Annotated in this window: 46 protein-coding genes and 1 pseudogene (1 of these 47 running past the window's edge); 31 read left to right on the forward strand and 16 right to left on the reverse strand. The window is 60.5% G+C overall.

From position 1 onward, the window contains the following. The 6 genes from WBB14_RS12945 to WBB14_RS12970 all read left to right on the forward strand — a co-directional run. On the forward strand, positions 1-413 hold a 413-nt coding region (locus tag WBB14_RS12945), incomplete at its 5' end, for a glycine zipper 2TM domain-containing protein (protein WP_424240172.1). 44 nt (positions 414-457) lie between these two features. Further along, positions 458-1,225 (forward strand): PhaM family polyhydroxyalkanoate granule multifunctional regulatory protein, encoded by a 768-nt coding sequence (locus WBB14_RS12950; protein ID WP_424240173.1) that lies wholly within the window; start codon positions 458-460, stop codon positions 1,223-1,225. A 75-nt stretch (positions 1,226-1,300) separates the two neighbouring features. Then, on the forward strand, positions 1,301-2,671 hold the full coding sequence (glmU, locus tag WBB14_RS12955; RefSeq protein ID WP_424240174.1) for a bifunctional UDP-N-acetylglucosamine diphosphorylase/glucosamine-1-phosphate N-acetyltransferase GlmU: 1,371 nt from the start codon (positions 1,301-1,303) through the stop codon (positions 2,669-2,671). Then, positions 2,644-4,056, forward strand: a complete 1,413-nt coding sequence (locus WBB14_RS12960) for an MFS transporter (RefSeq protein ID WP_424240175.1) — start codon at positions 2,644-2,646, stop codon at positions 4,054-4,056. Before glmU ends, WBB14_RS12960 begins: the two co-directional genes overlap by 28 nt. Before the next feature lie 135 nt (positions 4,057-4,191). Continuing rightward, positions 4,192-5,514, forward strand: a complete 1,323-nt coding sequence (locus WBB14_RS12965; protein WP_424240176.1) for a UDP-glucose dehydrogenase family protein — start codon at positions 4,192-4,194, stop codon at positions 5,512-5,514. After that, on the forward strand, positions 5,511-6,569 hold the full coding sequence (locus WBB14_RS12970) for a glycosyltransferase family 4 protein (RefSeq protein WP_424240177.1): 1,059 nt from the start codon (positions 5,511-5,513) through the stop codon (positions 6,567-6,569). Before WBB14_RS12965 ends, WBB14_RS12970 begins: the two co-directional genes overlap by 4 nt. 12 nt (positions 6,570-6,581) lie before the next feature. Here the strand turns inward: WBB14_RS12970 and WBB14_RS12975 are convergent, their stop codons facing one another. Next, a complete protein-coding gene (locus WBB14_RS12975; RefSeq protein WP_207469179.1) occupies positions 6,582-7,070 on the reverse strand; it encodes an Lrp/AsnC family transcriptional regulator in 489 nt (162 codons plus the stop codon). 152 nt (positions 7,071-7,222) lie between these two features. Here WBB14_RS12975 and glmS point away from each other — a divergent pair, with 152 nt between their 5' ends. From glmS to WBB14_RS12995, 4 genes are all read left to right on the forward strand, one after another. Then, positions 7,223-9,055 (forward strand): glutamine--fructose-6-phosphate transaminase (isomerizing), encoded by a 1,833-nt coding sequence (gene glmS / locus WBB14_RS12980; protein WP_424240178.1) that lies wholly within the window; start codon positions 7,223-7,225, stop codon positions 9,053-9,055. Positions 9,056-9,939: 884 nt separating this feature from the next. Further along, positions 9,940-10,929, forward strand: a complete 990-nt coding sequence (locus tag WBB14_RS12985; RefSeq protein WP_424240179.1) for a DNA cytosine methyltransferase — start codon at positions 9,940-9,942, stop codon at positions 10,927-10,929. Positions 10,930-10,990: 61 nt separating this feature from the next. Then, positions 10,991-11,239, forward strand: a complete 249-nt coding sequence (locus tag WBB14_RS12990) for a helix-turn-helix domain-containing protein (protein WP_424240232.1) — start codon at positions 10,991-10,993, stop codon at positions 11,237-11,239. Then, entirely contained in the window at positions 11,236-12,885 is a 1,650-nt protein-coding gene (locus tag WBB14_RS12995; protein ID WP_424240180.1) for a hypothetical protein, read from the forward strand. Before WBB14_RS12990 ends, WBB14_RS12995 begins: the two co-directional genes overlap by 4 nt. A gap of 241 nt (positions 12,886-13,126) precedes the next feature. Here the strand turns inward: WBB14_RS12995 and WBB14_RS13000 are convergent, their stop codons facing one another. The 3 genes and pseudogenes from WBB14_RS13000 to WBB14_RS13010 form a co-directional block, all read right to left on the reverse strand. Further along, positions 13,127-14,008 (reverse strand): TniQ family protein, encoded by an 882-nt coding sequence (locus WBB14_RS13000; RefSeq protein ID WP_424240181.1) that lies wholly within the window; start codon positions 14,006-14,008, stop codon positions 13,127-13,129. A gap of 411 nt (positions 14,009-14,419) precedes the next feature. Beyond that, positions 14,420-15,589: a TnsD family Tn7-like transposition protein gene (locus WBB14_RS13005; RefSeq protein ID WP_424240233.1), complete on the reverse strand. Its 1,170-nt coding sequence runs from the start codon at positions 15,587-15,589 to the stop codon at positions 14,420-14,422. Between the two features lie 75 nt (positions 15,590-15,664). Further along, a pseudogene (locus WBB14_RS13010) lies at positions 15,665-16,138 on the reverse strand (TniQ family protein); the annotation flags it as partial. A gap of 862 nt (positions 16,139-17,000) precedes the next feature. Here WBB14_RS13010 and WBB14_RS13015 point away from each other — a divergent pair. The 4 genes from WBB14_RS13015 (at position 17,001) to WBB14_RS13030 (ending at position 21,531) form a co-directional block, all read left to right on the forward strand. Continuing rightward, positions 17,001-17,810 (forward strand): hypothetical protein, encoded by an 810-nt coding sequence (locus WBB14_RS13015; RefSeq protein WP_424240182.1) that lies wholly within the window; start codon positions 17,001-17,003, stop codon positions 17,808-17,810. Between the two features lie 3 nt (positions 17,811-17,813). After that, positions 17,814-19,862 (forward strand): hypothetical protein, encoded by a 2,049-nt coding sequence (locus WBB14_RS13020; protein ID WP_424240183.1) that lies wholly within the window; start codon positions 17,814-17,816, stop codon positions 19,860-19,862. A 130-nt stretch (positions 19,863-19,992) separates the two neighbouring features. Next, a complete protein-coding gene (locus WBB14_RS13025) occupies positions 19,993-21,162 on the forward strand; it encodes a hypothetical protein (RefSeq protein WP_424240184.1) in 1,170 nt (389 codons plus the stop codon). A gap of 231 nt (positions 21,163-21,393) precedes the next feature. After that, positions 21,394-21,531, forward strand: coding sequence for a DUF1778 domain-containing protein (locus tag WBB14_RS13030; RefSeq protein WP_424240234.1), 138 nt, complete (start codon positions 21,394-21,396; stop codon positions 21,529-21,531). Between the two features lie 18 nt (positions 21,532-21,549). Here WBB14_RS13030 and WBB14_RS13035 read toward each other — a convergent pair whose 3' ends face one another. The 4 genes from WBB14_RS13035 to WBB14_RS13050 form a co-directional block, all read right to left on the reverse strand. Further along, entirely contained in the window at positions 21,550-22,428 is an 879-nt protein-coding gene (locus tag WBB14_RS13035) for a plasmid partitioning protein RepB C-terminal domain-containing protein (protein WP_424240185.1), read from the reverse strand. After that, complete coding sequence (locus tag WBB14_RS13040) at positions 22,425-23,327, reverse strand: plasmid partitioning protein RepB C-terminal domain-containing protein (RefSeq protein ID WP_424240186.1); 903 nt, start codon at positions 23,325-23,327, stop codon at positions 22,425-22,427. The genes WBB14_RS13035 and WBB14_RS13040 overlap by 4 nt, the downstream gene beginning before the upstream one ends. Next, complete coding sequence (locus tag WBB14_RS13045) at positions 23,324-24,889, reverse strand: recombinase family protein (protein ID WP_424240187.1); 1,566 nt, start codon at positions 24,887-24,889, stop codon at positions 23,324-23,326. Before WBB14_RS13045 ends, WBB14_RS13040 begins: the two co-directional genes overlap by 4 nt. Before the next feature lie 1,754 nt (positions 24,890-26,643). Next, positions 26,644-26,964, reverse strand: coding sequence for a hypothetical protein (locus tag WBB14_RS13050; protein WP_424240188.1), 321 nt, complete (start codon positions 26,962-26,964; stop codon positions 26,644-26,646). 319 nt (positions 26,965-27,283) lie between these two features. Between WBB14_RS13050 and WBB14_RS13055 the strand changes: the two genes are divergently transcribed. Beyond that, the gene (locus tag WBB14_RS13055; protein WP_424240235.1) at positions 27,284-28,153 is read left to right on the forward strand and encodes a DUF6731 family protein; all 870 of its coding nucleotides are present in this window, start codon (positions 27,284-27,286) and stop codon (positions 28,151-28,153) included. A 1,483-nt stretch (positions 28,154-29,636) separates the two neighbouring features. On the opposite strand, the gene WBB14_RS13060 is transcribed toward WBB14_RS13055, so the two are convergent. From WBB14_RS13060 to WBB14_RS13070, 3 genes are all read right to left on the reverse strand, one after another. Continuing rightward, complete coding sequence (locus tag WBB14_RS13060; protein WP_424240189.1) at positions 29,637-30,878, reverse strand: hypothetical protein; 1,242 nt, start codon at positions 30,876-30,878, stop codon at positions 29,637-29,639. Between the two features lie 197 nt (positions 30,879-31,075). Continuing rightward, positions 31,076-31,912: a ubiquinol-cytochrome C chaperone family protein gene (locus WBB14_RS13065; protein ID WP_424240190.1), complete on the reverse strand. Its 837-nt coding sequence runs from the start codon at positions 31,910-31,912 to the stop codon at positions 31,076-31,078. Between the two features lie 9 nt (positions 31,913-31,921). Further along, the gene (locus tag WBB14_RS13070) at positions 31,922-32,560 is read right to left on the reverse strand and encodes a helix-turn-helix domain-containing protein (protein ID WP_424240191.1); all 639 of its coding nucleotides are present in this window, start codon (positions 32,558-32,560) and stop codon (positions 31,922-31,924) included. 808 nt (positions 32,561-33,368) lie between these two features. Between WBB14_RS13070 and WBB14_RS13075 the strand changes: the two genes are divergently transcribed. The 9 genes from WBB14_RS13075 to WBB14_RS13115 are packed head-to-tail and all read left to right on the forward strand — an operon-like array spanning position 33,369 to position 46,740. After that, positions 33,369-34,628, forward strand: a complete 1,260-nt coding sequence (locus WBB14_RS13075; protein ID WP_424240192.1) for a nucleotide sugar dehydrogenase — start codon at positions 33,369-33,371, stop codon at positions 34,626-34,628. 39 nt (positions 34,629-34,667) lie between these two features. Further along, entirely contained in the window at positions 34,668-37,148 is a 2,481-nt protein-coding gene (locus WBB14_RS13080; protein ID WP_424240193.1) for a hypothetical protein, read from the forward strand. Next, positions 37,145-39,199 (forward strand): glycosyltransferase, encoded by a 2,055-nt coding sequence (locus WBB14_RS13085; protein ID WP_424240194.1) that lies wholly within the window; start codon positions 37,145-37,147, stop codon positions 39,197-39,199. The genes WBB14_RS13080 and WBB14_RS13085 overlap by 4 nt, the downstream gene beginning before the upstream one ends. Positions 39,200-39,240: 41 nt before the next feature. Next, complete coding sequence (locus WBB14_RS13090; RefSeq protein WP_424240195.1) at positions 39,241-40,395, forward strand: polysaccharide biosynthesis/export family protein; 1,155 nt, start codon at positions 39,241-39,243, stop codon at positions 40,393-40,395. A 7-nt stretch (positions 40,396-40,402) separates the two neighbouring features. Further along, positions 40,403-41,743: an ABC transporter permease gene (locus tag WBB14_RS13095; RefSeq protein ID WP_424240196.1), complete on the forward strand. Its 1,341-nt coding sequence runs from the start codon at positions 40,403-40,405 to the stop codon at positions 41,741-41,743. Positions 41,744-41,752: 9 nt separating this feature from the next. Beyond that, positions 41,753-42,469, forward strand: coding sequence for an ATPase (locus tag WBB14_RS13100; RefSeq protein WP_424240197.1), 717 nt, complete (start codon positions 41,753-41,755; stop codon positions 42,467-42,469). Next, complete coding sequence (locus WBB14_RS13105) at positions 42,447-43,622, forward strand: sugar ABC transporter (protein ID WP_424240198.1); 1,176 nt, start codon at positions 42,447-42,449, stop codon at positions 43,620-43,622. The genes WBB14_RS13100 and WBB14_RS13105 overlap by 23 nt, the downstream gene beginning before the upstream one ends. Then, the gene (locus WBB14_RS13110; protein WP_424240199.1) at positions 43,615-45,519 is read left to right on the forward strand and encodes a Vi polysaccharide transport protein VexE; all 1,905 of its coding nucleotides are present in this window, start codon (positions 43,615-43,617) and stop codon (positions 45,517-45,519) included. The genes WBB14_RS13105 and WBB14_RS13110 overlap by 8 nt, the downstream gene beginning before the upstream one ends. 12 nt (positions 45,520-45,531) lie before the next feature. Beyond that, positions 45,532-46,740 (forward strand): pectate lyase family protein, encoded by a 1,209-nt coding sequence (locus WBB14_RS13115; RefSeq protein ID WP_424240200.1) that lies wholly within the window; start codon positions 45,532-45,534, stop codon positions 46,738-46,740. Positions 46,741-46,797: 57 nt separating this feature from the next. Here the strand turns inward: WBB14_RS13115 and WBB14_RS13120 are convergent, their stop codons facing one another. Beyond that, the gene (locus WBB14_RS13120; RefSeq protein WP_424240201.1) at positions 46,798-47,586 is read right to left on the reverse strand and encodes an AraC family transcriptional regulator; all 789 of its coding nucleotides are present in this window, start codon (positions 47,584-47,586) and stop codon (positions 46,798-46,800) included. Between WBB14_RS13120 and WBB14_RS13125 the strand changes: the two genes are divergently transcribed. Further along, complete coding sequence (locus WBB14_RS13125; RefSeq protein WP_424240202.1) at positions 47,587-48,810, forward strand: MFS transporter; 1,224 nt, start codon at positions 47,587-47,589, stop codon at positions 48,808-48,810. Positions 48,811-48,873: 63 nt separating this feature from the next. On the opposite strand, the gene WBB14_RS13130 is transcribed toward WBB14_RS13125, so the two are convergent. Together WBB14_RS13130 and WBB14_RS13135 are read right to left on the reverse strand one after the other, a co-directional pair. Then, on the reverse strand, positions 48,874-49,368 hold the full coding sequence (locus tag WBB14_RS13130; RefSeq protein WP_424240203.1) for an Ohr family peroxiredoxin: 495 nt from the start codon (positions 49,366-49,368) through the stop codon (positions 48,874-48,876). A 133-nt stretch (positions 49,369-49,501) separates the two neighbouring features. Beyond that, positions 49,502-50,251 (reverse strand): Crp/Fnr family transcriptional regulator, encoded by a 750-nt coding sequence (locus WBB14_RS13135; protein ID WP_424240204.1) that lies wholly within the window; start codon positions 50,249-50,251, stop codon positions 49,502-49,504. Between the two features lie 140 nt (positions 50,252-50,391). Here WBB14_RS13135 and WBB14_RS13140 point away from each other — a divergent pair, with 140 nt between their 5' ends. The 5 genes from WBB14_RS13140 (at position 50,392) to WBB14_RS13160 (ending at position 54,917) form a co-directional block, all read left to right on the forward strand. After that, a complete protein-coding gene (locus WBB14_RS13140; protein ID WP_424240205.1) occupies positions 50,392-51,615 on the forward strand; it encodes an ABC transporter substrate-binding protein in 1,224 nt (407 codons plus the stop codon). A 5-nt stretch (positions 51,616-51,620) separates the two neighbouring features. Next, a complete protein-coding gene (locus WBB14_RS13145) occupies positions 51,621-52,535 on the forward strand; it encodes a 3-keto-5-aminohexanoate cleavage protein (protein ID WP_424240206.1) in 915 nt (304 codons plus the stop codon). Positions 52,536-52,547: 12 nt separating this feature from the next. After that, the gene (locus WBB14_RS13150; protein WP_424240207.1) at positions 52,548-53,324 is read left to right on the forward strand and encodes an SDR family oxidoreductase; all 777 of its coding nucleotides are present in this window, start codon (positions 52,548-52,550) and stop codon (positions 53,322-53,324) included. A gap of 166 nt (positions 53,325-53,490) precedes the next feature. Further along, positions 53,491-54,474, forward strand: a complete 984-nt coding sequence (locus tag WBB14_RS13155; RefSeq protein WP_424240208.1) for a TerC family protein — start codon at positions 53,491-53,493, stop codon at positions 54,472-54,474. A 23-nt stretch (positions 54,475-54,497) separates the two neighbouring features. Further along, entirely contained in the window at positions 54,498-54,917 is a 420-nt protein-coding gene (locus tag WBB14_RS13160; protein ID WP_424240209.1) for a universal stress protein, read from the forward strand. 18 nt (positions 54,918-54,935) lie between these two features. On the opposite strand, the gene WBB14_RS13165 is transcribed toward WBB14_RS13160, so the two are convergent. Next, a complete protein-coding gene (locus WBB14_RS13165; RefSeq protein WP_424240210.1) occupies positions 54,936-55,985 on the reverse strand; it encodes a DnaJ domain-containing protein in 1,050 nt (349 codons plus the stop codon). A 163-nt stretch (positions 55,986-56,148) separates the two neighbouring features. Between WBB14_RS13165 and WBB14_RS13170 the strand changes: the two genes are divergently transcribed. After that, positions 56,149-56,928 carry a fused MFS/spermidine synthase gene (locus WBB14_RS13170; protein WP_424240211.1) on the forward strand — a complete coding sequence of 260 codons (780 nt, stop codon included), beginning with the start codon at positions 56,149-56,151 and terminating at the stop codon, positions 56,926-56,928. A gap of 4 nt (positions 56,929-56,932) precedes the next feature. Here the strand turns inward: WBB14_RS13170 and WBB14_RS13175 are convergent, their stop codons facing one another. Next, positions 56,933-57,671 carry the 3' portion of an acyl-CoA dehydrogenase gene (locus WBB14_RS13175; RefSeq protein ID WP_424240212.1) on the reverse strand. The gene runs 1,043 nt beyond the window's last position, so the window shows 739 of its 1,782 coding nt (coding positions 1,044-1,782); the start codon falls outside the window, past its right edge; it ends in the stop codon at positions 56,933-56,935.

Below are 57,671 nucleotides of genomic sequence, written 5' to 3' on the forward strand. Positions count from 1 at the left end.
CGCCCGCGCCGCGTCCTCAAGCCCAGTCGCAAGCTCCGGCTCCGGCACCCGCGCCGCAAGCCTGCCAGACCTGCGGCGTGGTGGAATCGGTCCGACAAATGCAGGTACCCGCCAAGGACAATAGCGACCACCTCATCGGCACCATCGGCGGCGGCGTGGTCGGGGGCGTCGTCGGCAACCAGTTCGGCGGCGGCAGCGGCAAGACGGCCCTGACCGTGCTGGGCGCGGTGGGCGGCGCTTTGGCAGGCCGTGAAGTTGAGCGTAATATCAGACAGCAACAAACGGTGACGCACTATGAACTCACAGTGCGCATGAGCGACGGCAGCACGCGCCAATTCCGCAGCGCGCAGCCCTTCGCTTTTGCGTCAGGCGATCATGTGCGGGTGGAAAACAATCAGCTGCTGCGGGGATGATCCCGGCTGCCGGCGACCATCATCTGTCTTTGGGGAGACCAGGAATGAGCGACCAACACACGAACCCGTTCGTCCTACCCGGCATGGGCCAGAATTCCGACCTGTCGGGCAACCCGCTTCTGGCCAGCATGGAAATGATGCGCCAGGCCTGGGCGGGTCTGACCGGACCCGGGGGCCTGGCCAGCAGCCTGCCCATGGCTCCGCCGATGAACCTGGAAGACCTGGACCGTCGGATCGCCGAGCTCCGCTCGGTGGAAAGCTGGCTGCGCATGAACCTGTCCATGCTGTCCGGCACGATCCAGGGCATGGAAGTGCAGCGCTCAACGATCAGCACGCTGCGCGCCTTCGTGGACAGCGCGGCCAATATGGACATGGGCGCCTTCCAGGACAGCGGTGCGGCGTCGCCGCTGGAAGTGGTGCTGGGCCTGAAGCCTGGGCCCAAGTCCGCTGCAAAGGCGGCGGCTACCGGTCCTGCCGCCGAAGACGCCAAGGCCAAGGGCGGGGATGCCGCGGGACAGCAGCAAGCCGCCGCGCCGGGCATGAGCGAGCAGATGGGCGCCGCGGCGCAATCGGCCTCCAAGGCCTGGTGGGATCTGCTGCAGCAACAATTCAACCAGATCGCCGCCGCCACCGCGGCCTCCATGCCGGCGGCGCCCGCCGCTTCCGGCGCCGATGCCGCGGCCAAGCCCGGGCCCAAGCCGGGCGAGGCCAAGGCCGCAGCCGCGTCCACAGCCAAGGCCTCCAAACCCGCGGCCCGCAAGTCCGCGGCGCCCCGCAAGGCCGCCAAGAAAACCGGACCGGACGCCAACTAGCGGCGGTCCTCTCTTTAAATCGTCGGGCGAGACGGCCGCAAGGCCTCTCGCCCGCTACTCAACATACTGGAACCTATGCTTAACGTAGTAATTCTTGCCGCCGGACTGGGTAAACGCATGCAGTCCGACCTCCCCAAAGTTCTGCACACGCTGGCCGGCAAACCAATGCTGGGCCACGTGCTGGACAGCGCGCGCCAACTCAAGCCGGCGCGCATCGTCGTCGTGGTCGGCCATGGCGCGGACCGCGTCAAACAGGCCTACGAAGGCCAGTCGGACCTGCACTTCGTGTTGCAGCAGCCGCAGCAAGGCACCGGCCACGCCGTGCAGCAGGCCGTGCCGCTGCTGGAAGGCGATGGCAAGGATGACGTGACCCTGGTGCTGTATGGCGACGTGCCGCTGGTGCAGCCCGAAACCCTGCAACGCCTGCTGGACGCCCGTGGCGCCGGCGCCGCCGTGCTGACCGAGGTGCTGGCGGATTCCACCGGCTACGGCCGCATCGTGCGCGACGCCAGCGGCAACGTATGCCGCATCGTCGAACACAAGGACGCCTCGGACGCAGAGCGCGAGATCCGGGAAGTGAACACCGGCATCCTTACCGCGCCGACCGCGAAGCTGAAGGATTGGCTGTCCCGCATCGACAACAACAACGCCCAGGGCGAGTACTACCTGACCGACGTGGTCGGGCTGGCGGTGGTCGATGGCGTGCCGGTGGGCGCAGCCCAGCCGGGAGCCTCCTGGGAAACGCTGGGCGTGAACAGCCGCGTGCAGCAGGCCGAACTGGAGCGTCGCTGGCAGGCCGAGCAGGCCCGCCGCCAACTGGAAGCCGGCGTCACGCTGGCCGACCCGGCGCGCTTCGATGTGCGCGGTTCGCTCACCTGCGGACGCGACGTGTTCATCGACGTGGGTTGCGTGTTCGAAGGCCAGGTGTCGCTGGCCGACGGCGTGCGGGTGGGCCCGCATTGCGTGCTGCGCGACGTCAGCGTCGGCGCGGGCACGCATATCGAGGCCTACAGCCATCTGCAACAAGCGCAGGTTGGCAGCGACGCGCGCGTCGGCCCCTATGCGCGCCTGCGTCCCGGCGCTGAACTCGGCGACCGCAGCCATGTCGGCAACTTCGTCGAGATCAAGAAGAGCGTGCTGGGCGCGGACAGCAAGGCCAACCATCTGGCCTATATCGGCGACGCCGACATAGGCGCCCGCGTGAACGTGGGCGCGGGCACCATCACCTGCAACTATGACGGCGTGAACAAGCACCGCACCGTCATCGAGGACGATGCCTTCATCGGCTCCGACACGCAGCTGGTGGCGCCGGTGCGCGTCGGCCGCGGCGCCACGCTGGGCGCGGGCACCACCCTGACTCGCGATGCGCCGGCCGAGAAACTGACGGTGTCGCGCGCCAAGCAGGTCACTGTCGACGGATGGCAGCGCCCGGTCAAGAAATCGTGACAGGGCAGAGCGAGCAGGCGCCCGCAAGCGGCGCCAAGCCCGCCCCGCCCGACGGTCTGCCCACGCCGCGCCGCTACTGGGCGGCGGCAACAGTGATGACAGGCATCAGCCTGTCTGTCCTGGACACCACCATCGCCAACGTGGCGCTGCCCACGATCGCCGTCGACCTCAATGCGTCGCCGGCCCAGGCGGTCTGGATCGTGAACGCCTACAACCTGGCGGTGGTGATGATGCTGCTGCCCTTGTCGGCGCTGGCCGAGCGCATCGGCTTTCGCCGCATGTTCACCTTCGGCCTGATGCTGTTCACCCTGGCGTCGCTGGGCTGCGCCCTGGCCGGCACGCTCTGGCAGCTGACGGCGGCGCGTGTGTTCCAGGGCATAGGCGCGGCCTCGCTCATGTGCATGTTCGGCGGACTGGTGCGCAACATCTATCCGCTGAAACTGCTGGGACGCGGCATCAGCCTGAACGCCACCACGGTGGCCATCATGTCGGTGCTGGGGCCGACCATAGGCTCGGCCATCCTGTCGGTGGCGCCCTGGCCCTGGATCTTCGCTGTCAACCTGCCGATCTGCGCGTTGACGATGCTGGGCCTGCGCCATCTGCCGGAAGTGCCGCGCAACGATGTGAAGCTCGACTGGATCAGCGCCCTGCTGTGCATGCTGACTCTGGGCGTCTTCATTTCAGGCGTGGACATGATGGGCATGGACCTCTTGCGCGGCATCGGCCTGGTGGCGATCGCCACGGTCATCGGCTTCGTGCTGGTGCGCCGCGTCGGCAAGCAGCCAGCGCCGTTGGTCCCCGTGGATCTGCTGCGCATTCGTCCGCTGGCCTTCGCGGTGGGCGCTTCTGCTTGCACCTTCGCCGCGCAGATGGCGTCCTACGTGTCGCTGCCGTTCTATTTCCAGCAGGTGCTGGGCCGGCCCTATCTGGAAGTAGGCATGCTGATGGGCGCCTGGCCCGTGGGCACCGCCCTGATCGCCCCGCTTGCCGGCCGGCTGTCCGACCGCTATTCGGCCGCCACGCTCAGCGGCATAGGCGCGGCCGCCATGGTGGTCGGCATGCTGTGGCTGGCGGCGCTGCCGGCCACGGTCTCGAACTGGCCCATTGTTGCTGGCATGTTCGTGGCGGGGATGGGCTTCGGCTTCTTCCAGACGCCCAACAACCGCGCCATGCTGTCGGCCGCGCCCCGCTCGCGCAGCGGCGCGGCGGGCGGCCTGCAGGCCACCACCCGGGTGTTCGGCCAGAGCTTCGGCACGGCGCTGGTCGCAATCGCGTTCAGCATCAGCCTGGCGCACGGCCCCGGCCTGGCGCTGGTGCTGGGGACCATCTGCGCCGGGCTGGCGGTGGTGGTCAATACGGTCCGCTTCAGCAAGCTGCGGACCTGACGGTCCGTTCCGTGGCCCGCGCAGCGTCCTTTGCCGGCGCTGGCGGGCCCGGTCCTGCGGCGGCTTCTATAATGACGGCCGGCGCTGGATGTCGGTTATCCGGCGCGACAATCACCTATTTGAAGGCGTTCAGGCATGAAGATCACGGTCGTGGGTACCGGTTACGTGGGGTTGGTGTCGGGGGCGTGCCTGGCCGACATGGGCAACGACGTCATGTGTCTGGACGTGGACGCGGCGAAGATCGCCCTGCTGCGCCAGGGCGGCATCCCCATCTACGAGCCGGGCCTCGAAGACCTGGTGCGCCGCAACGTGCAGGCCGGCCGGCTGCATTTCACCGATGACATTGCGCAAAGCGTGGCCTTCGGCGACGTGCAGTTCATCGCCGTAGGCACCCCGCCTGGCGAAGACGGTTCCGCCGACCTGAAGTACGTGCTGGCCGCGGCCCAGAACATCGCGCGCCATATGACGGCGCGCAAACTGATCGTGGACAAATCCACCGTTCCCGTCGGCACTGCCGACAAGGTGCGGGACGTGGTGACGCGCGAATTGGCAGCGCGCGGCGTGGATATCCCCTTCAGCGTGGCGTCCAATCCCGAGTTCCTGAAGGAAGGCGCCGCCATCAACGACTTCATGAGCCCGGACCGGGTCGTGGTCGGCGCGGACGACGACTACACCGTCGGCGTCATGCGCCGCATCTACGAGCCCTTCCAGCGCACCCACGACCGCCTGATGGTGATGGACGTGCGTTCGGCGGAACTGACCAAGTACGCCGCCAATGCCATGCTGGCCACGCGCATTTCCTTCATGAACGAAATGGCGAACCTGGCCGAAGCGCTGGGCGCCGACATCGAGCAGGTGCGGCGCGGCATCGGCGCCGATCCGCGCATCGGCTATCACTTCCTGTATCCCGGCGCGGGCTACGGCGGTTCCTGCTTCCCCAAGGACGTGCAGGCGCTGGTCAACACCGCCGCCGAGAACGCCCTGCCCATGCGCGTCATCGAGGCCGCCGAGGCCGCGAATCATGCGCAGAAATTCCGCCTGTCCGAAAAAGTGGTCGCACGTTTCGGCGAAGACCTGAAGGGCCGCAAGATTGCGCTGTGGGGGCTGTCCTTCAAGCCCAACACCGACGACATGCGCGAAGCGCCCAGCCTGACCGTCATCGCCGAACTGACGCGCCGCGGCGCCGAGGTGCGCGCCTATGATCCCGTCGCCATGCACGAGGCCGGCCGGGTGCTGGCCGGCAAGCCCGGCATCAGCTTCGCCACCGACATGTACGACGCCCTGAATGGCGCCGACGCGCTCTTGATCGCGACCGAATGGAAGGTCTTCCGCGCGCCCGACTTCGACCGCGTCAAGGCCCTGCTCAAGACGCCGCTCATCATCGACGGCCGCAACCTCTACACGCCCGCCGACGTGCGCGGCCTGGGCTTCGAGTATTCGGGCATCGGCCGCGCATGAAGATTCTGCAGCTGAACTTCGAGAAGGGCTGGCGCGGCGGCGAACGGCAGACGCTCTATTGCATGCGCGCATTCCGCAAGGCCGGCCACGACGTCGAAGTGATGTGCCGCGAAGGCGCGCCGCTGGCCGAGCGCGCGCGCCAGGAGGGATTCGTGGCCCATACCTGCCGCAACGTGCCCGGGCAGCTGGCTTTCCTGGCTGGCGCCGGCCGCTACGACATCGTCCACGCCCAGACCGCCAACACCATTACCTGGGCGGTGTTGACCAAATGGCTGCACCGCCGCCCGGTGGTCTTTTCCCGCCGCACTTCCTTCGTGGTCAAGCCCGGCGACGAATGGAAGACCGGCTTCAAGTGGCGCCGCGCCGACTTGTTCGTGGCGATCAGCGAGATGGCCGCCAGCGAGCCGCGGCGCCTGGGGATCGAGCCCGTCATCATCCGCAGCGCGGTCGAGCCGCACCAGATCAACGCAGAGAACGTCGCCAGCCTGGTGCGCGAATTCGATCTGACCGGCAAGAAGGTCATGGCCACCTCCGCCGCGCTGATCCGCGACAAGGATCCGGTCACGCTGGTGCGCGCCGTGGGCGAACTGGCCAAGACGCGCCGCGACTTCGTGTTCCTGCATTTCGGCGCGGGTGGCGATCGTGAGCAGCAGGCCAAGGACGAGGCGCGCAAGCTGGGCATCGAAGACGTCTACCGCTTTGCCGGCTTTCGCAAAGGCGTGGAAGATTTCTACAGCATTCTCGACGTGTTTGTCATGAGCTCCGAGGAAGAGGCCCTGGGCAGCAGCGTGCTGGATGCTTTCCTGCAACGCGTGCCGGTGGTGTCCACCGATGCCGGCGGTTTGAAGGAAAGCCTGGCCGACGGGCGCGGCGTGCTGTGCGCCGTGGGCGATTTCCACGCCATGGCGCAAGGCATGGCGCGTTGCCTGGACGACGCCGCCTTCCGCCAGGACGTCACCGAGCGCGCCTACGAATACGTGCGCAACGAGCACGACGTGCAGAAAATGGGCAACCGCTATCTGGCGCAATTCGAGCGCCTGATCGCCCGCCGCTGATCGACGTGCGCCTCAGGCGCGCACGTCGATCCGAGTCTCGAACTTGGCGCGATGCACCGAAAAGAACGTGCGCACGTTGCGCACGTTGGCCTGCGCGGTGAAGGCCCGGTGCACCAGCGCGTGATAGGCCGGCATGTCCTTCACCTGCGCGATCACCACGAAATCCGGCCCGGGCGACACCCGGTAGCACTGCAGCACGGCGGGCTCGGTCAGCATGCTCTGCTCGAACGCGTCCAGGCTTTCCGCCGCCTGCACGTCCAGCGTGATCTCGACGATGGCGGTCAGCGTGCTGCCCAGCTTTTCCGCCGCCAGGATGGCCACCTGCCTGTCTATCACCCCTTCGTCCACCAGCCGCCGGACCCGCCGCAGGCAGGTCGGGGGCGAGGCATGCACCCGCTGCGCCAGATCTTGATTGGTCAGCGAGCTATCTTGTTGTAACTGTTCAAGAATGCGCCGGTCCAGATCATCCAGCTCAGGCAGGGGAATCTGTGCGTTTTGCATGATAAATTTCACAAATGTGGATTTGAAGAAATATTATTTAATCACATTCATGTAAGGGAATTAACTTCCATTTATTGTCCTATAAAGAAATCAAATTTCTTGCAGGGACGAGCACAATGCGTCGGTACACGAACTTACCGGAGCACTCTCCTATGTGCGGCATTGTTGGCGCCGTCGCCCAGCGCGACATCACCCCGATCCTCGTTGAAGGCCTCAAGCGCCTTGAATACCGTGGCTACGACTCTTGCGGCGTCGCCGTCTACGCCGACGGCCACCTGCGCCGCACGCGCAGCACGCAACGCGTGGCCGAACTGGCCGAGCAGGTCGCGCAGGACAAGGTGCAGGGTTTCACCGGCATCGCCCACACCCGCTGGGCCACCCACGGCGTGCCGGCCACGCACAACGCCCACCCGCACTTCTCGCACCTGGGCAACGACGAGCCGCGCATCGCCCTGGTCCACAACGGCATCATCGAGAACCACGACGAACTGCGCGCCGAGCTGCAGGCCGTGGGTTATGTCTTTGAAAGCCAGACCGATACCGAAGTCATCGCCCACCTGGTCAACCACCTGTACGCCGGCGACCTGTTCGAAGCCGTGCAGAACGCCGTGCGCCGCCTGCATGGCGCCTACGCCATCGCCGTGTTCTGCCGCGACGAACCGCACCGCGTGGTCGGCGCGCGCCAAGGCTCGCCGCTGGTGGTGGGGGTGGGCCAGAATGAGAACTTCCTGGCTTCCGACGCGCTGGCCCTGGCCGGCACCACCGACCAGATCATCTACCTGGAAGACGGCGACGTCGTCGACCTGCAGCTCTCGCGCGTCTGGATCGTGGACGCCAACGGCAAGAATGTGGACCGCGAAGTCCATACCGTGCACGTGCATACCGGCGCGGCCGAACTCGGCCCCTACCGCCACTACATGCAGAAGGAAATCTTCGAACAGCCCCGTGCCGTCGGCGATACGCTGCAAGACATCGAATCCATCACGCCCGAACTATTCGGCGACCAGGCCTACAAGATCTTCAAGGACATCGATTCCCTGCTGATCCTGGCCTGCGGCACCAGCTACTACGCCGGCCTGACCGCCAAGTACTGGATCGAATCCGTCGCCAAGATCCCCGTGGCGGTGGAAATCGCCAGCGAATACCGCTACCGTGACAGCGTGCCCAACCCGCGCTCGCTGGTGGTCACCATTTCGCAGTCCGGCGAAACCGCCGACACCCTGGCCGCGCTCAAGCACGCCCGTTCGCTGGGCATGGAAAACACGCTGACCATCTGCAACGTGTCCACCAGCGCCATGGTGCGCGAGTGCAAGCTGTCGTACATCACGCGCGCCGGCGTTGAAATCGGCGTGGCCTCCACCAAGGCCTTCACCACCCAGCTCACCGCCCTGTTCCTGCTGACGCTGACCTTGGCCCAGGTGCGCGGCCACCTGAGCGACGAGCAGGAAGCCGAACACCTGAAGGCGCTGCGCCACCTGCCCGTGGCCATCGGCTCGGTGCTGGCCCTGGAGCCGCAGATCATGGCCTGGGCCGACCGCTTCGCCTCCAAGGAAAACGCCCTGTTCCTGGGTCGCGGCATGCACTACCCGATCGCCCTGGAAGGCGCGCTCAAGCTCAAGGAAATCAGCTACATCCACGCCGAAGCCTATCCGGCCGGCGAACTCAAGCACGGCCCGCTGGCCCTGGTGACCGAGCACATGCCCGTCGTCACCATCGCGCCCAAGGACGAGCTGCTGGAAAAGCTGAAGTCCAACATGCAGGAAGTGCGCGCCCGCGGCGGCGAGCTGTACGTCTTCGCCGACGCCGACAGCAAGATCCAGAGCGCCGAAGGCATGCACGTGATCCGCATGCCCGAGAACTACGGCAAGCTCTCGCCCATCCTGCACACCATCCCGCTGCAGCTGCTGTCGTATCACACGGCATGCGCGCGGGGCACGGACGTGGACAAGCCGCGTAATCTGGCCAAGAGCGTGACGGTCGAGTAAGGCCGGTGGACGAGCCACAACGGTGAAGAGCATGAATAAAGTTCGCTTTCGAGGAATAAAGTTCGCTTGAGATAAAAGTTCTTAAATTAAGTCCTTCTTCGCTAAATAGACCGCTAACAGCGGTCTATTTTTCATCGGACTGAAGAGCAGGATAGGGTTCGCACGGAACACTTACAGTCACCTGCTTTTCGGTTGCCGGAATCTACTGCTCTCCACCTTATGGAGTGGCAGCATGCGGCCCATTGCGTGTCAACTCCTTGAGCACGCGAGAGTGTGCTGCCCTCGGCGATTAGTGCTTGTTGTACAAACCTAGCGACACGCAGCTATGGCAGGAAATGATTCTGCATGGCATGAAAAGGCTATTCCTGCCACCTCACAAACAACCGGCAAGCGACGCAATTCTTCTCGCGATGCGGTTTGCGTTAAGCGATAGGGAGAGCCAAAGGCGTTCAGAAAAAGCTATTGACACAGGGGACTCTCCGCCCTGAAAATTGTGCTCAATTAACATTAATTGATGCTCAACTAACAAAAAGTCGATTGTAGTGAAATCAGGAATAGTCGAACAAAGCTTGCGTGAGCTGGCTTCCGTTGGTGCCATTTCTAAGGTGTGCCTCCTTGGGCGTGCGGGAGGCTTCGTCGTTGTCGTCTCCATAGGCGATGCAAGTAGGACACTATTGACCACAAGGGGAATAGAACGGCTGTTTTCTTTAGACAGCGCTTCGAAATACCTCTCGGGGATGAGGATTCAACGCTTTGAGGTTGACGTCGCCGAGTTCGTTCCCGGTCTTATCCGAAAAGCTCGCCCAGATAGGGCTGAGGCACTAAAGAGAACAAAATCCAAGCCCATTCAGGGTTTGCTTGTTTAAATACAGTAAGAATCAATCATGACCCAGACACCTACCTGCGTTGATCTATTCTGCGGGGCCGGGGGCCTCAGCCTTGGCTTAAAAATGGCCGGTTGGACTGCAATTGCTGCAGCGGACTACGATTCAGCCGCTTGTGCGACGTTCCGACACAATTTTCCAGAAGCTATGGTAATGGAGGGGGATGCTCGGCACGTGGACTGGACTTCGTTGCGAGGCAAGGTTGATCTCGTCGCCGGAGGGCCTCCATGTCAACCGTTCTCTGTCGCTGGACATCAACGATCACATAATGATTCGCGAGACATGCTTCCTGAGTTCGTGAGAGCAGTCAAAGAGATTCGACCAAAGCTTTTGCTGATGGAGAACGTCGCCGGATTAACTACCGCTCGGAACTTGCCATATCTCCAGGAAAAGCTTGATCAGCTTACTGCTCTTGGCTACGACCTGCATTTCAAGGTTCTAAATGCAGCAGATTATGGTGTTGCCCAAGACCGTTTGAGAGTTATTGTTTTGGGAGGGAATAAGGGGCGGCCCGCTTTCCCACGGCGGTCTCATGGGACGGCTTCTCGTGCTTATCGCACTGTACGAGAGGCGTTAGAAGGGGTGCCAGAAGACGAACCAAATCGCGCAATTGTCACGTACGCTAAGAATCCTATCTTAAGGCCTAGCCCTTGGGCAGGAATGTTGGTGAATGGTGGAGGTCGCCCCATAAACCTTGCGGAGCCATCGCAGACCATTCCTGCGTCTGCTGGCGGAAACCGAACTCACATCGTAGATGAGACGGGAGTACTGCTGAACTACCATGCACACCTGGTTGCGGGGGGGCGGCCTCGCTCTGGCATAGTCCAAGGAGTACGGCGTTTGACCGTTTGTGAGTCTGCACGCATACAGTCGTTTCCTGATTCCTTTCAATTTATAGGGGGGCGAAGTACTCGCTATCGCCAGGTAGGCAATGCAGTTCCCCCGCTTTTAGCACGGGCGGTCGGCCGTTCCTTGCTTTCTGCCATGTAACCCAGGTATGTGACTCATAGTCCGTGGACCGATAGTCTGCAGCGCCATGATGATCCTCGTCATGGTGAATCCAGCACAATCGCTCGACAATCGAGTGGCTTTTGGCCTCAGGCTGCGCGAGCTTCGGACGAATGCAGGTCTCTCTCAGGAGGAACTCGCGCATAGGTCTGGGCTTGATCGCACCTACGTAAGCAGTTGCGAACGGGGTAGGCGGAATGTCAGTCTAGACTCTATCGTTTCCTTAGCCATTGGCCTAGGTATAGCACCCGCGGAGCTGCTTGTTGACATTCGGCGACAAGGAGCAAAATGACTGTAGCCAATATCCGGCAGCCGCTGCGGATGCTGCTATTGCCTATGCGGACTGGCACGGAGGGGGCATGTGGCCGAGCACTAAAGAGTTCGCTCGCTGCTTTGGGCGTTTCCCCAGAAGATTACCTTAATTGGGTTTCTGTCAACCTGGAAAACTGGCGAACTTTAGGAAACCCACAACCTGATTTTCAAAAAGTCGTTAGACGCTTGATTGAGGTCACTGCCGAGCAAGCGCCTGTCGCTACCAGGACGCAAAGTGCTCTTCTGGCGCGAGAGTACTTTAATATCCACTCAAGTTTGGTCTCGCGTCATTTCATGACGCATGAGGAGGCAATCGCCTTTCTTAGCCATGCATATCTTATGGGATATCTGGCAGACTCCGAGAAACTAACGGCTGCACAAATTGCGAATATTTTAGGGAAGCGCGATTTACGTGTGAAATTCAACCGCCAATCGGTGGGCGAGCTGTTGAGCGAGATGGGTCTATCTCCGGGTCTATCTCGCCAACATATTCAATCTCTCTATCAAAGAGACACGTCTCGAGAAGCCATAGAATTTGCGGATGCAGACCTCCTGGGCGCGGCGGAAATAATTGCAGAGGTGGGAGTTGCTCTTGGATTTCCGGGAGACCTCCTTCGCTCCTTAAAAGCTCTAATGCCTTTTGAGCATGATCGGCAAATAATCTCGCCTTTTACCCCATACTTGCAAATGCTGCATTATCAGTGTTCGATTGCCGAATACTTCGATCATGCACTTACGGACGTATACGAGTTCTCCCCGAGGGGCGAGGCATGCTTACATTTGCTGACTCTATATCCAGCAAATATAGCGGGGGCAGGCAATCCATTCTTGAATAATGCCAAGTCCGTAGACGCCGTAGATTTTAGCTGGGTTAGAAGCAAAAAGAATCGGGAGCGCCCTGGAGCTATGGCCCTCTTTGAGCTGCTCAATGGGCTTCAATCCATGAGCTTTTCATCTCGGAGAGAATTGGCATGGTGGATAAGGCTGTGGCTTTGCCGCATTATCCGAATCGCATCTGCCGACCCGATTCCGTTCCCAATCTCACTAACGAATCTCCATTGCGAGCAATTACTGGAAGCGGTAAAACGAGGCAATACGGAAACACTTGGAATTATAGAGCAGCGCATTGTGGATGCCATTTCTCTTACTCGCCATAAAGACTGGCGAAGTCGAGGTATTGGTGATGCGGTTAACGCCACGAATATTAGCAGATCGAAACTTGGAGACTGCGATTTTTTAGATCCTGATAGCAAAGAGATCATTGCGTACGAGTCTCACGGGGGCATGCTTTCGGAAATCTATGTCAACCAACATTTGGCGACACTTGAGAAATCTATTCCAAGGAGAATAGAAGAACTCAGCGCAATAGCAGATCTGGATCAATGGAAAGTAAGCATAGTCTTTGTGGCTCACTCAATTAAAGGTCCTATTAAAAATCGGACTAAAATTCACGGCTTGGAGATAGAGATTGCAACTCTTGAATTTCGCGATTTCATTGCAATGCACGCTCCTGCGCCAAATCAAGAAATTATAGATAACATCAATAATATTCTTCTAAAGCCATTTCTAGAACGAAAAATCCCCAACGTTGCCAAGAGAAAATTGCTGAAAATAATTGGCATGTAGGCCTCGTTTCAGCAACTCCTTCGATATTTGGCGGACTTATAATCACAGCTCCAGCAACGGGCTTTATTCATACTGCAAATTAAGGCAAGTGTTCGTTGGTGTAATCTTCCCAGCTTAGAGCTAGTGGGGCTTGCGCTGACGTCCACAAGCAGCGAAGAGGGCTATAACTTGGACCCTCGCTTTGCGAATGCGCTTCTGATAACGATTGTCGTTCGATTGGGTGGGCGCGTCTCGTTGCTTACTACGCCAACGTAAGGCCGGGGAAGCTCGATTCGTCAGCTCGGGTCGTGGCGGCCAAAATGAGCGCTACGAGCTTCCCCGGTGCCCTGCCGCGCATTAGTGCGTCGAACGAGCAGCGGAGGTGTCGAACTGCCTCCGCACCCATAAGGTGCGGAAAATACCGCTCAGCCCATATCGACGGCACTAGGTGTGTGATTAGGTCGAGCAAGGAGGGCGAAGAACTACAGTCTTGCCGAATATTCCGCAGACGGTCGCGCACGCCTCGACTCATAGATGAGGGGGAACCCTCGATAGCCATTCCTAGGATGGCTTGTGCAATGAAGTGGTATCTTCTGATCACCTCATGCTCTGTCGCCTGGATCAATGCTGACTCTATGGCCTCCGAGGTGGGCAGATGATCTGCTGGTTGGAGTGTGAAGTCGTTCGTGACGCGACTCGTCCGCAATGGATTTTCGTGCTCAAGGCACATGTCCACGCCGCAGATCTGATGAAACCTCCGCCAGTATGAAAATCCATAGGCCTCAAGGTCCTCGCTTATGCACTTCGGGCAGAGCCTAGGAGCGGAGGAAGCGCAGCATTCTCGGCTCGGAAAACGGGCTGTGGCACCTTGCTCCCATTGATCTTCTCCGCCGACTGTCTTTACACGGCATAGCTCGACCAGTGGATGCAGGGTATGTTGACGCCAATAGGTTTCCGGAGACATCTGCGAATGCTCTGCGACGACTTGCAGATGATCATTAAGGAACGCCACCTTCTTCCCGGGGTGGGCTCGCGGCATTGCGCGAGGCAGGCACTTACCGTTAGTCAATGGTCGGTTGAGGCGCGCGAACCGCGCATAGTGACCAGCAAAGAACTCACCGGGCATAGGTATCACAGCGATCATCGCTTCCGCTCCTTCTTTGTTTCGCCAGCTTTGAGCAAAGACAGGCTCCGTATCACCGCGGCTAAGGCGTTTGCGTGGGCGACCGTTCCGTCCCACACCTCCTCAATCGCTGCGCGAAGGTCTGTGTCTTCGATGGCCATGAATTTGCTGCGTCTGTCCAAGTTTAGGATTGCATAATTGCATAGCTCTAAAAAAACAAGATTGGGCTTTACGAGATTTCCAGATAGTGCTCGGCTTATTTGGCTTTGGGGCACTTTCAGTGCTATGGATAGCTTGAGCTGCGTGATGCCTGCTTCTCGGAAGCGCGCTGAGAGACTCTGGGCTTGGGTTCGAAGATTGGTGTGTTCCATGATTTAATTATGCATAAATGCATAATTTGGAGCAAGCAAACTGCACTTTTCGATGTGGCAGCTAGAGAAGGGGTGGGTCCCGATTTTCGAGACGGGCCCTGGCAGTCACACGATCGATTCTGGATCGGGTAAGGGGCAGGTATCTGAGTTGACCCAAACGGCGCTTTAGCTCCGGTATCGCTTGATAGAGCTGTTGAAGCGTGATCCGCCTGAGAGGATCGCTGTGGTACAGCTCAAGCGCTGTTCGTTCGATGCAGCACGCAAGGGCTTTGTCGCGACTATCCCAGTCTACGATTTGGCCTTTGCGTGGTGCCGAAGGGCGGGCTAGGAGTTGTTGATCTATGAGCCAGTCGCGGTCATTTCTGTATAACCATGCAAAGGCTCTGGGCGCGATCGCACGCAACATTTTCCGTGACGCATCGCCATTCTGCTGCATTGCTGTAGTCCATTCTTGACGGGCAGCGAGTTGACGCTTTCGCATTACGACCTCATGCCACTGCTCCTGTAGCCCGATCTCGCTTAGAAGGATGCGAGTGACGGTCTGCACTGTGACTTCATGACGAGAGGCAATCTTGCACTTGCTTTCACCATTCTTCAGGGCTTGGATGATCAGCTTTCGTGTGTGTTCTTGTGTTCGTTTGGGCCGTCGGGGTGTTGTAATCGCCGCCTTGGTAGCCCATGCGATGGCAGTATTGACTGTGACGCCCACCATCTTGGCGGCTGATGTAACCGACGCGCCGCGAGAAAGTGCTGCGGCCAACTCTGCTTGGCGTCTGTCAATGATCGTTGCGGAAGTTGCTCCCTGGATAGGCTGATCGCTCTCAATCGGAAAATCGCACGCTAAAGAGTAGGCTGCGTTGAACGTCTTCCAGTCGGAGAAAAGCCAAAGAATTAGTGCGAAGTGGCGCAACGGATGCGTGATCCAACGCTGACCGCTCAGGACAGGTTGGATCTGAGAGATGCCTTGTTTTGCGTCTCGGGCAAGCGGCTCAAGCTCCGGAATCGCTCGCAAAGGTGCGACGCAGTGGGCATATTCGGCGCCCAACTCCCGCATGAGGTGAGAACGCACGATCGAATCTCCGCCGGTGGTGGCCGTGGAATAGGCACGCGTCAAGACTTCGGGCTGCAATCCTCCGGAAGGCATGGCTGTGATCGCGTCATTGGTCAGCTTGGCTAAAGCCAGTAACGAGCGCGATGTTGCTTCAGGCGGGCGCGGGGTCGGACCCAGCACTTGGTCTGTTGGAAGGACCCAAAGGAATCGCCCTACGCCAGTGGATTTGACTTGCGATTCACGCAGTGGGCGCGAGTGCGTTACGCACATCCATACGCCAGGGTACTGATGTTGTAGATGCCAACATGCGACACCGAAAGTGCTGAGATCTTGTGCCATACACTCGTCACAAGCCTTCAGGGGGAAGTGCGCACGGAAGCGGCTCGACGTTATTCCCAGGCGAAACTTCATTGCGCCGACACCGCCGCTATAGGTTTGGCTAATTGCCCGTTCCGCAATGGAGGGAGGCTTCCAAGAAAGAAAGTATGGAAGCAGGGTCCGGCCGACTAGCTCAAAGGCGTTGCCCAACTGCCCCCGTGTCACCTGCTCAAAGTAGCTGAGGTGAGTTGGGAAGTCATGTTGGGTACCGCGCTTCGGATGGCCAAACAGGACTTGAGATGTTGCATGCGAAAACACGTTCCCAGTCAAAACGTGAATCCGGCTGCATAGACTGAATAGAGTTTCGTCCTCGATCCAGTCAGAAATTGGCAATGGCCATAAATCGTCCATGACTCGCCCGGTGGTCAATCATGGCGATTTTATATGCGGCTTGCTTTGCTAGCACTGCGTAGTGAAATATTTTATTTTAACCCAGGCGCTTGATATTATTTTAACCCATGTCCCATTTGAAAGTCGGATTGCATAATAATAAACGAAAAACGCGCAATGAGGAAAACCCTATTTAGAAAATAATAAATTGTTGAAAGTTTCCGTCCGCCGCGCTGTGGAATATTTGTGGCAGAATTTCAACGATACTTACGCCGGCGCCATGTCTAGTGGCTACGCTGGTGCGCGTCACAACTCCTTCCGACTCTAGTCCGCTCGGAGAGTCCGGGTCCATCCCTAGCGTTTTGGGGATTGGGGGCGCGACGCATTGAGCCTATCAGAGGTATTTTTTGCCGCGCGCCCGTATCAAGCGCGGGAGGGGCACCTATTGCTCCGTGCAAGAAAAACCAACCAATCGCCGGAGGAATTAATCACGTAAGAAATAGAGAAATCGGAGAACTTGCACAAAGGCCAGTTGCTCCTGCAAGAGCAACTGGCCTGAAAAGATGTGCGTACGTGTGGAACGTAGGCCCATCTTGATCGATGGGCTGCACTTTGTCAAGTGTGGCTCCGGGTACATTCGTCCCTACGAATATGTGCATTTTCTCCATTGATTATGACTTCATCGTCAGAGATATGGAGAAACTATATGAGTCGAAACGCCCTGGTTAGCGCACAGCGGCTAGCCATCATCAATTCACGTCAGGATCCTCCCGGATGGGGGCCTGGCTATATGCCGTCGATGCGGGCAACTAGGGACGAGGCGCCCACACGAAGCCGTCCCTCCATGGTTCGGGCTACTGCATTGGGGCGTGCAATCCACTGCATGTCTCGCGCAGAATTCCATGCGACGATCCTGGCGCTGTATCAGCCAAGATTGTTCGATCTACACGAGCAGCACGCTTTATCGACAGTCCCGACCGAGCATCCGTTGGCTGGTCACCCTGAAGGTAATGGACTTTCACTTCCGTGCATTGATGGAACTGTCTTGATCGCCGAGCGATTGGGACTGCTGATGCGCCATCCGGTGGTTCTCATGACCGTGCCAAGTACGGATGGAGGCTCGACTTTCGAGCGGGTTCCATTCCCCTACATTGGTGATCTCCTGCTGTTCCTCAGAGATCAAGAAGGCCCTTACTGCGTGAACTGGACCGTCAAGAAGACGAGTGAAGACTTCAAGCGCACGTCCTTTCAAACGTGTCGAAAACCGGATAGGGCCGAGGTGCACGCAGCTCGTGCGGAGGACCGGCATCGTCTGGAGGAGATGTATTTCGCGTGCGCGGGTATCAAGACCGTTCGCGTCAGTGAGGACCTGCTGAATGAAACGGTGAAGTTCAACTTGGCCATGCTCATTCGAGCTGATCACTTGCCGGTTGATTTATCGTCAGAGGTACGAGCTGAGCTGGTCGACCGCTTCAAGCTGTGCGTGCTGTCTCGTGAGGCAATCTTGCACCATATCCCTAAGATGGTGAGCGCCTTTTCCTGCTCGCAGGAGGAGGTGCTGACGGTGCTGTATCAGGCCATCTGGCGGCGAGAGCTTCGTGTTGATTTGTACCGTCCGATCATGGTTGACAAGCCCATCCATCCCGAGCGTATGGATGTGTTGGATATGTATGCATCTTGGTTCGAGAGGTGAGCCATGCAAATCGGTTCAGAACTGCTGATCCCGGAAGGCTTCGCAGGCTTAGTCTCCACGGTGTCGTATCACTTCCTGCGAAGTTCTACCCTAGATGATCGGGTCTGGCTCGCATTCTTCCGAAAGCAAGGGAGGGAATGGTGCGGAGAGCTGGTCTCGTTGCCTAGGGGCGAATTTGAACGAGGTCTCCTAAATGGAAAAATCTCGGTAAAGAAAGATGGGCATACATTACCGCCGGGACTTTGGGGCAGCGAGGGATTGAACTTACTTCAGATTGATAAGGATAGATTAGAGAAAAAGCGCAGCAACCTGGAGCGTGCGCAAAAAAGGTTACTGCATATCCAGCCTCTGCTGCGCCCAGAAATGTTGGTCAAGATTTTTTCCGCAGCGTCGCCGCACCAGGTCCTTAACGCGCATGCCGTCGAGATCGGCCAGACGCAGCGCCGTATACGCTTTTGGTTCCTGGCCTACCTGTGCTTCGGTCAGACTGTTTACGCATTGTTCCCGAATTACCAACAAAATGGACGCTGGGATAGGCTGAGTAGATCCGGAGACATCCCCTACGGGCGTCGATCCTTGACTGCGGGTCTTCACGACAGGATTAGGATTGACAAAGAAACGAGGGCAAGGATTGCATACTCCTACCAGGCACTACGGTCTCCAGGGAAGCCACTAGCGAAGATATACAGGGAAGCCGCTACGCGATATTTTGAATGTACGGTGGTCGAGCGCTCCAAAGGTAGCAAGATCTTAGTCCCGAAGCCAGGCATCCCTTTCCCCTCTCTGGATCAATACACCCGTTGGGTAAAGAAAGTTTTCGGAACGGAGGCGCTTGACATACAACGCTATGGCAACAATCGTGCGCGCAGAGCCCACCAGCCATCGAAGGGCAAGTTTTCCCAACAGTTACGAAATTTCATGGAGGTTGTCGAAGCTGACGCCTATCAATGCGCCGACCGACCTCAATCCTATTTTGGCCAAAAGGTGCTCGATCGTGTTTGTGTGGTGAGGGGGGTATGCGGGACGACTGGCTATGTTTGCGGCATTGGGTTTTCTTACGGCGCCGAAAGAGGATTAGCCTACAACGCGATGCTATTCAGCATGGCGATTGGCAAGAGGAAATTCTGCAGCCTATTCGGGATTGAGATTGACGACGAAGTGTGGCCCGGCTGCGGACTTCCCGGCGGGATCATCGTTGATCGGGGACCTGGCGCAGCTGTTTTCAGTCTGGAACCACTTAGCAAAGAGCAGGGTGAACATATCTCATGGGCGTTCAGCGAACTTACTCCATCAGGTGCAGGCCAATCAAAGGCAACGGTGGAATCGTCGCATCCTCGGTCTCTGCCGTCCGAGGAGTCGAACCAAATCGTTCAGGGCGAACTGGATCCGGTGCAAATCGCCGTGCGGGAAATTCGCAGAGCAATCGCCGACAACGAAGCCTCCTCTGCCGAGGACAGAATCACGCCTGAAATGATTCGAGAGCAAGTTCGACTGACACCAAGAGCAATGGCTAGGTTCCTCATCGGGCGCGCACGGACCGACGCAAAGCAAGTTCGCTTCGAAGATGCGGTAAGGGCGTATTTGCAGAAAGTGAAGGTGAAAGTGAATCGTGACGGGTTGAGCTACAACGAGTTGCGCTATGACTCGCCGGCTCTCCAACTGAGTGATGTTCTTGGTCGGAAGACTGGCTCAACCGACCTTCTGGGTTACGTGCTGCCGTTTTGCATTCGTCACATGTGGGTCGAGACTCCGAGCGGATTGGTCGAGGTCGATGCAACCCTACCCATTCAAGATGATCCCGGTCAGCTTTATCTCTCGCAGGTTGATCTCTTCGAGTTCAAACGATTGAAGGACGAGGGACGACGGATTCAGAAGATGAATGCATCCGCCGTCATAGCAGAGCAGCACACCGAATACGAACGGCAAACTGGTAAGCGTTGGTCGGATGGCATGATCAAGACCGGCCGACGTAAGGTAGGCGAGCGAGCGTCACGTGCGGAATCAAGGCAAATGAAAGCGATACTTGAAGGGAAGAATCGTGGGCATCGTTGACAACCCGTGGCAAAGGCGATTTAGGGGCCTAAACTCCCCGGACAACATAAGGGCTAGAGTGGAGGTACGGCCCGATGTGATTGGCGGGTTGGAAAGGGAACCGGGCGGTGTGGTCGAAGTGGAGGTAGGTATGGCGCTGAGCCGAATTTACCGACCGTCTGCGCAGGAGCTATGGATCCTGCAGTACCTACTTGAACGATCAATGGGACATGCCAAGCTTGCCTATCCGGACCGCGAAAAGTACGCCGGACGCCTGTACTCGCCGGTCTACGAGACGGTCTCTTCAAGTCCGGCAGTCTGCTTGCTAGGTCCGGCCGGAGTCGGGAAGTCTCAGCTAGCCAAGGCCTTTCTTCGCCTCATGCCAGACGATTGCACGATCGACGTGGACCACCATAAAAACATACCGCTGCAAGGAGCCTGGCTCGTCACCGCCAACCCGCACGAAAGCGTGATTCAGTCATTGGTTCCCTTCCTGGGGCAGGACGAGGCCGATATGCGTAAGGCTGGACATGCTGTTGTGATCAAAGCGGCAACGGCGATCGCCTATCGAAACGGACTGTCTCATATCTTAGTCGATGAGATGCAATTTATGGCCGGAAGCGATCGCACGACCCGCATCACGAAGACGTTACTCGACCTAGGACGGCTCGGAGTCCCTTTCGTCTACGTTGCAAATCACAGCCTTTGGCGGGCGTTGAGTAAAACGCATGCGCAGATCGCACAGCGTCTCTCGGCGAATCCGCTACAGCTCCGTCCAGATCCGCCTGAATCGGAAGACTGGACGGGTTACCTGATGGAATGCTCTCGCGTGCTAGGCAGCTATCTGGAGGATGACCTTGCCCTAAAAGCAACGCCGATATTTGACATGACGGCAGGCCTTAAGAGATTCGTTGTGCTGTTGCTGCAGGGCGCCTTTAGAATTGCTTGGGGGCAGCGTAAACGGCAGGTAGCGTGGCCTCACATCATTGCTTCATACCGCTCATCGGGATACAGCATCCCTCGAGAGCAAGTGGAGATGGCCCTCAACAAGTACGAAAAAAGCAAGCGGCAAATTGACTACGAAAGCCCAGTTGAGATGGCTGGCGAGCAAGCCCAAGGCGTAGAGGATGCCAGAATGAGATACACCGCGCGGATTGCGGCGACCCGCGCCTTAGCATCGGCTGTGCCGATAGGCGAACAATGTGCTTCGCCTGAGGTAGACCTTCAATCTTCACCAAAGCGGGTGCTGCGGCCAAAGGCCCCTCCACGGACAGTCCATGCTCTGATCGACAGTGCATCTCGGTTGAGGGGTGGAACTTAGCCGGACCAAGTATTGCTATGGGTGGCCAGAGCGCAGTCCCTCTGGAAGAAGAAATGCCGTGGGTGAGTCCAAGGAGCTAACCCGCGAGGTCTCGGTCTGGACGCCCAATCTGCGATTCCAGTGGCTGCATCTCCGAAGAGATGCCCCGTGTGAGCTTGCATAACTACAGTGCAACATTGGAGCAATGCGATGAAAAAAAATGGTAGCCCGAAACCGAAACGGGCGAGGCGCATGCCACAAGGTGAACCGATAGCGCTCACACGTCATGATGCGGAAACGCTCGCTGCGGCATTGCTTCATCCCCCAGAGCCAAACGCAGCTTTAAAAAGAGCCTTTCGCAATTTGAAGGCACTGACGAAAAAGTCGTAGACCAATCCCACTGGGCGGTCACTTTTCTTCCAGCGAGACGGTTTGAACGATTCGTTCGAACTCGGTCAGCATGCCTTGCTGATGTTTGCCCAAGTAGCGGCGAATTGCGTCGTTGCCAAGTAGTTTCGTTAAAAATCCTTTGGCGAGAACTAAGTTAAGGATGTCTTGCCCATACGATTGTTCGAACAACTTGAACTGGCCGAACACGTTGCTCATTTCTCGCTCCATCCTGTCGGCTTGCTCTGGTGTAAGGCCTGTAATCTTCTTGGGCTTTGCCTCTGCGACAAGCATCTCTTTCGGAGTGGCGGCGAGTAGCGCTTGGGCATAGGCGACAGTCATGTTGTTCGCCGCTAGCATCAGTTCCACGCATTCGATCTGGCGTGTTGGCTTCATCTTACGTAGAACGGCGCTAAGGTTGGCAGAGAAGTGTTGATCCTTGAGGAGTTCCGCAACCTCTTTACAGACGCCATCAAGCAGGTTCATTTTCTTGACGATTGACGTGATGTCGACGCTCAGTGCCTTTGCTAGCCGCTCCTTAGGGACACCGCGATCAACAGCTCGTCGGATCATCACATGCTCTTGAACGGACGATATGCGATTAACTCGGTTGTTGTACGTGTAGGTCTCTTCGTCTGTCGCAACAAGACATGGGGCAGTCGTGAAGCCGAGGTGCCGGAGTGCAAGAACTCGGATGTGCCCGTCCAGGAGGATGTGCATATCACCCGGGGGTACTGCCCGGCCAACCGTAAGTGGTTCGATCAGTCCGATCTCTTCGATTGAGGAGACAATCTGCCTAAATTTTCGCGTTTCGAGAATTCCTTCCGAAACCTTGTGTGATGGCAGAATTCTCTCTAAGGGAAGTTCTATGGGCTCTGGGACGAAACCAAGGCTACTCATGCCGTATGCCCTCCGGGCCAGACCCGCTCTGCAAGGTATTTGGGTAGCGTATCTAGATTCTCAGCTCGAAGAAGATTTATAAAGTTCTCATCGACCAGAAGTTCGCGAAGAGCTTCGACAATGAAAAGCAATCGTTGCTGAGAGAATTCTGCTTTCCTTATCATTAGCTTTTGACGTTCCACTTCGCGCTGATAGTTGCGGACGATACTTGAGGACGTCACTGTGCTTTTGGACTGAGAGCGCCCATGTGAGATAGCGCGGCCGAAGGTACGACGTCGATCAATGACGCGTCGGGCCTGAATCAGTTGATTGCCGCGCAGCTGGCCGGACTCGTACGCATCTTGTAAGGCTGCTTGAATCGCCTTGTCGTCATTGCCCGCGCCGGCAATCGTGATGGCCGCATTGAGTGGAATGCGGCCGGTTTCTACAGCTGCCAATAGCCGTTCTTCACCGTTTTTTAAGAGATAAAGAACTCCTTTGATGTAATCGACCCCGAGTCCTGTCTTCTCGGCGATAGCGCGCTTGTCGTAGCCCTGATCTTGCAAGCGTTCTATCCCTTTCAATAGTTCAAGTGGATGGTACTTGCGGCGAGCGATGTTCTCAGTCAGGCTCATGATGAAAGCATCTTCGTCGTTTACGTCGACCACCAGCGAGGGGATCGTGTGCTCTCCTAAAGTTCGAAACGCTTTCAAACGACCTTCGCCACAAATCAATAGGTAGCGCGGAGTGCCATCAGCTCCAATGCGCGGCGTGATGGTAATGGGCTTTTTTAGGCCGATGTTTCGAATGTTTGTCACAATCTCTTGAAAGACGCGACCGTCGCGTTCCCGTGGGTTGAGGACATCGATGAGTTCTACCGGAATCATCCGCAGGTCGGGCAAGGGGTGCGCTTTTATCATGCGGCCCTCCGTAGGCGGCTACGCTCTGCCATGCGGTAGAGGTAGTCGAGATCGTCAAATCGATAGCTCTCAAATTCGATTCGGTTGTGGTCGGCGAGGTTGAGTGTTGGCCAGCAGAAATCTAAGCGAGGTAATAGGTAATAATCCTGCGTATGCTGATTTGTGTCATTGAGGCGTACGGCCACCGTAATGTCTGGGGCGAGACTCGTGTCGAACCGAACCTTCCAGCGCCTATGGCCCGTCCCAAGCGTTTGACAACGGGCCAGCACTAGAGAGACAGTGAACTCACCGTTCACATCTAGCATATCCGTCGCGGAATCTCGTCGGACGACTCCGCCCAAGGCGCCGATCATGCTTTCAGTGTGGCTGACAATGTCCGGATGGAATCGCCTCAAGAACTGATTCACTTCGAGGTACTCATAGTTTCGATCGGGAGTGAAGCCAACGGCCTTGTACGCACGAAGTAGGCTGCCAAAGCGATGCGCGTAAGCAGCGGAGGACGGCATTCCATCAGTCTCGTCAATGATCAGGCCGGAGAGATATCCCCACCGTTGGTAGAGCCGGCTCAGCTTTTCGAGCAGTTCTTCGTTACTGTACCGATGCGCTCGTGCACGAAGAATTCCTTGGGCCGTATAGAAGAGTTCGCTGGGAACGATGGGCTCGAACGCCCTATTCTTGCGGATCCACATGTCGGGCTCGTTGGAGACCCGAATTTTTCTCAACTTGAATGAGACCCTGTTATAGACGTTGTTGCCTATGTACTTCTCGTTGCTGAGGACCTGGCGCACTGTTGCCCTTGTCCAGTTGCGTCCTAAATCAGTTGGAATCCCTCGCTCGTTGAGACGAGTTGCGATTTCCAATTCAGAGACCCCGTCATTGACAAACCAGTCGTAGATTTGATTCACGGTCGCAACCGTTGTGGGGGGGGCGGGCATGAGTATGACCCTATCAGTCTGGAGGCTCTTGTGTTCGCCGCGAGCTAACTCTCCTTTCACTGAACCCACTTGGTCAATCAACATGCGCCTCAAACCGAATCCTGCTGGCCCTCCCTGCCGGTAACCTAGCTCGATGAGGCGGCATTGACCCGCGAAGACTTTGGAAGATAGCTCCCGACTGTATTCTCCGGCCATCGCGCGCTTCACGCCCTTGACGATGGTGGATACAGGCGAGCCGTCGTTTTCGAATTGCTCCGCACAGTATTCAACCTGGATGCCCGCGCGCCGGCAAACGTATTCGTAGTAGGCGCTTTCATCAGCATCCTGGAATCTTCCCCATCTGCTTACGTCGTAAACGAGGATGATTTGGAAGTCGGCATTGCGTGATTCAACGTCGTTGATAAGCTGTTGGAGCGCTTGTCGGCCGTCCATGCGAAGGCCACTTTTTCCTTCATCCGCATAGGTTCGTATGATCTCCATGCGATGCTGCTTTGCATACTCTCGAATTTTCTCTGACTGGTTCTCGGTCGAGTACTTTTGGTGATCGGTCGACATGCGGACGTACTCGGCCGCCCGCACGTTGGCCGGCGGTTGTGGGGTACTGATGTCGGGCGTTGCCGCTTGCATGTGATTCGGCATTTGAAGCGATTGGAGGCTTTAATCAGGATTCGAGAGAAGAGATCCTGAAGCCGACAAGTCACAACGGTCTGAAGGAACTCGTTGAACTTCTACTGCTGATGGTCTGTCAGGCCCTTAGCTCTCTCGTCATCACGACGGTAAAGAGTCGTTAGCTGCCTGTCGATCAAGTCATCTATTTGCAAGCGTCTTTTTTGCGAGAGCGTTGCTCACCAGCAGGAACGAGTTCAACGATCCAAAAGACACTGTCTGATAGGAAATGCGAGGTAAGGATCCGGAGTTGATAAATGCCAGAGGGAGGCGTCGACGAGTCCATCTTTGCAACCTTCGACGTCGATTGATCGGATTGCTTCAGTCGTTGGCGGTCTCGGTTACGTTCGGCATAAGCAGGATGGGAGTCGCGATAGTCTCTCCAGTAATCTGGATGGCGCTCCAGCCATGCGCGTTGGGCGTCGCGCTGATTGGCCCTATAGGCGGCATCGTTTCGAAGCTTCTCTTGCTGCCATCTGTGCTTTCGGGCTCGTTGGCATGCCTTGGCGGAACAGTACGTTTGATCGGGAACTTGAGGTCGAGCCTGGAATAGCCCGCCACAATGGGCGCAACGTTTGGTTGTCATTGGCGATCTCTCCCGCCCCCACCTCTGGATCGGCATAGGCTCCGCGAAGCTTCTCGACTGAAACACGTGCTCGCCATCGTCGAAACTCCCTGTGGTTGCGAGGTCGCGTAACCTATGCCTCAGATCTTGTGCTTCTGAGGTACACAACTGTTCGAGTGATCGCTTTCGGCTTTTGGAAGCGAATGTTGTGAGCCGCAGCCATTCGGATGGCCATGCTTTTGTATATCGTCGAGGCCAAAAAACGGCCGCGCGTTGTTGGTTCGCTGGGAAAAGTGCTCGCGTGGGGCAATTCGGATGCTGTCTGAGCGTGAGGTCCGAGCGACCAGAGTTGTCATCGCATTACCGATCAAATGGACCAGCAGCTATAGCCATAATGCGGCCACCGGAAAAGAGAAAGCCCCGCATCGAAAAAAGCGGGGCTTTGCGACAAACCACGAGCGCTATGCTCATTCCTATCAGAGCGGCTGGGGCATCTAACGCTCCAACTCTCCGGCTTCAATCAGGCGCTCTTTCACGTTGACATAGCCAATTAACGAGGCGAGTGTAGCGATGACGATGACGGCACTGATAAAGGCAATGCTCATGACGTGCTCCTTCGATTCGTCTGCAAGTTGCGTTTCGGTGCGTACTCAGTATGGGTCATAATAACATTGATGCTTCTTGCTCGCGGGTCGAAAAAAGCGAATGCGGCGGCGAGTTTCCGCCAGCCGTTGTTGCTGTACCGTGGCCATATGCAGGTCCGGCAACGGTTTATTGCCCTCGATTGCCAAGCATTTGCGCGCATAGTCATCGACTATGGTCAAGCGTCGGAATCGGCGACCATAGGCCCCACCGTCGGCCACAAGGTCCATTGACCAACTCTGATTCGACGCGTGCGATGCTGGGTGACGTAAAAAGTGAAACGCGTTGCGCTTTCGGTCTTCCATCCGGAAGGTGAAGGACTTCTAGCGAATCAGTGCCTCTGGCGAACCCAAGCGAAGAGAACGATAGCCTGGCTCCGATGTAGCCGTTGAGTGTGTTCCCCGGGAGTCGGTGGTAACGCCAGTATGTCCCTAAAGGCCACCTCGGCTAATGGTCGTCAATGGCTATTTATGAGAGCCGCTCGCGCGGCACGCATCACTACGCGACATCAATGAACACCTTGAAAAAACGGGGTCAATTTACCAGTATCGTCAAGGATTCCGGCGCGCTTGGCGATCTCGATGGCCCTCTCTCGCGAACCGACTAAGTAGGTATTCGGCTGATTGTTGATCCGAAGTGCGACATAAGTACCGGCGTTTGGCTTTGACTTCCCCTCTCGCGTCGCAGACTTCGCGTTTCGCTCGCTGACCACGTGAGCGTGCTCGCCTCCGGTCAACGTCTTGAGGCTTGGACGATTCGTATCGATTACAAAGGTGACGACCTTTGTACCGTTTGGTTTGCGCGTGGTGCGCGTGCGTAGGGTGGCCATGCCCTCATTTTGGCACGATTAGCCTCAATCGCTTTCGGCGTGTTGTTGGCACTCCCTTAAGTTTCCAAGATCGTCTTCCGCCCAGCTTACGTCTGCCGTCGACCGCTATCGCGCCGGGCAAAAATGCTCCTGGAGGTATGGCGCTCGGGAGGTCCACAAGCGCGTGCAGCCGCTATCTCTACAAGCGCTTGCAACGTCGATGATGCTTCCTCTTGCCGATGGCCCGCCTCGTCGCCTACAGGACGCACTTCGCAAGACTCATTGAAATAATGATACAAAGCGTAGTGAACAGAATATGTAAGTGACGACGGCAGAGACAATGAGGCAAATAACAGTCGATCTTTATGATGTGGCGGCGGTGGATGGGACACCAGATTTGGACACAATCCTTCGAGCACAACACGGTATGCCGTTTGGACAGCGACATAGGGTGTGTGGGGCAGTTACGGTGCAGCTAGAGCACATCATCCCGGTCTTAGCGAACGGCGCCCTCACACATTGGCGCCTTGCGTTTTCTAGATTCCGGGAGGAGCATTGGCCGGCGAGTGGCAGCACTGACGCTCCCGCCGTCGACTTAAATTTGCCACAAGGAACTCTGCTTGTAGAGGAGACGTACGCCTTGTTCGTCCCTGCGACGTCAAGGTTAGTCCTTCAGTACAGTCATGCTGGGGTTCGGTCATCAAAAATTGCCGATTATCTCTCGCAATGTACTGGTGTGGGCGCCCAAGGATATCGATTCTCGCCCGTTGTAAATAGAAGCATCTTGGACGAGTATCGTCAGAAGCGCGAAGTGGCCAAGATGCACGTCGTAGTTGACAACATTTCGGATGCGGACATCGCCAGGTTCGAGGGAACTCGGATTTCGCAAATGATCAACTCGTGTGTCGAATCCAACGCTAAGCGAATGGAACTGAAGTTTTCAGTTGAGCTTCGGAGCAAAGATCAAGCGCTCAGTGGTGGGCTGGTTGGAGCGATCTCGAACCGTCTACGTCGGCGCCGAAACCCTGGGGATAGCTTGCTTCTAGAGGCGCGACATGACGAATTTGATCGTCTTCATCACATTGATCTTCTCGCCGCAACGAAGTCGAAGACGTATAGTGAGTCGCAAGTGATTCGAACAGCGGGGAAGCGCTATGAGATTCAGAGCATGTTCCGGTTGCTAGAACGAGCCCTTCAAGAGCTTGGATAAGGATTGTGGAGAAGCGCTCCTTTGCTCAGTGGTTGGAGTGTGCATGGCCATTCCTATTTGGGTTGGCCGCAGGCCTAGCTGCGTGGCATTCCGACATGACCTTTTCCTCGAGCCGGCTAGATGGCCAGTTGACCGCCACTATTAGCATCTCGTCCATTTTGACCGGTTTCCTAGGTACGGCCCAGGCGATCATGCTCACAGTCACGACTAGGAGGATGGAGTGGGTAACGGCCAACAAAGACGTTTGGAGCCAAGTCCTATCATTCTTTCGTGTGGCCCTACTTGCAAATCTTGTGCTGTGTGTGTGGTCACTAACGCTGTCTGCGATTGGAATCGATGGATGGCCTGCACGCGCGACCCCACTTTTGTTTCCCCTTTGGGTCGCCGCCATAGTTGTCGCATTGGTCTCGTTCTACAAAGCACTCACGTTACTCTTTAATTTGCTGCGCCGATGATCGACCCCGCAGCGGACAACTGCTTGGTCACTTTCGCGGCGCTGTTCCAGTAGTGTTGCTATGTACACTGCTGAGAGAGCGGTGACACTGTTTCAGCGGCGCTGCAAGATGTTGAGGGACTCCGAGTTGCGCTGAAATGGCAATACTGGCCGTTCCGTATACGCGGAGACACTGTGCGATGAGTCAACCGTGCAGCAATGTATCGACGGTTGATATGGAACGGTCCCGGCGTCGTGTTGGCCGTCGTTTCAGATCGGCGTCTGGCGCTTGGCATCCCATCGGGTACGGCGCTCCGAACGGATCTGCGAGTCGCGGGTAGCGCGTCGTTCGACGAACTCGCGTCGGACTGTGCGATGAGCCTAGCGTGATTAGCTCGCAACGAGCGTTGTAGGCGACGGGCGAGGCGATCGGGGCTCGGGAGATCAGTGATCGGCGACGCATCGCTGGCCGTGCTGCGCCCTCTCGATGTCGTAATGTACAAAATGGCAATGGCCCCGCTAAGTGCGTGGTGCTATTGTCGACCGACACGTGGATCTGGATCGAGGCCGGATTGACTAACATCCGCTCCCGCCCAACGGGCTGGCTGCCGGAGTACAGCTATTTGCAATCTGATGCCTTTGGCCTCCATGCATTCGTGCTCCGTAGCCGGACTGGCTGTCCCCATCAAAGCCCAGTGGTTCGACGGCGATGGATGCGGCAGTTTCTGCGAACGGCTAGAGGCGTGCCGCCTCATGTGGCCAGCGGTCGACGACTAGCGGGTGGTGGCGGTACCAGAGGCAGGCGGGTGGGAGATCGTTTGAGGGGCCAAGCGAACTTTGATTCAAAAAATTTCCGCGCTGTTGGCATCGAAGCCTGTGCATCGAACTGTGCTAAGGGGAGACGTTTTTGGGGGAATGCTTTAAAATCAATAGGTTAGAAATTGTCGATCAGGCGAACTTTATTCCTTCCCTTCAACGGTGAAGACTCTAAATAGACCGCTGATTGCGGTCTATTTTTTTGTCGAGCTTTTTATTCGGCTCTACGTGTTTTCACGGCGTTGCTTTCTCTTCCGCTTGGAGATCGAAGGGAACCTCGATCCGCAGATCGTAGATTCGTGCCGTTTGGCAGACAATTTCGTGCTGCAATAGGCGTGCTTCCTTGACCGCGGACTTTTCGGGGAAATCGGCAAACCGGTCGTTGCTGAGCACAAAGGTGTAGCGGTCATCGCCGGCAATGTCCAGGATGAGTTCGTCGGCCGAGCGCCTGCTCGCGACAACGTGCACCAGGGCGGCGTCCGGAAAGGCTGCCTCTATGTCCTTGTTGCGCAACTGCAGTTTGCCGCGGATGCCCGAATCGAAAATCAGTGTCACCTTGTAGGCTTCGGCGAGAATCGGGACGATGGCTTTAAGCGCCGCCAGGCCGACGAATCCAATCCCCCCCGCGTTGCACAGGTTGTTGCCGTCGATAATGATGTGCCGGACATCCCGGCTGGCGATTTTGACGAGTTCGGCGATTCGAGCGCGAAGCTTCGTAATGTTCGCCTCAACACGACGCAGGGCGTTGCGGCTTTCCCGTATGACGACTGCCGGCCTCTCGTTCCCCAACCGGCTGTCGCACCTTGAATGTATCTGTCTCCGCTCATAGCTTGCGGCCTTGCCGAGTTCGTCCTCGAATTTCGCAGCGAGCTCGATCCGGCCCTGCAGCTGGGGGCGCTGCCACTCTTCCTCGCTCAACCGTTGCTGTGGCTCCAGCAAGGCCTCGTCCAGCTTGTCGCTGCGATGACGCAAAGCGGCCATCTGTGGAGCAATCTGTTCAATGGTGGTTTGAAGCGCGGCGATTGCCGACTGGGCAAGCAAGGGATCGAAGACCCGCGCCTTTTCGATTCTGCTTTGGATATCTCGACCGGCTACGGCGGCGCTCGAGATGACGGCTTCCATGCTTGAAATCGACGCTTGCCCGTCGACCAGCTTCTGTTGCATCGCTGTGAGTTGCCTCTTTGCGATCGCACGCTCCGACGAAAACCAGTGGCGCGGATCTATCCCCATGCCGGCCTCTTCCTCCAGGCGCTGCACCGTCGCCGCCAGGTCGACAAGACCTAGGCGCATGGCTCCAAGCCGTGCCTGGGTTTCGGTTTGCATGCGCTGAGTACGCATGAGTTCGCCGGTGGCTTGGTCGAGGTTGACGTCTTCGAACCAGGTGAGCTTCGCCTTCCAGCTGTCCAACTCGTTTCGGGCAGCCTCATGGTTGCGCTCCAGCGCTTCGATTTCTTCGGTAAAGGGATTGGTGTTCATTCTTTTCTACGAGACGGGATAGGGGATATTGCCGATATCAGTGCCTGCGTTCTTGAAGCCGGCGTCGCTAGTCAACCGCGTTCTGACTTTCCAAAGCATGGCGCGCCAGCAGGGCGCCGATCGCCATGGCAATCGCGTAGGACGCGACAATACGCAACGGTGTAGTGATGATGACCAACATGATGTGCGCTCTTGTCTCAGGTTGCTTGGGCCGGGGCCGGGAGGAGTTGAGTGAGGGGGCTGCCACATTCGGCGCAGAACTTCTTGCCAATATCGACCATGGCCGAGCAGGCCGGGCAACTGCGATATGCGGCCTTCTGGCGCATGTAGGCGATTTGCACTACGCAGGGCACCGTCACGCGGTAGGCGGGGCTGCCAAGATCGAACAAGGTCCAGATCGCGGTGATGGCCCAGCCGATCGGCCCGGCGAACACGCTAATTCCCCGCATTAGTCCGCCCGCGGCTCCAAAGGCCAAGCCTCGTCCTAGAATGGCTTTGGCAATGGCGTTGGCCACAACTGCGGCAAGCTTGTATGCGCCGAAGCCGGAAGCTTTGATCGCGACTTGTAGCGCCGCCATTACTGTTGGTCCAGAGCCCGGAATATAGGTGCTGCCGAATTCGGCGAACAGACGCTGTTTGTCCTGCTCGCTCATCTTGTCCAGCGACTGCTCCAGTATCGCTTCCAGGATGGCGATTTCGATCTTCGCGCAATCGCTTTTGGAGGAGTAGCGGGCGTTGACGTGACTCGCCACGTCGCAAAGCACTTCCTTGTAGGGAACTCCTGCGCCGCCGCGCATCAGATTGAATAGCGAGTTGCCGCCAAAACGCTGCAGTTCTTCGGCTATCAAGGCTCGGCTAGCATCGTCCACGCGTCCTGACGATTGCGCGTCGACGAGTTTCTTGCAAGCTGTCGATGAAAGCGAGATGCGTCCTTCGCCTTTGTCGGTGATGTGATCGATCAGTACCGCGAGGTCGTCGACGTCCGCGCTGTCCAGTACCTGCGCGAGATCGGGATCGGAGATCAGAGTAGTCATAGAAAGGTCTTAGTTGTCATTAGTTGGGGTTGAACCGTTGGGATTGAACGGCGTCATTTCGTTGGCCAGCGCTGCAGCCAGTGCCGTCAAGTCGGCAAACTTGCGGTGATCCCCTCGTGCCGCCGGCTGGGCCAGCGCGGCCATCACAAGGCTGGTTCTGCGCCGCCACTCATTACGGGCGTCGAGGCGCTGATTTTCCTGGGCGTTATAGGTCGCGCCAAAAGGGGGGTATTCAGGGTGGACCTTGCAGCGCTTCAGCACGGTTTCCGCAAACGCCGGGCCGCCCAGAGCGTCGCTTACCAAGCTGTGCGCTGCGGCTTGGTAGTCCGCGAGGGTTCCAATTGCCTTGATCAGGCTGCGCCAATCGTCGGGCGTCATCAGAAGGAACGCCAGCGGCACGCCCATCGCCTCGGCCAATTTTTGGAGCGTCGCCAGGTCCGGGTTGCGCTGGCTCGAATCGGTCATGTCGAGGAGCGGCTTGAGCGTGGTCCGTGACATCCCGGTGCGGCGCATGACGTCGATCTGACGCAGCTTGTGCGGTTTGCCGTCGCGATTGGGGCCGGCGACGCGCAGCGCCGCCGTAACGCTTAGTGTGAGTTGTTTCTTGGGTGTGTGCTTCGGGCCATTGGAGGTCGGAGACGCGGTCATGTCGATGGGTTACGTAATGTGACCGACAAAGAATATCTGTAATTGATGCGCGTTGTGCCGCATAAACGACCGAAGACAGTCGCTTATTCTAAAAATCGGATCGTTTGCACTACGTTATTGACCGAACCGCCTTGGTGGCACGTCTCCGGGCAGCGGCGGCGCGATAAGGATGAGCGGTGCCGATGGGGCCACCGGCCTCGAGGTTCCGGTTAGACATGAGCAGGCCGAGGTGTGCGGTGTGCGCTATCGAAATGGTCTACGCCGGGCGCCTGCGCATGTCCGAGACAAATTTTCCTGTTAAGGACTGGTTGGAGCCCAGAAGCGTCAGTCTTTGTTATTTCTAAATAATGACGGTATCCAGGCTGTTTTTGAATATGACATTTCTGCGAGAAATTAATACCTGACCGCTGGTACCGCATTATGTTTTTTCACTTTGGTTAAACCAGACCAAGAAAAACTCTTTTATATATTTGCTAACAATCTAGCGACTGGCTCATGTTGCGGTTCATGTAATGAATGTAATTGTTTGAGGGATTTCCCTGGGTTTGTTGCGGCGAAGCTGATTTATTTCAACAGCGATAAAAATATTTAGAAAGAAATTCGCTGTCTGCGCCCCTTACGATTCGTTGGCTCGTCGCTTGACCCGTTTAAGCGCGTATCGAGCTGTAAATATTCTTAAGCAATACGCCCGCCCGAGCCGGGGCAAACATATTCGATTCCGCATCGATTTCGTGCCCCCCGGGTGTCAATTTCTAGTGTCTCCGACACGACGAAAACAGTGAGGTCCCCCGTGGTAAAGAGAATCGCAGTGTGTGGCCTTGGATATGTCGGCCTGCCCGTAGCCGTCGCATTTTCCAAGCGCTTTGATGTCATCGGCTTTGATGTGGACAAGCGCAGAATCGCACGGCTGAAAGAGGGTGATGACTGGACCGGCGAGATCGAACGCGACGTGTTGCTTGCCTCCCCCATGCAGTTCACCGATCAGGTATCGGAACTGGAAAACTGCGATTTCTTCGTCGTGGCCGTTCCGACCCCCGTGGACGAAAAGAACAACCCGGATTTCTCCTTGCTGGTACGTGCCTGCCGTTCGATCGGCCCGGTGCTGCGTCCCGGTTGCATCGTCGTTTTCGAATCCACCGTCCATCCCGGCGCCACCGAGGAAATCTGCGGACCGGAACTGGAGAAAATCTCCGGCCTGCGCTGCGGCGTCGATTTCAAGCTGGGCTACAGCCCCGAGCGGATCAATCCGGGCGACCGCGAGCATCCGCTGGAGAAGATCGTCAAGATCGTGTCCGGGCAGGACGAGGAATCGCTGGAAATCATCGCTGGCGTGTACGAGAAGATCATCGATGCGGGCGTGCATCGCGCGTCCTGCATCAAGGTCGCCGAGGCTGCCAAGGTGCTGGAAAACACGCAGCGCGACATCAACATCGCGCTGATGAACGAAATGTCGAAGATCTGCGATCTGGTCGGCATCCGCACCTCGGAAGTGCTGGCGGCCGCCGGCACCAAGTGGAACTTCCTGAAGTTCTCGCCGGGCCTGGTGGGCGGCCACTGCATTGGCGTCGATCCGTACTACCTGACGTCCAAGGCGCAGGAACTCGGCTATCACCCCGAAGTCATCCTGTCGGGCCGCCGCATCAATGACGGCATGGCCAGCCACGTGGCTTCGCGCGTGGTCCAGACGCTGGCCCGCAACGGCCGCCTCAACGCCACCACCCGCGTCGGCATCCTGGGCATGACGTTCAAGGAAAACGTGCCCGATATCCGCAACTCCAAGGTGGTCGATCTCTACAACGCCCTGGGCGAGTACGGCATCACTCCGGTCGCGTGCGATCCGATGGTCGATCCGGAGCAGATGGAGCACGAGTACGGCATCAAGCTAGTGGAACGCGACCAGTTCCGCGACATGGACGTGCTGATCCTGGCGGTGCCGCACCGTGAAACCATGGCCTCCATCTGGGACGACATGCCGACTCTGGTCAAGAGCGGCGGCATGGTGTGCGACCTGAAGTCCGTGCTGGACAGCAAACGGCTTCAGTCCGACCTTCTGTACTGGACTCTTTAAGTTCAGGCTCACTATCGATCACTAGAGGAGAGCCTCCGAATGGCTGCTTTTACCACCGCTCCGATTGGAACCTGCCGCATCCATACGCCGCTGCGCGATGCCGTGGGCCGCTACCCGATCAAGCTGCAACTCGGGCGCAACTACGGCTTCGTGCACACCAGCGCCGAGGCGCTGCAGCAGGCGCGATTCATGTTCGGCCAGGGCGACATCCCCGCCGACGTACAGCGTGTGATTTTCCGGCCCTCGAATGGCGAACAGGCGCGCAAAGGCGCCCACAAGCCGGCTGACCTCTACGTGGTCGAACTGTCCTCGCGCAAGCTGCTGGCGATAGACGGCTACCCCATCCAGTCCAACTACCTGGTGCGCTACTTCAGCGAGTTCTTCGCCGACCGCACGCGAACCCGGATGTTCTGGTCCATGGCCCACGCCGACCGCCTGGCCGAACGGCGCGCGCTGCTGGATCAGGATCCGGTCTTCAAGGCGCTCACGTCGGACGACCGCGACCTGCTGTCCCGCATCGTCAAGCGCGATCAGACGGACGAAGAGATCGAGCAGGAAATGAACCAGCTGGTCGATCTGCTGGGCCGCGACAAGGTGGTATTCGTCACCCACGTCAATGCCATGACGCCGGACAATGCGCCCATCGAACAGCGTCAGCAGCTGATCGCCGCGGTGACCGCCAGCGCGCAGCGCCTCGGCGTGCCTTGCTACGACCCGACGCCGCTGATGAACAAGATAGGCCAGGCCGACGCGATGGAAAACGGCGGCCTCGACCTGACCCACTACTCGCCGGCATTCGCCGAGCGCCTGTGCGCCGAGTGGTTCAAAACCTACATGCGTCCGCGGATGGACGCGTCCACGACGCAGCCTTCCGCGCCCAAGCTTGCCGCCTACGACAGCGCCGACCGCATCGAGAAGCTGTGGGACTCGGGCGATCTGCGCGAAGCCTCGCGCCGTGTGCGCGATGTGCTGCGGCGCCACCCCGGCCTGCCCGAACACACGCTGCTGTTTGCGCGCATCCAGGAAGAACTGGGCGACTACGAAGGATCGCTGGCGCTTCTGGGCAGCGCCGACGGCGCATTGGCGTCCGGCAGCAAGGCCGAGCAGATCCTGATGCGCAACCAGTTCAAGCTGGGGCGCCATGACGTGGCGTACTCGCTTGCCGCCGGCTTGCTGGGCGATGAAATCGAAACGCCGGAAATCGTGCGGATCGCGGCGGTTTCCGCCGGGCAGCTCGGCTATGTGGACGAGACCCTGGGCAACTGGAAGCAGCTGTTCCGCATTTCCTCGCCGCAAGACGCGGTAGCGGTGGAAGCGGCCGACACGGTGCTCGCATTGCTGCAGGCTGGAGGCGACATGGCAGCCGCCATACGCTGGGTCCATGAAGTCCGTGCCGCCGTGCCCACGCACGGCCGGGGCTTCGCCACGCTGTGGCGCGACCGGCTGCTGGCCGGGGATCGCGCGGGACTGCGCAACCTGGCGTCCGAATCCCCCGCGCTCAATGATGTCGAGGCGCTGGAGCTCGTCAAGGAAGCCTCGTGGCGTGGCTGCATCATGGCAGCCGCCACGTTGGCGGTCTCGTGCAAGCTGGCCAGCAGCGAGCAGGAGGACATCGCCGCCTGGCTGAATTCGCAGTCGCAGGCATGGGCCGAAGAAGGTAATCGCGCGCTGGAGGAAGGGCGCCTGCGCGACGCGGCGGAGCGTATCTGCGCGCACCGTCTGCTCACGCCCGATGCGCTGGCCGGTGTGCGTGCGCAGCGTGCGTTCGAGCGCGCGATGCGCCTGGGCGTGCGGGCCGCGCTCGTGGCGGGCAACCACAAGGAAGTGATCGACCTCACGGACATCGCTCTCGACACGCAGATCGATTTTCCCGAGCTGCATGCGATGCGTGGCCGGGCGGCGGACGCGCTGGGAGACAAGCAGACCGCCATGCGGCATCTGGAGCAGGCCGCGGCTGGCGAATCCGCCCCGTTCAGCACGAAGCTGCATTTTGCGCGGGTGGCCTTTAACGGCGGCTGGTACGGCGAAGCCATCGACGCCTACAAGACGGTGCTCGACCATACGGCGGCCGACCAGGGCGCCAAGGACGAAGCGCAGCGTCAGCTTGGCAGGCTCGGACCGCGCGCCATCCGTGGCGCCCGCGAGATCCTGTCCGCAGGCGATCATCAGGCGGCCTGGAACCTGCTGGACCGCGTCGCGCAGTCGTGGCCGGGGATGACGGAAGTCGACCACGAGAAGCGCCGGATCCTCGCCGTGCTGTACGCCGAATCGCGCGCGCTGGATCCGGCGAGCACGACCGAGCGTCTGGCCCTGGGCGAGCGCATCGTGAAGCTGGTGCCGGATGATCCCATCGGCCTGCGTCTGGCCGCCGTGGGCGCCATGCGCCTGCACCGCTTCGAGCAAGCCTTGCCGTACTGGCGCAAGCTGCAGGAACGTTCCGACAACCCGTCGCAGTTCGATCACTACATCCAGCGCTGCCAGGTGTGGATCGAAAAGATCAACCGGAGGAAGGCAGCATGAATCCGCCCCTGACTACCGAGCTAGCGGAGGCCGCGTCCGATCTTCAAGCGGTGCAAGCCCAATTGGAAGAGATCGTCACGGCGTCGGTGCGGGTTCAAGTGGCGCAGCAAAACCTGGCTGGCGCTCAGGCGCTGGCCCGAGATCACCTGGCAGACTCCAAGGTTCGTTTCCTGCTGCTCAGGCTGAAGGAGTCGGCCGGCCTGAACGAAGGCATGGCCGAGCAGTGGGCCACGCTGCTGGAAGAGTGCCCGGACGACTTCCTGATCGTCCGCTACTGCGCGACCCGCCTGGTGAAGGAGCGGAAGATCGACGAGGCATTGTCCCTGGTCGATCGCCATCTGCCGCCCTCGACGCAGAACCCCGACCGCCTGTTCGCCCGGGCCAAGCTGCTTAGCGATATCCGTGCGCACAAACAGTCCGACGAGTTGTTCCGCCGGCTGATATTGGAGAACACCGATCGCAACATGCGGATCGAGTTCGCCAAGCGCCTGCGCAAGCGCGGGCTGCTGGCCGAGGCGTTCGACGCCATCGCGCCGGTGATGAAGCACCTGACTCCCGGCAGCAAGGCGGCGGAATTGGCCAACGACCTGGCCAGCGACTATGCCTTCTACCAGCGCTTCGAAACCGAGGAAGGGCTGGCCGGAAAGGACGTCAGGATCGTATCGATGAAGCATGCGATCCTGCACTTCCGTGACCGGAAAATCGTGGAGCAGTCGGCGGAGAAGCCGGTGTCGGTGGCGCTCGTGACGGGAAGCCTCGGACCTGGCGGCGCCGAGCGCCAGCTGACGCGGCTTGCCGGCGAACTGACCCGCCTGGCGGAGTCTCCCGAGCGCCGGCCGGCCGACGTCATCATGTTGCCGAAGAAAGTCGAAGTCATGGTGAAGCAGCACACCGAACCCGCGGGCTCCACCAAGAAGCAGGGGCTGGATTTTTTCCTGCCCGTGCTGGTGAAGGCGCAGATCCAGGTCACGGAAATCAACAAGCTACCGGCAGTGTCGGTCGCGCATCAAGCCGTTCCCGAGGGCAGCCTGAGCCGCTTGCTGGAGCAATTGCCGCCGCCAGTTCACTACGGTGTGACGCGGCTCGCGCCGGTGCTGCGGGCCAATCCGTTCGACGTGGTGAGCTTGTGGCAAGACGGGACCTGCCTGTTCGGCGCGCTGGCCGCGCTGCTGGCTGGCGCTCCGACCATACATCTGGTCTTCCGGGGATTGCCGCCGAACATCCGCAAGGACCGCTTCCGCGAAGAATATCCCGAGCTGTACCAGGCCCTGGCCCAGGTTCCCGGCGTGGTGTTCGTCAGCAATAGCTGCAAGGCCGCGGAAGCCTATGCGGAATGGCTGGGCATCCCGATCACGCGCTTCCACATCCTGTACAACGGCGTGCCGGATCTGGCGACCGACGCCTCGGCGGCGGACGAGGAAAAGTGGAAGGATTTTCACGAAAGCACCACCGATGCCACGGAGACCATCGGCGGCGTGTTCCGGCTGGAGCCGGACAAGCGGCCTCAGTTGTGGATCAAGCTGGCGGCGATGTACCTGAAGGATCGTCCGCAAGCGCGTTTTGTGATCGTGGGCGATGGACGCCTGCGCGAGAACATCGAGGCGCTGGCGGAGGAGCTGCAAGTGATGGACAGGCTATTGCTGGTCGGCCTTTCCAACCACGTGGGCTATTGGTATTCGCAAATGGACGCCAGCGTCCTGCTGTCGCGCTACGAAGGCCTGCCCAACGTGCTGATCGAAGCTCAGTTGGTGGGCGTGCCGGTAATCTCGACGCCTGCGGGCGGCGCCGGCGAGTGCTTTGTCGAGAACGAGACCGGCCATCTGCTCAGCTGCGTCGATCACCCGGATTTGCACGAGGCATGCGAGAAAGTCGCCTCCATGGTGGATCAGGTGCGCGACAACGAGCAATTGAGGGAGCACAGCCGCCACCGCGCGCAGAAGCTGTTCTCGCTCGATGCCATGCTGACCAAGTTCATGGGCTTGTGCATGCCCGTGGTGTCCGAGAACGACGAACGCATGGATATCGAACCCATGCGCCTGATGCAAGCTTGATTGGCGTTCATCCATTCAAGCTGCTGAAACGAAAGGATCCTATGCATATGTACGTCCCGGGTTCAGGGCTGCGTCGCAAAGCAGCCCTGACCATGGTGGTTCTTGCCACGCTGACTCTCGCGGGGTGCCAGCTGCCCCGTTCCGGCCCGATGTTGAGCGAGATGACGGGCGCGCACGATGACAAGGACGTCATCGTGATGCCCGCGTCGCGCGAGCTGGTGCAGGCCAGCCGGGTGCCTGACGTGGCCGACTTTCCGGTGCGCTACCGCGATCTCACGCAGGCCGGATTCGACCGCCTGGTTCCCGGCGATGGCATCAACGTAAAGGTATGGGAGCGCGGCGGGCTGGGTGTGTTCGCGGCGGATCCGTCCGGCGTGAGCGACCTGGGTAACCAGGAGATCAACTCGGCGGGGAACGTGACATTCCCCATCCTCGGAAAATTCCATGCCGACGGCATGACCCTGGCGCAGCTGCACGACGCCGTCGTGGCGCGCCTGGCCAGGCTCGTCGTCGGCGCGGACGTCAGCGTGACGCGCGCCGCGGATGCGCGCGGGCAGATGGTGACCGTGCAAGGCAACCTGACCAAGCCCGGCATGTATGCCATCACCCAGACATCCCAGCGTCTGAGCAGCGCGCTGGCGCAGGCCGCGCCGGTGCAGACGAACCCCGAGCAGTTAGTCATCAGCCTGCGTCGGGACAACCAGGTCGCGTCGGTGCGGCTGGCGGATATCTACCGCAACCAGAACAACGACATCCTGCTGCGCGCGGGCGATGTCATCACCGCCTATGACTCGAAGGAGTATCTGACCGTGCTGGGCGCGGCTGGAAACCAGGGGCGCGTGGCCATCAGCAAGCGCAACTACAGCGTGCTGGACGCGCTGGCGGATTCCAAGGGCCTGGATGACAAGCTGGCGGATCCGCGTTCCGTGTTCCTGTTCACGCCGGCCAAGGCCGGTGTCGAGGGCAAGCCGGATCTGCTGCCGGTGGTCTACCAGTTCGACCTGACGCGTCCGGAGCAGGTGGCGCTGGCGCGCGAGTTCACCGTGCATGAAGGCCAGGCCATCTACATCTCCGATGCGCCATTCACGCAGGTGCAGAAGGTCTTGTCGGCGTTCCGCGTCACTATGAGTGCAGGCTTCAGCGCCACGCGTGCCATCGACAGCGATTCGGGCGGTTCGTCCGGTGTAAGCCAATAGCGTGTCGATGAGCAACGAGGACAGGATCAAGGGCTGGCGCTCGCGCCGAAAGGACAGCAGTTACGCAGTAGGATCCGGCGTCGCGGCCTGGCGCCTGGATCCGGCGGCATTGTTTGAAGCAAAGGCCCCGCCGGCCGTTCTGCTCAAGCCGCTCGTCGCGCGCCTGGAGGGCGAGCCGCACGATTCCGTGGCTGCCCGGCGGGCAGTGTACGAGGCGGTGCAGGCGGAGCTGGATGCGGAAATCGTGCGCAGCGACGTCGACGAGACGCTGGCTGATTTTTCGCGGCGGCGTCTACGCGTCATCGTGCGCCTGCTTGAAATGGACATCCGCGCTGGCGTCGAGGTGTTCGCGCCTGGATACATGCCGGCCAAGCTGGTGGCGGAGGACGAACGCCTGGCCGCGGCGCATGCGCGGCGCGTGGATCGCAGGAAGCAGGACGAGGCGCGTGAAGCGCGCCGCCATGCCTCGCGCAATGACATCGCGCTGGAAGTCGAGGTGCCGCAGGACGAGGCCGGCGATCTCGCGATACTTCGAAATCGCCTGCTGGGCCTGCATGAGGGGCATGATCCGAGCCACTCCGTGAAGGTCCGGCCGGTCGGGCGTACCTTGCTGGCGATGTTCATCTATCAGCTGCGCGTGATGCACGGCGAGAGCCGGATCGCGCTGGTCTGGGCGCTGGTAGGCCCGGTCGTGCTGCTGACGCTGATCTCGTCGCTGTACATCCTGATGGGCACCCACTACATCATGGGCATGGATGTGCAGACGTTTTCGCTGCTGGGCGCAACCACCTGGATCATGTTCCGCCAGATTGTCTTCCGCAGCAGTACGGCCTATGTGTCGGCGCGCGGCTTGCTGAACTTCCAGGGCGTCACGCCATTGATGTGCGCGCTGGTGCAGGCTTTCATCTACGTGTCGGTGTATCTGGTGGTGTTCCTGGTGCTGATCAGCGCAGGCCACGCGCTGGAGCTCATCACGCTACCGAAGAGTTGGCCGGGCTTCCTGCTTTACGTGGCGCTGATGGGGTGCTTCGGGGTGGCGCTGGGCGTGCTGTTCGGATCGATCGCGACCTACTGGCATTTCTTTCTCAGGCTGGCGCCGATCATTGAACGCTTTCTGCAGATCTTCGCGGCCGTGTTCTTTGTCTCGGAGCAGTTGCCGGAGAATCTGCGGCCCTGGATGCTGTGGCTGCCGTTGGCGCATGGCATGCAGCTGCTGCGTTCGGCCTATTTCGAGGCCTACACCTCGCACGATGCGAGCTTGGGGTATTTCCTGACCTCTTTGGTTTTCTTGATGGTGCTTGCATTGGCGGCCGAGCGTCTGGCCCGTCCCAATGTCCAGCCGATGTGAGGGAAGTGGATGATCCATTTCAATGGCGTCACTGACGAGCCCTATGCATTCGGAAGCAGGCAAGCGCTGCTTTCCAATGTCGATCTCGCTATTCCGGTCGGGCGCTATGCCTTGCTGTCGCCCGCGCCCGAGCTGCATCGCCAGATCGTCGACGTGCTGTGCGGGCTGCGGCCTCCGCGCCAGGGCTTCGTCAAGCACGACGGCAACGTGTCGTGGGCGATAGGCCGGCAAGGTTTCATCCGCGGCAAGGCGAACGGCCTGAGCATGATCGACTTCGTCAGCGAGATGTACGAGATCGACGCGGATGCCACGCACGAACTGGTCGCCGACCTGGTCAGCGATCCCAGGACTCTGGCCAAGCCCATGGAGCATTGGCCGCTCTACGCGCGGCAGGAGTTCTCCTTTGCGCTGGCGCTGGCGCCGGCGTTCGACGTCTATGTGATCGAAGGGGCCATCCCCTTCGAGCCTTGCCGTTTCACCCGTCTCTGGCTGGCTCTTTTCGAAGAGCGGCTGGTCGGCCGGACACTCATTCTTTCCAGTTATCGCCAGAATCAGTTGGCGGACTATTGCTTCAAGGGTTTGATTTATGAACGAAGCGCGCTCAGCATCGAAGACGACCTCGACCAGTGCATCCGCAGGTTCCCCCCGCGACGATCAAGAAGTGAACCAGGCACAGGCGACGACGTCCTCGGAGGCGGCTTCGATGAGGGCGGAATCGGCCTCTGAAGGCAGGTCCGAGATCGAACGCCGCCGCGGCGAGCGGCAGTCGGCGCTGCGCGAGCGGCGGCGCCACCGCTGGATCAACACGCTCATCGTGCTGGCGCCGGTCGTGTGCGCCCTGATCTATGTGTCTCTGTTTGCCACGCCCCGCTACGAGGCCGAGTCGCGCTTCTTCGTGCAGTCGGCCTCGGGCCAGCAAGGTGGCGGCGGCGCGGCGGCCAGCCTCCTGACCACGGGCAACGCGGGCGGCATGTTGGGCGGCTTCGTGGACGGATGGGCGGTCGCCGATTTTCTCAAATCGCGCGATGCCATGCAGCAGCTCGACAAGAAGGTCGGCCTGCGCCAGTACCTGATCCGCGCGGGCATGGATCCGATGAACCATCTGGCCGAGGATTCCAGCGAAGACGATCTTTTCCGCGCCTACCAGGCTTCGGTCAAGGTCTCGTTCAACGCGTTGGAGCAGATCGACGTGCTGCGCGTGAGCGCGTTCTCTTCGGAGGATGCCGCGATTCTGTCCCGGGCGCTCATCGAGCTGGCCGAGAGCTTCGTCAGCTCCATGAACGAGAAGGGCGTGGCCGACAAACTGAAAGTGAGTGAGGAAGCGGTAAAGCTCGCGGAGCAGAAGGCGTTGGCCGCCAGAGAGACGCTGACCGCGTGGCGGACCACCCACGGCAACATCGATCCCACGGCCACGGTGACGATGCTGCTGAACCTTTCCAGCCAGCTGGAAGGAGAGCTCAACACCGCGCAGATCAATCTCGACAAGATCCGCGCGTTGGGCAACAAGGACCATTTCATGCTGCGGCCCGCCGAGATGCAGGTGACGTCGCTGAAGAAGCGGATTGCGGCGTTGCGCCAGCGCCTGAGCGGCGGTGGCAACACGGAAGCGAAGCAGCTCAAATCCTACGAAGCGCTGAGGAATGCCCAGGTGTTCGCGGATTCGAACCTGACCCTGGCGCAGCAGACCTACCAGCAGGCCATGACGGACACCCTGCGCCTGCAGCGCTATCTGTCCATCATTGCGCAGCCGGTGCCGACGGACCGCCCGAGCAGTCCGCGCACGGGGATCCTGCTGCTGCAGGCGCTGGCGCTGGGCTTTGTGCTGATGTTCATCGCGCGTGTGGCGATAGCTTTGTTGAGGGGGTTGCGTCATGGTTGATATGGCAATTGCGGACCGTCCCGCCGGGACCGACGCCACCGCGAGCTTGCGCGATGTGATCAAGCAGATTCATTCCTCGGCCGAGCCCCTGAATGAAATGCCCATGCTGGAACCGGCGCTGCGGCAGGCCGCCGACGGCTGGCGCGATGCGCGCCGCCTGCTGGTTTCTCCCTTGGTGCGGGAGGGCCGGCTCGGCCCGGCCATCGCCGCGCTGGAGATCATGGTTGCGGTCTATCCCGCGCGCGCCGACGAGCGCCGCCTGCTAGCCAGCCTGTTCGGACGCACCGAGCAGTGGGATCGCGCCATTGTCGAGGCGGACGCCGCCGCCGGCATCGAACCGGGCGCGGCGGCGCTGCATGCGGCCCGCATCCAGCTGCGTGTGCAGGCTGGCCGAACGGCCGAGGCTGCCGAGGTCGCCCGCGCGACCAGGAGCATGGCGGAAAGCGAGCCCGGCGAAGCCTATCCCTGGCTGATGGCCTTCGTGCGCAACGGCGACGCGGCAGAGGCGGCGGACATGGCGGCGGCGCTGGACCCGTGCGAACTGCCCAACGAGCGCGTGGCGACGATGGCCGTGCGCGCCCTGCTCGAGGATGGCAGGGTGGAAGCGGCAATCCGGTTCGGCGATGCCGCCTTGGGCGCGGGCCACGACTGCGCGGTGCTGCGCTCGTCCCTGGGACTGGCGCATTTGCGGCGTGGCAACGAGGACGACCGCAAGGTGCATGCCCTGGCGCATTTCGCGGCCGGCCTGGGCGCGGCGCCCGCGGACGTCCGGCTGCTGACGCTGCATGGCGAGACCCTGCTGCGCGCCGGACGCTACAAGGAAGCCCTGGCGCCACTGAAGCAGGCCATCGATCTGGCGCCGGACCTGGAGCAGACGCGGGCCTTTTACGCACGCGCGCTGCGCTACACGCTGCAGTACGACGCCGCGGCCGACCAGATGATGCATCTGCTGGAGAAGTCGCCCGAGAAGCAGCTCTGGCAACGCGCGGCCATCAGCGCGCTGTCCCAGGCCGGGCGCAAGCAGGAGGCCGAGACGCTGTTCGGGCAATACGTGGGACAACGCGCCCAGCGACTGCCGGCGACATTCCAGGAAGCCATGGCGCAGCTGGAGGAACGGCTGCATACCGCCCCGATTCCGCAGGCGCGCCTGGACTGGGCCTGGTCGATGCGCGGCGACGCCACCATCGACCGCGCGCAATGGGAGCGCCGCGCGCGCTGGGGCCACCTGGTGGACCACCTGCTGTTCGACTGGCTCGAATGCCGCGAGGAAAGCGTCGAAGAAGCCATGCAGGTGCTGGGCGAGCTCGACACCGGCGAGCGCTTCTTCGCGCCGCTGCTGGCGGGGGGCAAGGGGGTGGTGGTCGCCACGGCGCACGTCGGCCCCATGTATGCCGGGCTGATGGCGCTGGAACTGGTGGGCATTCCGTCGCGCTGGCTGGCGACAGCTCCCAGCATTGCGCAGAGCAGTTACTCCGCGGCCTTGATCTCCACCGCGGACCAGACCGAGGCGCAGGTCGCCAAGGCCTGCATGCGCGCGTTGACCTCGGGTTACGTGCTGTGCCTGGCCATAGACGGCGCGGCCAATCCGGCGGCGCCGCGTACCACCTTCGAGGGGCAGGAAGTGACGTATTCCAGCTTCGCATCCCATCTGGCGCATCGCATGGGGGTGCCCTCGGTGTTCTACGCGCCCCGCTGGGAGAACGGCCACGTCGCCTATACGCTGGAGATGCTGCCCGCACCCCTGCCCGGGGAGGACGCCGATGTCTATTCCCTGCGCTGGCAGCAAGCCTATTTCGAGCGGCTCAGGGAGCACGTGGCCGGTCCCCCGGAAAACCTGCGCCTGAGCGGGGGCATCTGGCGTCACGTCACGGCCGCGGACCGGTCCGCGCAGCAATAGGAGCGAATGCCGATGAAGGCTGCAATCAAAACCGCGCGTTGGCTGTTCGTCCTGGCCGTGCTGTACGGCGGGGCGGCGGCGGCCGACGTAGCGTGCAAGAACCCGGACGAACACTGCCCGTCCGTCGCGGCGCTGCTACAGCAGCGCGAGGGCTACGGCGCCCAGGCCACGGGCGGCCTGGGCGGAAAATTCATCGAAGTCACTTCCGACCAGGACACGGGGCCAGGGACGCTGCGCGCCGCGCTGGCGCAGGCCAAGAAAGGCCCCGCGTGGATCCGCTTCGCGTCCGACATGACCATCGTCCTGGATACGCAGCTGCGCGTGCCGTCGAACACGACAATAGACGGGCGCGGCAGGCGCGTCACGCTGATCGACGACGGGCTGGGCGTGTATGGCAGCAAGAACGTCATCCTTACGCATCTGACGATAGACGGACGCCTGTCGCGGCTGACGCAAGCCGTGAACGTGGCCAACAACAGCCGCGACGTCTGGGTCGACCACATGGATCTTTCGCGGATGTCGGATCGGCTGCTGAACGTGAAGAACGGTTCGACCGACGTCACGATTTCCTGGACCAAGTTCCATAACTCGAACAAGGTCATGTTGCTCAACAACATTACCTCGAAGAACCTCTACGCCAACTATGACCGCGATTCGATCGCGCGAGTGACGCTGCACCACAATTACTTCCTCAACACGGTGCAGCGCAATCCACGCGGGCAGTTCGGCACGTTCCATCTCTTCAACAACCTGCTGGAAGACTGGGACTTCTATGGCATGAGTTTCAGCCTGGAGGCCAAGGCCCTGGTCGAAGGCAATATCTTCAAAAACTCCACGCAACGCAAATGCGTGGAACCCGAGTTCTTTCCCACGGTGGAAGGAATCAACGTGAACTACTGCCACTACATTCCCATCGCGGCTAAACGCAGCGCGCTGGAGAACGGCGAATCCGACCGCGGCGCCTACGAGAAACTGAAGTCCCAGCATGGCTACACGCGCGACTACAAGGCCTTCCTGCGCCTGAAGGACAATCTGTACCTGGGCGATGCCAAGCCGGTGCTGGAGGATTACCGCCCCGAGTCGGCGCCGACGCCGCCGTATTGCTACGGCTATGAAAAGCCGACGCCGGAGCTGGCGGAGAAGATCCGCAAGTTCGCGGGGAATACGGGCGGGGATACGCCGTTGCCGGTGTCCAGGATCGGATCGGGTTGCCCTGGCTGAGCTTGCCTGGATTGCGCGCCCGTGCGGATCGGCGATGAATACAGCCTGGGATTTGTATTATCGAAATACAGCCTGTGGTTTGTACGCCGGGGCAAGATACCGCCCCGGCGTCTCTCCCGTCATCTGACGGAAGTACGCGATGAAAGCGCTGTCGCTGGCAAAGCCCAGATCGAACGCCACCGCGGTCACGCTCTGGCCCGCGGCCAGCAGGTCCACGGCGCGCAGCAGGCGCCAGAGCTGGCGCCAGGCCTGATAGCTCATACCGGTTTCACGCTGGAATATCCGGGTGATGGTGCGTGCGCTGGCGCCGACGCGCCGGGATAGCGCGTCGAGTTCGGGCGGAAGCTCCTCCAGGTCCAGGCCGGCCAGGCGGCGGTCCACGGGCACGGGCAGCAGCATGGGTTCCTGCCGCGCCAGGCGCAGTTCGTCCATGCAGACGGCCAGCAGGTTGCGCGGCGTACCCGCGGACCAGTCGCTATCGAAGGGTTCCAGGCTGATGCGCTCGAATACCTCGCGCAATAGCGGGGTCATGGAAAGTATGGCGGGGCCGCAGGCGGGCGCGGCGATGCGCGCCAGGTCCAGATAGATCGAACGGTATTCGACTTCGCCGCGGATCAGGACGCGGTGCTCGGTTCCCGGCGGGATCCAGGCCACGCGGATGGGAGGCAGCACCGCGATCAGCCCCGGCATCGCAAGGCGGATGGATCCCGCATGGGCGAACAAGAGCTGGCCCCGGCCGTGGCTATGCAGTCCGGAGTCGTGCTGTATCAGGCGCGACGCGATGCCCGTCACGGGCTGCGCCATGGCGTCGGGGTTGAACGCGTCGGTGGGGGCAAGCCTGGCCATATGTCCGAGTTCCGATGTTTTTTGTCTTCCGGGCTACAACGGCGGTGGGGGCGCCCGGCTAAAAATGCGGACTCCCTGTTTACCGATGCTGCCATGTTCCGCCGCCCGCCCCTTCCGCTTGTCATCCTGCTGCTGAGCTTTCCGCAGATAGTCGAGACGATATACAGCCCCGCTTTGCCGCTGATCGCGGCAGCCTATCAGGCCGCGCCCGAGGACGCGGCGCAGACGCTGTCGTTGTGGTTCGTGGCTTTCGCCTTCGGCGTGGTGGCGTGGGGACGGCTATGCGATTCCTGGGGCCGCAGGCCGGCATTGCTGGCTGGGCTGGCAATTTATGCGCTGGGCGCGGGCTGGGCCATGGCGGCGGGTGATTTCACACAGTTGATCGCCGCCAGGTTGATCTCCGCCTTCGGCGCGGCCGTGGGCTCAATCGTAACGCAGACCGCTCTGCGCGATAGCTATCGGGGCTTGGAGCTGGCCCGGGTCTTTTCGATTCTGGGAATGGCATTGGCGGTGAGTCCTGCCGTTGGCATGTATGCCGGGCAGGAGATCGCGGCGGCAGGCGGGGTCCAGGGCGTCTTCTTCGCGCTTGCCCTGCTCGCCGTCGCGCTGCTCGGCGCCAGCGCGTTCCGCTGGCCCGAAACCCGGCCTCAACCGCCTTCGACGCCGCCCTTCTGGCCGACGCTGCGCGCCATGTTGCAGGACCGGGAAATCTGGCGCAGCGCGGCGCTGATCGCCATCTTCAACCTTGCGATCTTCGGCTACTACCAGCTGGGGCCCTTCCTTTTCACCCGCCTGGAGCATTCATGGATTGGCTTCGGCGCAAGCGGCCTGGCGCTGGCCGCGGCTTCGCTATGCGGCGCGTTCCTGAACTCGGCGCTGCTGCGGCGCGGGTGCGGATCCGAACGCCTCGTCCTGCTGGGCATCGTGCTGCTGGCGCTAGGGGCCGGGCTGGTGGCGGCGCTTAGCCAGAGTTCCGCGTTCCTCGTCGGCATGGCATTGATTGCGGCGGCGTACGCGATTGCGATTCCCAACATCCTGGCCCACGCGTTGCGGGCCTATGCGAACGCAGCCGGTACGGCAGGCGCGATCCTGAGCCTGATCTACTACAACTTGCTGGGGGCTGGGCTGGTTCTTGCCGGGTTGGGGCAAAGGCTGGATCTGCTGCTGGGATGCTGTGGCGCGCTTGCGGCAGTTGCATATGCCATGAAGGCGCGGCGAATCTGAGAGCACACGCGAGACCGCCGCCATTGGAGCATACGGTCCCGGCCCTACAAGTCCATCGGCGCTTTAACTGAGATGCACCGACGACGCGATGCCCTGATCCGCCATCTTGGAATACGGGCAGATCGACTCGGTCTCGTGGACCAGCGCCAATGCCATTTCCTTGGCCAATCCCGGCAAGGAAACCTCCAGCCTGGCCCTGATGGAGAACAGGCCGTCAAACGCATCGCGTGCGAAGGTGGTGGTGCAGTGCACGGCGAAATCGGTCGGCAGCGGGATGCGGTTCTTCATCGCGACCAGCTTCATGGCGCCATGGAAGCACGCGGCGAAGCCGGCCGCGAACAATTGCTCGGGATTGGTGCCGCCGCCATTGCCGCCCAGCTCCTTGGGCAACCTGAGCTCGAGCTCGAGTTCGCCGTCATTGGAGATGGCCCTGCCGGACGAGCGGCCGTGTCCGGACGCGCCTCCGGTCACGGAGACGGTAGTGGTGTACAGGGGCAGGTCCTCGGTGCCGACATAGAGATCCAGGAGCGAAACGGGCGGCGCGGACGGGGCTTTCATGGTGGAATCCTCAGGTGCGGAAAGGCGGTTTGTTGTTTTTTGCCGCGGCAACTATAGAGTTGTCCCTGTCACGCGAAAAGACAGAATTTCTGTTCTGCGCGGCATTTTTTCTTGTACCGCTGGGTGCGGCTTCCTAAGCGCCCTGCTTGACGTCGGCCAGCCTGTACAGCTCGCTCACGTCGAGGATGGCCAGCCCGCCATAGTAGGTTTCCAGCACGCCCGCTCGGGCGAGCCTGGCAAGCGCTGCATTGCAGCGCTGCCGCGAAATGCCGCACAAACCCGCGATTTCCTCTTGGGAAACCTTCAGGCGTCCATTCGTGCCCGAATGCCTTTCCGCGTTGAATTGCGCCGCAACGGCGCGCGCGACCGTGGTGTCGACGTCCAGCAGCACGTTGGAGGTGAAGCTGCTCATCAGCCAGTCCACCCGCTGCGCCAGGTGCGTCATCAGCGCCTTGGTGAATTCGATGTTGTTGTTCCACAGGCGTTCACAGGTCTCGCGCGGCAGGATCACGATCTGGCTTGGCCTGAGGGCGACAACTTCGTATTCGAACCGCTCGCGGCGGATCATGGTGGCTTCGCCGAACCAACTGCCGGTGCTGAACCCGGCCAGGGACAGGGTCTTGCCGTCGGCGCCGGGCGAGGACCATTTCACCAGGCCCTGCACCACGCCATACCATCCGGGCGAGCGGCTGCCCGCCCGGAACAGGAACTCGCCCGCGGTCAGCGATACGACGCGTAATTCCGCGCGGATCAGATTGCGTTCAAGCTCCGGCAGGCCCTTGTACCAAGGGACGACGTCGAGCATCTTGTCCACCGCGCCTTGCGCGCGCCGCCGCCGCGCGCTCAAGGGTTCGTCGCCGGCGTCGGCAAGCCGATCGCGCATGTGTGCCTCCTTCGTTGCCGTTGTGGTGCCGCTCAGGTAAACCCTAGGGTGCTTTGTCACCATGATGACTGTCCGGGGCCGGGGCCCCGCACCAGAATAGCCGAGGTTCCAGACGCCAAAACCCACAAGAGGAGACAAGCATGTTGCCCATGCAAGGCATGATGTCCCGCAGCGCCCTGGCCTGCGGCCTGGCCGTTACGCTGCTGCACGCCCCTGCTGCGCAGGCGCAGATTTCAGACGATGTTATTCGAATCGGCTTCATCACCGACATGTCCGGCGTGTACTCGGGGCCGGATGGCCCAGGCGGCGCCGAGGCCATCAAGATGGCGATCCAGGAAATGGGTGGCGAGATCAACGGCAAGAAGATCGAGCTGCTGACGGCCGACCATCAGAACAAGGCGGACATCGCCTCGGCCAAGGCGCGCGAATGGTTCGACCAGGCGGGCCTGGATATGCTGATCGGCGGCACCAATTCCAGCACGGCGCTGGCCATGTCCAAAGTGGCTGCCGACAAGAAGCGGCCCATCATCGTGGTGGGCGCGGGCGCGCCGGCGCTGACCAACGAGCAGTGCACGCCCTATACATTGAACTACGCCTACGACACCGTGGCCCAGGCGCGCGGCACCGGCGCGGCGGTGGTCAAGGCGGGCGGCAAGAAATGGTACTTCCTGACCGCGGATTACGCATTCGGCAATGCCTTGCAGGCGGACACGACGAAGGTCGTCGAGGCTGGCGGCGGGACCGTCGTCGGATCGGTCAGGCACCCACTGGCGGCCAGCGACTTTTCGTCCTTCCTGCTGCAAGCGCAAAGCAGCAAGGCGGACATCCTCGCCTTGGCCAACGCTGGCGCGGACGCGACGAATTCGATCAAGGCCGCCAATGAATTCGGCATCACCAAGACCATGCGCCTGGCCGGCCTGATCATGTTCATCAACGACATCCACGCCATGGGGCTGCCGGCTTCGCAAGGCATGTACCTGACGGACAGCTGGTACTGGAATACGTCGGACGAAACCCGCGCCTGGGGCCGCGCCTTCTTTGAGCGGCGTAAAGCCATGCCTTCCTCATTGCAGGCGGCAGATTATTCCGCGGCGCTGCAATACCTGCGGGCGGTCAAGGCCACGGGCACCGACGACGCCGATCGCGTGCTGGCCTATCTGCGCGAAAACAAGCTGAACGACGTCTACATCAAGAACGGGGTGGTCCGGCCGGATGGGCGGGTCGTGCACGACATGTACCTGCTGCAGGTCAAGACGCCGGAACAGTCCAAGGAGCCCTGGGACTATTTCAACGTCGTGCAGACCATCGACGGCAACCAGGCCTTCACCACCAAGGAAGAGAGCCGCTGCGCGCTCTGGAAGTGAACCTCATGAGCAAACGCAAAGTCATCGTCACCATCGCCCCAACCGGGGGCATGGCATTCAAAAGCCAGAATCCGCACCTGCCCACGCAGCCGCTGGAGATCGCGGAGGACGTATACCGCTGCTACAACGCCGGCGCCAGCGTGGTGGCGCTGCACGCGCGCCGTCCCGACGACCAGGCGACTTGCGACGCCTCGGTCTACCGGGAAATGAACCGGCTCATTCGCGACCGTTGCGACATCGTGCTGAACAACTCCACCGGCGGCGGGGTGCACGGCGACATGGTCAAGGAGACCACGCCGGGCACCTGGGAGATCCTGTGGGAAGAGCGGCTCAAGGGCATGGACGCCGGCGCCGAGATGTGCACGCTGGACGCCACGACCTTGAACCTCGCGTTCGGCGACCGCGAGTACCTGATGAACACCCCGCTTTCCAAGGCCCGCGAGCTGGCCGTCGGCATGCAGGCGCGCGGCATCAAGCCCGAATGGGAGGTCTTCAGCCCCACGCACATCCTGCAAGACGCCACCACGCTGATCGAAGAGGGGCTGGATGAAGGCCCGCATTTCATCAACCTGGTCATGAACGTGCACCGCAACTTCCAGAACGCCATGCCGTTTTCGGTGCGGCACCTGCAGATGATGGTGGACCTGCTGCCCAGGAACAGCATCTTTTGCGTCAGCGGCATCGGACCGGCGCAGCTGGAGGCCAACATCGCCGCCCTGTTGCTGGGCGGCCATGCGCGGGTCGGCCTGGAGGACAACCTGTACTACCGCCACGGAGAGCTGGCCACCAACGTCCAGCTGACCGAGCGTGTCGTACGCATCATCCGCGAAATGGACATGGAGCCTGCCACGCCCGCGGAAGCGCGCGAGATCCTGGGCCTGCCGCTCAAAAGCGGCATCCGACCCGAGTTCGCACTCTGACAAGGAAACTCCATGAGCAATTCACTGCAAGGCAAACGCGTCCTCATCACGGCGGGCGCGCAAGGGATAGGCCTGGCGATCGCGCGCAGGTTTCTGGAGGCGGGCGCCGAGGTGCATGTCTGCGACGTGGATGAGGCCGCATGCAAGGCTGCCGCCGCCGAACATCCCCGTCTGGGCGTCAGCCTGACGGACGTGTCCAGCGAAGCGCAAGTCCAGGCCATGTTCGGCGAGTTGACGAAAAAATGGGGCAAGCTCGATGCCCTCGTCAACAATGCGGGGGTGTCCGGTCCGACCAACCGGCTGGAGGAAACCACGCTGGACGCGTGGCAACGCACGCTGGACGTCAATCTGACCGGAACCTTCCTGTGCGCGCGCAGCGCGGTGCCGCTGCTGCGGGCGGCAGGCGGCGGCGCCATCGTCAATATCTCGTCTGTTGCGGGGCGCCTGGGCTTTTCGCTGCGCACGCCCTACAGCGCCAGCAAATTCGGCTTGGCCGGCTTGACGCAGACCTGGGCCATGGAGCTGGGGCCGTCGAACATCCGCGTCAATTCCGTGCTGCCGGGCGTCGTCTCGGGCGACCGGGTCGAACGGATCATCGCCGCCCGCGCCGCCGCCAGTGGCGTGAGCAACGATGCGATGCGCGAGCAGCTGGTGGACAAGGTGTCGCTGCGCCGCATGACCAGTCCGCAGGATATTGCCAATCAGGTGGCCTACCTGTGTTCCGACGAGGGCGCCATCATCAGCGGCCAGAGCATCTCCGTCTGCGGCAATGTGGAGTATCTGGGCTGAGGCGTCTGCGCCGGGGAACCGTTGGCGGCGGTTCCGAAAAACCTGAGCGTCGGTTCGATCCAGGCGAATTGTTCGCCGTGTCCGGAAGTTCTAGACTGGATTCGTACATGCATTGTGTACCGCTGGCCGTCGCATAGCGGTCTTGCAGCGACGGCGGGAGGTCCTGATGACTCAGGTCGAGACCTTTGCCACCCTGCCGATGTGGGCGGGGTTCGTAGGCTTTGTGCTGGTCGTGCTGGCGCTGGATCTGTACGTGCTGGGCGGCCGCCATGCGCATCGCGTGCGGCCCCGGGAAGCGCTGTTCTGGGTGGGCGTATGGATGGCGCTCGCCGTCCTGTTCGGCGCCCTGATGTGGTGGTATCTTGATGCCACCCTGGGGCGGGCTATCGCGCACCGCAAGACGCTGGAGTTCTACACCGGCTATCTGATCGAACTGTCCCTGTCCGTGGACAATATGTTCGTGTTTTCGCTGATCTTCGGCTATTTCGTGGTGCCGCTGGAATTGCAGCGCCGGGTGCTGCTGTATGGCGTGCTGGGCGCCATCGTGATGCGGGTCGGCATGATTCTGGCGGGTGTCTGGCTGTTGTCGAAGTTCGACTGGCTGTTCTACGTGTTCGGCCTGTTGCTGGTGGCGACGGGAGCGAGGATGCTGGCCCGCGCGGATCATCAGCCTGACATTGCCCGCAATCCGCTGGTGCGCCTATTGCGGTCTTCCATGCGCATCACCAAGGATTATCACGGCGAGTCGTTCTTCGTGCGCATCGGCGGCCTGCGGCATGCCACGCCCATGTTCGTCGTGTTGCTGATGATAGAGGCGAGCGACGTGGTGTTCGCGGTCGACAGCATCCCCGCCATCTTCGCCGTCACCACCGACCCGTTCCTGGTGTTTACTTCCAATATCTTTGCCATCATGGGCCTGCGGGCGCTGTACTTCCTGCTGGCCGACATGCGGGAGCGTTTCCGCTACCTCAAGCACGGACTTGCCGCGGTGCTCATCATCATCGGCGGCAAGATGCTGGCCGCGCCATGGTTCCATGTGCCGGTGCAGTGGTCGCTTGGGGCGGTAGGCCTGATCTTGCTGGCATCCGTGGGCGCCAGCATGTTCCTGCCCAGACGGGCCGCGGCCAAGGCCGCGGGCCCCAAGGGCTGAGTCCCACGATCCGGAGATCTGTCATGAACACGATCATTCTTGCCACCGATGGGTCCAGCCACAGCGACGCCGCTGCGCGCTATCTGGTCGAAAGCCCGTTGCTGAACCGGAATTTCACGGTGCATGTATTGCATTGCGAGGCCGACGTGACCGGCGATGTCAAAACCTTCATCGGCCAGGCCGACATCGACGCCTGGCATCACGAGGAGAGCGGCAAGGCGATGAAGTCCGTGATCGACATCCTGAGCGCGGGCAATGTCAGTTTCGAACGCCATGAGCTCACGGGCCACACGCCCGACAAGATCGTGGCGCATGCGATCAAGGTCGGCGCATCGGTCATCGTGATGGGCTCGCACCATCGGGCGCCCTTTCTGGATGCCCTGCTGGGGTCGGTGTGCGCGCGGGTAGTCGCCCATGCGCCCTGCCCGGTGCTGTTGGTCTGAGTGTCGGCGGACGAGGCGCTAGCAGGTGAGCTTGAGCTGATAACGGCCATCGGCAGTGCGTGCCAGGCGAACCCGGTCGAAACGATAGGTTCGCCCCTTCAGTGCATAGGTGGCGTCGGTCTCGTCATCGTCGCGGCCCTGCCAGACGATCTTCTGGTCGAGCGATTCGGCGTAGTAGTAGAAGATGGTGTTGGTGGATTCGATCAGTCCCAGGTCGCCGCGCAGGCCGGTGGAACTGTTGGCGTCCACGTTCCACCAGCCTTCGGTGCGCCATGCGGCTCCGTCGGGAAGATAATGGACGGCGAGCCTCAGGTCCCGGCCGCAGGCGTTCTCGACCGTCAGGGAAGCGGGCTTGGCCGGCGACGGCTTCGCCTCGCCGGGCTTGGCGGCCTGGAGCTGATCCTGCCGCACATTCCAGCCCATCCCGTAGTAGGCCACCAGGCCGCCGATCACCAGTACGGCCGCGACGCCGATGACAACCTGCCTGACGGTCTTCTGCCGCATATGCTCCGTGTAGCGCTGCTCAAGAATGCGGGTTTCGTGCTGTTGCAGCAATTGCGCACGGTGCTTGTCCTTGAGGGAAGACGTCACGGCGGATGCGCCGGCGAGCAGGACCAGCAGGGTGATGATGCGGTATTCCTTCAGCCGCTCGCTCAGCGAGGGCGAGATGCTGAAGATGACGCCCAGCAGGATGAGGCAGCCAATGAAGGCCAGCGGCCATATCCAGAAGTTGCGGCCCTTGGCGATTTCGGTGGCGTAGTAGTCTCGCAGCGTGTCGGCGGACCCGGAATCCGGGGGCGCGCTCCCGCCAGCCGCGCCTCCGCTGCCGCCCGCTGCTGCGCGTTGCTGGGTGATCCACGCGTCATGCTCCTGGCGCCGTTTCGGGTCGGAAAGCACCGCGTAGGCTTCGTTCAGGCGCGCCATGACGCGCTTGGCTTCCTCGAGCTTGTCGGGATTCTTGTCGGGATGCCATTTTTGCGAAAGATAGCGGTATGCGCCGCGGATGACTTCATCGCTGGCGCTTTCCGAGATCTGGAGCGTGTCGTAATGGGTATGTAAGCCAGCCATTGCCATGAATCCGCGTTCCGAAGCCTCGGGAGCTCAGCTTCGTGCACGCCGAGCATACGCGTCGTCCCCTGGGGCCGGCATCAGCCAAACGGACTACAGCATCGGGGAGGTAAGGCGGCGCAGTGGTATCTTTCCCTCTTTTCCCCGCAATCCAGCTCGCTTCATGCCTGACGACGTCACTACCTCTTCTCATACACCGCCTTCCGGCGCGCCCGCGGCAGCTCCGAGGCCCTTCGTCCAGAATTCCGGCACGCGGCGCACTTTGCATTTCACGCAGCAGGAAATCCAGAGCAGCATGTCCACGCTCAATCCTGACGCGCTTGAGCTGGAGTACACGCGGATGATGATGGGCTTCGTGCTCTTCAATCCGGATCCCGCCCGCATCCTGATGGTGGGGCTGGGCGGCGGCTCGCTGCCCAAGTTCTGCTATCGCTACCTGTCGGGCAGCGCGGTCGAAGTGGTGGAAATCGATCCTGCGGTCATCGCTTTGCGCGACGCCTTCATGGTGCCCCGCGACGACGAACGGTTCCGCGTGATTCAGGCCGACGCGGCCGACTACATGCGCGGCCTGTCCGACCACGCGGATGTGATCTTCCTGGATGGGTTCGGCGTCGGCGGGATACCCGGCCCGCTATGTTCGGCCGAGTTCTACGCCGACTGCTTCCGCGCCCTGCGCGAGGGCGGCATTCTGGTGATCAACTTCCATGTGAACCACCCGGACCACCATGAATACATGGAGCGCGTGCGGGCATCGTTCGGAGCGTCCCTGTTCGAAGTGGTGGACGACGACATGACCAACAGCATTGTGTTCGCCTGCAAGGGCGATCTGCTGGACGATCCCGCCGCGGCGCTGCTGCGGCGGCCGGCGTCCATGCCCAAGGACGCCTGGCGCCAGTTGATGCCGACGATGAAGGTCATCGGCGCGACGCTGGTGCTGAGGTAGCGTCCTAGCTGGACCAGCACTCGTCGGGAAAGGCGTCTATGCTGGAACCGCCTTCGCTGATGGCCTGTCGCAAGGCGCCGGATTGAACCAGAAGATTGCCGGCATAGAACAGCGCGCTGGCCTGGATGGCTTGCAGCGCGGCGCCATCGGCCGCGCCGTCCAGCGCTGCGCGCAGACGCAGTCCCTGCATCCAGGCGCCCACCACCAGCCCCCAGAGCTCGAGATACGACACGGCGCCGGCATGGGTGGCGCGCGGATCGGCGGCATGGCGTTCCAGCAGCCATGCGATGGTTTCGCGCAAATGCGCGCAACCCTGCAGCAGGCTGCCGCTGAACTCGCGGGCCGGCGCCGCACCTGCATGCATGGCCTCGGCCAGTTGGGAAATTTCATCCAGCAGCAGCATGGCTTGCGCGCCGCCATCCCGGACCGTCTTGCGGCCCAGCAGGTCGTTCGCCTGGATCGCGGTGGTGCCTTCGTAGATGGTCAGGATGCGCGCATCCCGGTAGTACTGGGCCGCGCCGGTTTCCTCGATGAAGCCCATGCCGCCGAAGACCTGGACCGCGTCATAGGTGACGCGTTGAGCGGTTTCGGTGAACCAGCCTTTCATGATGGGGATCAGCAGGTCGACGCGCGCCTGGGCGCGGCTGCGGGCTGCGGGGTCCGCGCCGGCATGGGCCAGGTCTCTCTGGATCGATAGGTACATGCCCAGCGCGCGCATCGATTCGATGCGGCTCTTCATGGAA

Origin of the sequence: Achromobacter sp., from assembly GCF_049647645.1 — a bacterium.
Taxonomy (GTDB): domain Bacteria; phylum Pseudomonadota; class Gammaproteobacteria; order Burkholderiales; family Burkholderiaceae_B; genus Achromobacter.

Excerpts from the sequence above, each read along its gene's own strand:
- WBB14_RS12950 (WP_424240173.1), top strand. The coding sequence starts at position 458 with ATGAGCGACCAACACACGAACCCGTTCGTCCTACCCGGCATGGGCCAG.
- glmU (WP_424240174.1), top strand. The coding sequence starts at position 1,301 with ATGCTTAACGTAGTAATTCTTGCCGCCGGACTGGGTAAACGCATGCAG.
- WBB14_RS12960 (WP_424240175.1), top strand. The coding sequence starts at position 2,644 with ATGGCAGCGCCCGGTCAAGAAATCGTGACAGGGCAGAGCGAGCAGGCG.
- WBB14_RS12965 (WP_424240176.1), top strand. The coding sequence starts at position 4,192 with ATGAAGATCACGGTCGTGGGTACCGGTTACGTGGGGTTGGTGTCGGGG.
- WBB14_RS12970 (WP_424240177.1), top strand. The coding sequence starts at position 5,511 with ATGAAGATTCTGCAGCTGAACTTCGAGAAGGGCTGGCGCGGCGGCGAA.
- WBB14_RS12975 (WP_207469179.1), bottom strand. The coding sequence starts at position 7,070 with ATGCAAAACGCACAGATTCCCCTGCCTGAGCTGGATGATCTGGACCGG.
- glmS (WP_424240178.1), top strand. The coding sequence starts at position 7,223 with ATGTGCGGCATTGTTGGCGCCGTCGCCCAGCGCGACATCACCCCGATC.
- WBB14_RS12985 (WP_424240179.1), top strand. The coding sequence starts at position 9,940 with ATGACCCAGACACCTACCTGCGTTGATCTATTCTGCGGGGCCGGGGGC.
- WBB14_RS12990 (WP_424240232.1), top strand. The coding sequence starts at position 10,991 with ATGGTGAATCCAGCACAATCGCTCGACAATCGAGTGGCTTTTGGCCTC.
- WBB14_RS12995 (WP_424240180.1), top strand. The coding sequence starts at position 11,236 with ATGACTGTAGCCAATATCCGGCAGCCGCTGCGGATGCTGCTATTGCCT.
- WBB14_RS13000 (WP_424240181.1), bottom strand. The coding sequence starts at position 14,008 with ATGATCGCTGTGATACCTATGCCCGGTGAGTTCTTTGCTGGTCACTAT.
- WBB14_RS13015 (WP_424240182.1), top strand. The coding sequence starts at position 17,001 with ATGTCTCGCGCAGAATTCCATGCGACGATCCTGGCGCTGTATCAGCCA.
- WBB14_RS13020 (WP_424240183.1), top strand. The coding sequence starts at position 17,814 with ATGCAAATCGGTTCAGAACTGCTGATCCCGGAAGGCTTCGCAGGCTTA.
- WBB14_RS13025 (WP_424240184.1), top strand. The coding sequence starts at position 19,993 with ATGGCGCTGAGCCGAATTTACCGACCGTCTGCGCAGGAGCTATGGATC.
- WBB14_RS13030 (WP_424240234.1), top strand. The coding sequence starts at position 21,394 with ATGCCACAAGGTGAACCGATAGCGCTCACACGTCATGATGCGGAAACG.
- WBB14_RS13035 (WP_424240185.1), bottom strand. The coding sequence starts at position 22,428 with ATGAGTAGCCTTGGTTTCGTCCCAGAGCCCATAGAACTTCCCTTAGAG.
- WBB14_RS13040 (WP_424240186.1), bottom strand. The coding sequence starts at position 23,327 with ATGATAAAAGCGCACCCCTTGCCCGACCTGCGGATGATTCCGGTAGAA.
- WBB14_RS13045 (WP_424240187.1), bottom strand. The coding sequence starts at position 24,889 with ATGCAAGCGGCAACGCCCGACATCAGTACCCCACAACCGCCGGCCAAC.
- WBB14_RS13050 (WP_424240188.1), bottom strand. The coding sequence starts at position 26,964 with ATGGCCACCCTACGCACGCGCACCACGCGCAAACCAAACGGTACAAAG.
- WBB14_RS13055 (WP_424240235.1), top strand. The coding sequence starts at position 27,284 with ATGAGGCAAATAACAGTCGATCTTTATGATGTGGCGGCGGTGGATGGG.
- WBB14_RS13060 (WP_424240189.1), bottom strand. The coding sequence starts at position 30,878 with ATGAACACCAATCCCTTTACCGAAGAAATCGAAGCGCTGGAGCGCAAC.
- WBB14_RS13065 (WP_424240190.1), bottom strand. The coding sequence starts at position 31,912 with ATGACTACTCTGATCTCCGATCCCGATCTCGCGCAGGTACTGGACAGC.
- WBB14_RS13070 (WP_424240191.1), bottom strand. The coding sequence starts at position 32,560 with ATGACCGCGTCTCCGACCTCCAATGGCCCGAAGCACACACCCAAGAAA.
- WBB14_RS13080 (WP_424240193.1), top strand. The coding sequence starts at position 34,668 with ATGGCTGCTTTTACCACCGCTCCGATTGGAACCTGCCGCATCCATACG.
- WBB14_RS13085 (WP_424240194.1), top strand. The coding sequence starts at position 37,145 with ATGAATCCGCCCCTGACTACCGAGCTAGCGGAGGCCGCGTCCGATCTT.
- WBB14_RS13090 (WP_424240195.1), top strand. The coding sequence starts at position 39,241 with ATGCATATGTACGTCCCGGGTTCAGGGCTGCGTCGCAAAGCAGCCCTG.
- WBB14_RS13095 (WP_424240196.1), top strand. The coding sequence starts at position 40,403 with ATGAGCAACGAGGACAGGATCAAGGGCTGGCGCTCGCGCCGAAAGGAC.
- WBB14_RS13100 (WP_424240197.1), top strand. The coding sequence starts at position 41,753 with ATGATCCATTTCAATGGCGTCACTGACGAGCCCTATGCATTCGGAAGC.
- WBB14_RS13105 (WP_424240198.1), top strand. The coding sequence starts at position 42,447 with ATGAGGGCGGAATCGGCCTCTGAAGGCAGGTCCGAGATCGAACGCCGC.
- WBB14_RS13110 (WP_424240199.1), top strand. The coding sequence starts at position 43,615 with ATGGTTGATATGGCAATTGCGGACCGTCCCGCCGGGACCGACGCCACC.
- WBB14_RS13115 (WP_424240200.1), top strand. The coding sequence starts at position 45,532 with ATGAAGGCTGCAATCAAAACCGCGCGTTGGCTGTTCGTCCTGGCCGTG.
- WBB14_RS13120 (WP_424240201.1), bottom strand. The coding sequence starts at position 47,586 with ATGGCCAGGCTTGCCCCCACCGACGCGTTCAACCCCGACGCCATGGCG.
- WBB14_RS13125 (WP_424240202.1), top strand. The coding sequence starts at position 47,587 with ATGTCCGAGTTCCGATGTTTTTTGTCTTCCGGGCTACAACGGCGGTGG.
- WBB14_RS13130 (WP_424240203.1), bottom strand. The coding sequence starts at position 49,368 with ATGAAAGCCCCGTCCGCGCCGCCCGTTTCGCTCCTGGATCTCTATGTC.
- WBB14_RS13135 (WP_424240204.1), bottom strand. The coding sequence starts at position 50,251 with ATGCGCGATCGGCTTGCCGACGCCGGCGACGAACCCTTGAGCGCGCGG.
- WBB14_RS13140 (WP_424240205.1), top strand. The coding sequence starts at position 50,392 with ATGTTGCCCATGCAAGGCATGATGTCCCGCAGCGCCCTGGCCTGCGGC.
- WBB14_RS13145 (WP_424240206.1), top strand. The coding sequence starts at position 51,621 with ATGAGCAAACGCAAAGTCATCGTCACCATCGCCCCAACCGGGGGCATG.
- WBB14_RS13150 (WP_424240207.1), top strand. The coding sequence starts at position 52,548 with ATGAGCAATTCACTGCAAGGCAAACGCGTCCTCATCACGGCGGGCGCG.
- WBB14_RS13155 (WP_424240208.1), top strand. The coding sequence starts at position 53,491 with ATGACTCAGGTCGAGACCTTTGCCACCCTGCCGATGTGGGCGGGGTTC.
- WBB14_RS13160 (WP_424240209.1), top strand. The coding sequence starts at position 54,498 with ATGAACACGATCATTCTTGCCACCGATGGGTCCAGCCACAGCGACGCC.
- WBB14_RS13165 (WP_424240210.1), bottom strand. The coding sequence starts at position 55,985 with ATGGCTGGCTTACATACCCATTACGACACGCTCCAGATCTCGGAAAGC.
- WBB14_RS13170 (WP_424240211.1), top strand. The coding sequence starts at position 56,149 with ATGCCTGACGACGTCACTACCTCTTCTCATACACCGCCTTCCGGCGCG.